43 protein-coding genes (2 of these 43 running past the window's edge) are annotated in these 57,671 nt (G+C 72.0%); 19 read left to right on the forward strand and 24 right to left on the reverse strand.

Going from position 1 to position 57,671, the window contains the following annotated elements:
• Together OV090_RS31365 and OV090_RS31370 are read right to left on the reverse strand one after the other, a co-directional pair.
• Nucleotides 1-564, reverse strand: the start of a protein-coding gene (locus tag OV090_RS31365) for a hypothetical protein (RefSeq protein ID WP_267708333.1). It extends 936 nt beyond the left edge of the window; the window shows 564 of its 1,500 coding nt (coding positions 1-564); it begins with the start codon at nucleotides 562-564; the stop codon falls past the left edge of the window.
• A gap of 385 nt (nucleotides 565-949) precedes the next feature.
• A complete protein-coding gene (locus OV090_RS31370) occupies nucleotides 950-2,050 on the reverse strand; it encodes a M20/M25/M40 family metallo-hydrolase (RefSeq protein ID WP_267708334.1) in 1,101 nt (366 codons plus the stop codon).
• Between the two features lie 325 nt (nucleotides 2,051-2,375).
• Between OV090_RS31370 and OV090_RS31375 the strand changes: the two genes are divergently transcribed.
• The 4 genes from OV090_RS31375 (at nucleotide 2,376) to OV090_RS31390 (ending at nucleotide 7,546) form a co-directional block, all read left to right on the forward strand.
• A complete protein-coding gene (locus OV090_RS31375; RefSeq protein ID WP_267708335.1) occupies nucleotides 2,376-3,866 on the forward strand; it encodes a DUF4419 domain-containing protein in 1,491 nt (496 codons plus the stop codon).
• A 59-nt stretch (nucleotides 3,867-3,925) separates the two neighbouring features.
• Nucleotides 3,926-5,047: a hypothetical protein gene (locus OV090_RS31380; protein WP_267708336.1), complete on the forward strand. Its 1,122-nt coding sequence runs from the start codon at nucleotides 3,926-3,928 to the stop codon at nucleotides 5,045-5,047.
• A 10-nt stretch (nucleotides 5,048-5,057) separates the two neighbouring features.
• Nucleotides 5,058-6,044 (forward strand): hypothetical protein, encoded by a 987-nt coding sequence (locus OV090_RS31385; protein ID WP_267708337.1) that lies wholly within the window; start codon nucleotides 5,058-5,060, stop codon nucleotides 6,042-6,044.
• Between the two features lie 221 nt (nucleotides 6,045-6,265).
• The gene (locus OV090_RS31390) at nucleotides 6,266-7,546 is read left to right on the forward strand and encodes an RNA polymerase sigma factor (RefSeq protein WP_267708338.1); all 1,281 of its coding nucleotides are present in this window, start codon (nucleotides 6,266-6,268) and stop codon (nucleotides 7,544-7,546) included.
• Nucleotides 7,547-7,589: 43 nt separating this feature from the next.
• Here OV090_RS31390 and OV090_RS31395 read toward each other — a convergent pair whose 3' ends face one another.
• The 3 genes from OV090_RS31395 to OV090_RS31405 all read right to left on the reverse strand — a co-directional run bounded on the left by OV090_RS31395 (nucleotide 7,590) and on the right by OV090_RS31405 (nucleotide 10,561).
• Nucleotides 7,590-8,468 (reverse strand): STAS domain-containing protein, encoded by an 879-nt coding sequence (locus OV090_RS31395; protein ID WP_267708339.1) that lies wholly within the window; start codon nucleotides 8,466-8,468, stop codon nucleotides 7,590-7,592.
• Nucleotides 8,469-8,481: 13 nt separating this feature from the next.
• A complete protein-coding gene (locus OV090_RS31400; protein ID WP_267708340.1) occupies nucleotides 8,482-9,000 on the reverse strand; it encodes a hypothetical protein in 519 nt (172 codons plus the stop codon).
• A 517-nt stretch (nucleotides 9,001-9,517) separates the two neighbouring features.
• Nucleotides 9,518-10,561 carry a nitronate monooxygenase gene (locus tag OV090_RS31405; protein ID WP_267708341.1) on the reverse strand — a complete coding sequence of 348 codons (1,044 nt, stop codon included), beginning with the start codon at nucleotides 10,559-10,561 and terminating at the stop codon, nucleotides 9,518-9,520.
• A 111-nt stretch (nucleotides 10,562-10,672) separates the two neighbouring features.
• Between OV090_RS31405 and OV090_RS31410 the strand changes: the two genes are divergently transcribed.
• Complete coding sequence (locus OV090_RS31410; protein ID WP_267708342.1) at nucleotides 10,673-11,677, forward strand: LLM class flavin-dependent oxidoreductase; 1,005 nt, start codon at nucleotides 10,673-10,675, stop codon at nucleotides 11,675-11,677.
• Between the two features lie 5 nt (nucleotides 11,678-11,682).
• Nucleotides 11,683-12,429 (forward strand): glutathione S-transferase, encoded by a 747-nt coding sequence (locus OV090_RS31415; protein ID WP_267708343.1) that lies wholly within the window; start codon nucleotides 11,683-11,685, stop codon nucleotides 12,427-12,429.
• Between the two features lie 64 nt (nucleotides 12,430-12,493).
• On the opposite strand, the gene OV090_RS31420 is transcribed toward OV090_RS31415, so the two are convergent.
• Nucleotides 12,494-13,228 carry a hypothetical protein gene (locus OV090_RS31420; protein WP_267708344.1) on the reverse strand — a complete coding sequence of 245 codons (735 nt, stop codon included), beginning with the start codon at nucleotides 13,226-13,228 and terminating at the stop codon, nucleotides 12,494-12,496.
• 281 nt (nucleotides 13,229-13,509) lie between these two features.
• Between OV090_RS31420 and OV090_RS31425 the strand changes: the two genes are divergently transcribed.
• Together OV090_RS31425 and OV090_RS31430 are read left to right on the forward strand one after the other, a co-directional pair.
• On the forward strand, nucleotides 13,510-13,650 hold the full coding sequence (locus OV090_RS31425) for a hypothetical protein (RefSeq protein WP_267708345.1): 141 nt from the start codon (nucleotides 13,510-13,512) through the stop codon (nucleotides 13,648-13,650).
• Nucleotides 13,651-13,850: 200 nt separating this feature from the next.
• Entirely contained in the window at nucleotides 13,851-14,942 is a 1,092-nt protein-coding gene (locus OV090_RS31430) for an NAD-dependent epimerase/dehydratase family protein (RefSeq protein ID WP_267708346.1), read from the forward strand.
• Here the strand turns inward: OV090_RS31430 and OV090_RS31435 are convergent.
• Both OV090_RS31435 and OV090_RS31440 read right to left on the reverse strand, forming a co-directional pair.
• A complete protein-coding gene (locus tag OV090_RS31435; RefSeq protein WP_267708347.1) occupies nucleotides 14,890-15,603 on the reverse strand; it encodes a hypothetical protein in 714 nt (237 codons plus the stop codon). The two genes, OV090_RS31430 and OV090_RS31435, sit on opposite strands and share 53 nt — an antisense overlap.
• A gap of 75 nt (nucleotides 15,604-15,678) precedes the next feature.
• On the reverse strand, nucleotides 15,679-18,288 hold the full coding sequence (locus OV090_RS31440; RefSeq protein ID WP_267708348.1) for an MXAN_6230/SCO0854 family RING domain-containing protein: 2,610 nt from the start codon (nucleotides 18,286-18,288) through the stop codon (nucleotides 15,679-15,681).
• A gap of 167 nt (nucleotides 18,289-18,455) precedes the next feature.
• On the opposite strand from OV090_RS31440, the gene OV090_RS31445 reads away from it, so the two are divergent.
• Nucleotides 18,456-19,172 carry an ATP-binding protein gene (locus OV090_RS31445; protein ID WP_267708349.1) on the forward strand — a complete coding sequence of 239 codons (717 nt, stop codon included), beginning with the start codon at nucleotides 18,456-18,458 and terminating at the stop codon, nucleotides 19,170-19,172.
• Between the two features lie 109 nt (nucleotides 19,173-19,281).
• On the opposite strand, the gene OV090_RS31450 is transcribed toward OV090_RS31445, so the two are convergent.
• A complete protein-coding gene (locus OV090_RS31450) occupies nucleotides 19,282-19,959 on the reverse strand; it encodes a Coq4 family protein (RefSeq protein ID WP_267708350.1) in 678 nt (225 codons plus the stop codon).
• Between the two features lie 134 nt (nucleotides 19,960-20,093).
• Between OV090_RS31450 and OV090_RS31455 the strand changes: the two genes are divergently transcribed.
• A complete protein-coding gene (locus tag OV090_RS31455) occupies nucleotides 20,094-20,768 on the forward strand; it encodes a TetR/AcrR family transcriptional regulator (RefSeq protein WP_267708351.1) in 675 nt (224 codons plus the stop codon).
• 114 nt (nucleotides 20,769-20,882) lie between these two features.
• Here the strand turns inward: OV090_RS31455 and OV090_RS31460 are convergent, their stop codons facing one another.
• The 7 genes from OV090_RS31460 to OV090_RS31490 form a co-directional block, all read right to left on the reverse strand.
• Nucleotides 20,883-21,527 carry a class I SAM-dependent methyltransferase gene (locus tag OV090_RS31460; protein ID WP_267708352.1) on the reverse strand — a complete coding sequence of 215 codons (645 nt, stop codon included), beginning with the start codon at nucleotides 21,525-21,527 and terminating at the stop codon, nucleotides 20,883-20,885.
• Nucleotides 21,528-21,825: 298 nt separating this feature from the next.
• On the reverse strand, nucleotides 21,826-22,959 hold the full coding sequence (locus OV090_RS31465) for a hypothetical protein (protein WP_267708353.1): 1,134 nt from the start codon (nucleotides 22,957-22,959) through the stop codon (nucleotides 21,826-21,828).
• Nucleotides 22,960-23,315: 356 nt separating this feature from the next.
• Nucleotides 23,316-24,575 (reverse strand): hypothetical protein, encoded by a 1,260-nt coding sequence (locus OV090_RS31470; protein ID WP_267708354.1) that lies wholly within the window; start codon nucleotides 24,573-24,575, stop codon nucleotides 23,316-23,318.
• Nucleotides 24,576-25,170: 595 nt separating this feature from the next.
• Nucleotides 25,171-26,514: a hypothetical protein gene (locus tag OV090_RS31475; RefSeq protein ID WP_267708355.1), complete on the reverse strand. Its 1,344-nt coding sequence runs from the start codon at nucleotides 26,512-26,514 to the stop codon at nucleotides 25,171-25,173.
• A 1,713-nt stretch (nucleotides 26,515-28,227) separates the two neighbouring features.
• Nucleotides 28,228-30,093 carry a PQQ-binding-like beta-propeller repeat protein gene (locus tag OV090_RS31480; RefSeq protein ID WP_267708356.1) on the reverse strand — a complete coding sequence of 622 codons (1,866 nt, stop codon included), beginning with the start codon at nucleotides 30,091-30,093 and terminating at the stop codon, nucleotides 28,228-28,230.
• A gap of 401 nt (nucleotides 30,094-30,494) precedes the next feature.
• Nucleotides 30,495-30,695 (reverse strand): hypothetical protein, encoded by a 201-nt coding sequence (locus OV090_RS31485; protein ID WP_267708357.1) that lies wholly within the window; start codon nucleotides 30,693-30,695, stop codon nucleotides 30,495-30,497.
• Nucleotides 30,692-33,106 (reverse strand): radical SAM protein, encoded by a 2,415-nt coding sequence (locus tag OV090_RS31490; RefSeq protein WP_267708358.1) that lies wholly within the window; start codon nucleotides 33,104-33,106, stop codon nucleotides 30,692-30,694. The genes OV090_RS31485 and OV090_RS31490 overlap by 4 nt, the downstream gene beginning before the upstream one ends.
• Nucleotides 33,107-33,164: 58 nt before the next feature.
• Here OV090_RS31490 and OV090_RS31495 point away from each other — a divergent pair, with 58 nt between their 5' ends.
• On the forward strand, nucleotides 33,165-35,270 hold the full coding sequence (locus OV090_RS31495; protein ID WP_267708359.1) for a radical SAM protein: 2,106 nt from the start codon (nucleotides 33,165-33,167) through the stop codon (nucleotides 35,268-35,270).
• Here OV090_RS31495 and OV090_RS31500 read toward each other — a convergent pair.
• On the reverse strand, nucleotides 35,225-35,560 hold the full coding sequence (locus tag OV090_RS31500; protein WP_267708360.1) for a hypothetical protein: 336 nt from the start codon (nucleotides 35,558-35,560) through the stop codon (nucleotides 35,225-35,227). The genes OV090_RS31495 and OV090_RS31500 overlap by 46 nt on opposite strands.
• Nucleotides 35,561-35,835: 275 nt before the next feature.
• On the opposite strand from OV090_RS31500, the gene OV090_RS31505 reads away from it, so the two are divergent.
• Complete coding sequence (locus tag OV090_RS31505) at nucleotides 35,836-37,380, forward strand: hypothetical protein (RefSeq protein WP_267708361.1); 1,545 nt, start codon at nucleotides 35,836-35,838, stop codon at nucleotides 37,378-37,380.
• A gap of 21 nt (nucleotides 37,381-37,401) precedes the next feature.
• On the opposite strand, the gene OV090_RS31510 is transcribed toward OV090_RS31505, so the two are convergent.
• On the reverse strand, nucleotides 37,402-38,163 hold the full coding sequence (locus tag OV090_RS31510) for a hypothetical protein (protein WP_267708362.1): 762 nt from the start codon (nucleotides 38,161-38,163) through the stop codon (nucleotides 37,402-37,404).
• Between the two features lie 968 nt (nucleotides 38,164-39,131).
• Here OV090_RS31510 and OV090_RS31515 point away from each other — a divergent pair.
• The 4 genes from OV090_RS31515 to OV090_RS31530 all read left to right on the forward strand — a co-directional run bounded on the left by OV090_RS31515 (nucleotide 39,132) and on the right by OV090_RS31530 (nucleotide 44,733).
• A complete protein-coding gene (locus OV090_RS31515; protein ID WP_267708363.1) occupies nucleotides 39,132-40,175 on the forward strand; it encodes an alpha/beta fold hydrolase in 1,044 nt (347 codons plus the stop codon).
• A 325-nt stretch (nucleotides 40,176-40,500) separates the two neighbouring features.
• Nucleotides 40,501-41,457 carry a hypothetical protein gene (locus tag OV090_RS31520; RefSeq protein ID WP_267708364.1) on the forward strand — a complete coding sequence of 319 codons (957 nt, stop codon included), beginning with the start codon at nucleotides 40,501-40,503 and terminating at the stop codon, nucleotides 41,455-41,457.
• 328 nt (nucleotides 41,458-41,785) lie between these two features.
• Nucleotides 41,786-43,879, forward strand: coding sequence for an alpha/beta fold hydrolase (locus tag OV090_RS31525; protein WP_267708365.1), 2,094 nt, complete (start codon nucleotides 41,786-41,788; stop codon nucleotides 43,877-43,879).
• Between the two features lie 17 nt (nucleotides 43,880-43,896).
• A complete protein-coding gene (locus tag OV090_RS31530) occupies nucleotides 43,897-44,733 on the forward strand; it encodes a methyltransferase domain-containing protein (protein WP_346660432.1) in 837 nt (278 codons plus the stop codon).
• Between the two features lie 43 nt (nucleotides 44,734-44,776).
• Here OV090_RS31530 and OV090_RS31535 read toward each other — a convergent pair whose 3' ends face one another.
• The 6 genes from OV090_RS31535 to OV090_RS31560 form a co-directional block, all read right to left on the reverse strand.
• The gene (locus OV090_RS31535; RefSeq protein WP_267708367.1) at nucleotides 44,777-45,361 is read right to left on the reverse strand and encodes a hypothetical protein; all 585 of its coding nucleotides are present in this window, start codon (nucleotides 45,359-45,361) and stop codon (nucleotides 44,777-44,779) included.
• A gap of 267 nt (nucleotides 45,362-45,628) precedes the next feature.
• Nucleotides 45,629-47,461 (reverse strand): HEAT repeat domain-containing protein, encoded by a 1,833-nt coding sequence (locus OV090_RS51060; protein ID WP_267708368.1) that lies wholly within the window; start codon nucleotides 47,459-47,461, stop codon nucleotides 45,629-45,631.
• The gene (locus OV090_RS31545; RefSeq protein ID WP_267708369.1) at nucleotides 47,458-49,059 is read right to left on the reverse strand and encodes a hypothetical protein; all 1,602 of its coding nucleotides are present in this window, start codon (nucleotides 49,057-49,059) and stop codon (nucleotides 47,458-47,460) included. Before OV090_RS31545 ends, OV090_RS51060 begins: the two co-directional genes overlap by 4 nt.
• Nucleotides 49,060-49,074: 15 nt before the next feature.
• A complete protein-coding gene (locus tag OV090_RS31550; protein WP_267708370.1) occupies nucleotides 49,075-50,262 on the reverse strand; it encodes an AAA family ATPase in 1,188 nt (395 codons plus the stop codon).
• A gap of 2 nt (nucleotides 50,263-50,264) precedes the next feature.
• Complete coding sequence (locus OV090_RS31555; RefSeq protein WP_267708371.1) at nucleotides 50,265-51,461, reverse strand: hypothetical protein; 1,197 nt, start codon at nucleotides 51,459-51,461, stop codon at nucleotides 50,265-50,267.
• Nucleotides 51,458-53,065 carry a hypothetical protein gene (locus OV090_RS31560; protein ID WP_267708372.1) on the reverse strand — a complete coding sequence of 536 codons (1,608 nt, stop codon included), beginning with the start codon at nucleotides 53,063-53,065 and terminating at the stop codon, nucleotides 51,458-51,460. Before OV090_RS31560 ends, OV090_RS31555 begins: the two co-directional genes overlap by 4 nt.
• 585 nt (nucleotides 53,066-53,650) lie before the next feature.
• Between OV090_RS31560 and OV090_RS31565 the strand changes: the two genes are divergently transcribed.
• The 3 genes from OV090_RS31565 to OV090_RS31575 all read left to right on the forward strand — a co-directional run.
• A complete protein-coding gene (locus OV090_RS31565) occupies nucleotides 53,651-54,997 on the forward strand; it encodes an FHA domain-containing protein (protein WP_267708373.1) in 1,347 nt (448 codons plus the stop codon).
• Between the two features lie 470 nt (nucleotides 54,998-55,467).
• The gene (locus OV090_RS31570) at nucleotides 55,468-56,814 is read left to right on the forward strand and encodes a serine/threonine-protein kinase (RefSeq protein ID WP_267708374.1); all 1,347 of its coding nucleotides are present in this window, start codon (nucleotides 55,468-55,470) and stop codon (nucleotides 56,812-56,814) included.
• Nucleotides 56,815-56,865: 51 nt separating this feature from the next.
• On the forward strand, nucleotides 56,866-57,671 hold the 5' portion of the coding sequence (locus tag OV090_RS31575) for a hypothetical protein (RefSeq protein ID WP_267708375.1). Its footprint extends 541 nt past the window's final position; only the first 806 of its 1,347 coding nucleotides appear in the window; it begins with the start codon at nucleotides 56,866-56,868; its stop codon lies off the right edge, out of view.

Below are 57,671 nucleotides of genomic sequence, written 5' to 3' on the forward strand. Positions count from 1 at the left end.
GATCAGCGGCACCGGCGCGGCGCTCTCGAGCTGGAACTCCTGCTGGCTGAGCAGCTCGATGCCGAGGATCGGCAGCTCCTCGCAGTCCTCGGGCTTGATGGGCCCGCCGGTGTCCGTCTCGCCGGTCTCCGTCTCGCCGGTCTCGGTCTCGGTCCCGGTGGTCGTGGTCTCCTCGACCACGCCGGTGGTGGTCGTCGTCTCGCCGTCCGTCGTCGTCGTCGTCGTCTCGCCGGTCGTCGTCGTCTCGACCGCCGTCGTCTCGCCGTCCGTCGTCGTCGTCGTCTCGGAAGTCGTCGTCGTCGACGTCGGACCGGTCGTGGTCTCGGGATCGGTGGTCGTGGTGGTGGTCGTCGTCACCCCGCCGGTCTCGGTCGGGTCGACGTTCGCGGTGGTCGGGCCGGCGGTGTCGGTGTCGGTGTCGCTGTCGGTCTCGGTCTCGGTCCCGGTCTCGGTCGTATCACCGGAGTCCGCGGGGCAACCCGCCGACAGCAGCGAGCCGCTCAATGTAAACAGGACGCCGGCCGAGAGGCGCGGCAGGGCGTATGCGGAGATGGATTTAATCATGTGGGCGGTCCATATCCGTCAAGCGCCGCGAATTGGCAATGGCGGCCGCCGGGAATTTCGCCGGAGGCGCGCGCGCGAATGCAAGCACCCGCGCTTTGGCCCGATCGCCGGGCGAATCGTCGCATTTGCGCGGGCCCGCCCTGCCCGCTCGCGCGCGCCCGGGCGGCCAATCGACAATGGGACCGGCGCCCGACCCTGCGAGCGACAGGGCGATACCCCGAGCACGAGCATGGGCGTGCGCCCTCGCCGTGCCGCCGCTGCGCCGGCGTTGCGGTCGACCCCGGCCATTGGCCGGAGTTCCCGCACGGGCCGGCGCCGACCTCATGCGTACCTCGGCGCAATGCGACGAATGGCCGCGGGATCGCCCGCAGGGGCGACCGGCCGCTCACATCCCGAGAGCCACCGCGCTGGCCTCGACCGTCGCGCGCGTGACCGCGGCCGCGAAGTCGAGGTTCAGGTTGGCGACCTCGTCGGGGCCGGCCATGCAATGATAATTGGCGTAGCGGAACTCGCTGGTATCCGTCAAGAACACCGCCGGATAGCCCGCGTCCCAGAACGGCGCGTGATCGGAGCGCCGCAGGTCGGCGAACAGGTCCGACGTCTCCTGACCCCCGGGCAGCTCGATCAAGGCCCGGCGCAGGCCGATGCGGTCGGCCGCCGCCGCGTAGGCGGTCGCGTGCGCGTTCGCCTTGGCGCTGCTCATGATGGCGATGAAGTCGCCGCGGAACTGGTTGGCCTCGAGCTCGGCGTAGGCCTCGGGGAACACCAGCTCGAACCCGACCGGCACGGTCTGACTGTCCTCGGCCGCCGACGTGAAGGCGATCATGTCGAAGTTGAAGTCGACGACGATGTCGTCGCCGGCCGCCTTGGCCGCCGCCACGTACGCCTCGGAGCCGATGAGCCCGTCCTCCTCCTCGTCCCAGCAGGCCACGTGGACCGTGCGGTCGAACTCCGTCTTGGCCAGGAGCCGCGCGATCTCGAGGGTCGCCGCCACCCCGCTGGCGTTGTCGTCGGCGCCGCGGCAATCGGAGATGTGATCGTAGTGCGCCGCGACCACCACGATCTGCTCCGGCGTGGTCTTGCCGAGCCGCCGCCCGACCACGTTCACCCCGGTGCCGTAATCCATCAACACGACCTGGTACCCGAGCTCGCTCAACCGATCGGCGCACAGGTCCTGCACCGCCTGCCAATGCGGCGTCCCGGGCGTGCGCACGTCGGCGATGAACTGCAGGTCCTCGGCGTACGCCGCCGGGTCGATGCAATCGGCCAGCGCCTGCGGCGACGCTGCGCACGGGTCGGGCTCGCCGGTGGTCGGCTCCGCCGTCGTGCTGCTGCTGGTCGGCGCGGCCGTCGTGCCGGTGGTGGTCGTCGTCGCCTCGCCCCCGGTCGTCGAGCCCGTCGGCGTCGTCGCGTTCCCGCCCGTCTGCCCACAACCGAGGCCACACACGAGCACGAGCCAGGAGATCCGCCGCAGGTCGTTCGTCATCGCGGCGCGGATCCTACCACGACGCCCACAGCGAGCGCAGTTCCCATGCCTGTCCGAAAGGTCATGTCGTCGAACCGCCTGCGCTTCCGCGACCCCGAGGCGGCGGGTCGATCGCGTGGTCCTCGCATTTCGCCGCGGCAGTGCACGCGCCGACGAGAGGGATCGCGCGGAGCGTCGCGGACAGGCCCGCCGCTCTGCAGGTGCGGGCGAACTCGCCCGCCGGGCGAACCACTGTTTCGGCCCCGACTGCCAGGGCAGGCTGCCCGGCGACTTCGGGTCCGGGCGCTGCGAGCTCGTCCGAGCGCGGTGCTACGGTGGCTCCGGCATGCCCGTCACCTTCAAGATCTGCGAGGTCGAGCCGACGACCAGGAGCTTTTCCGCCGCGAGCCCGAGCGACGCGGTCGCCGAGCTCGTGGGCGGGCCCGTGGAAGCATGCGGCGCCGACGTCGACCGCTTGACCCCCGTGCAGCAGAACGCGCTCCTGAGCGCGGTTTGGCGGGCGTTCGGCGCCCACCGTCCGCTCGTGCTGACGCCCGACGCAGTGTGGCTGGCCATCGCCCAGGGCTTCGCCGCGCACATGAGCGTCCATGCGGAGCGCCTGCGCGGCCGGTTCGTGCGCCACGCCGGCCGTCAAAAGCTCGTCGTCCGGCGCGACGACTTCGTCAAGGGCTCGCCCGCCAACCCGTGGCCCGAAGTGTTCGCCGACTTCTCCGCCCAGATCGCCGGGCACATCGGGCGCCAGAGAGACCTCGTCGTCTGCGACTTCTCGACCACCGGCCCGGTCGAGCGCGCCGCCTCCGAGCTGGTGCTGATGGACGCGATACAGCAGTACTTCGATTACCATGTGAGCACATTGTGCGGGATCCCCGAGATCACCCTCGGCGGCTCGCTCGACGATTGGGTCCGCCTGCGCCACAAGGCCCGCGCGCTCGCCGAGTACGAGCTCGAATGGTGGATCGGCACCCTGGTCCCGCTGCTCGACGAATTCATCGCCGCGTTCGAAGGTCGGCCGAACCTGGACCTCTGGGCCCACATCTTCAAACATCGCTCGGCGTCGGGCGCCCCGGACCTCCGCGGCTGGGTGCAGGTCTTCTTCCCTTACCTCACCGACGGCGGCCCGCAGGCGAAGCTGCGGGAGAACCCGGTCCTGCGCGCCGCGAAGCGTGGCAGCGCGAAGCGCTCGCAGGGAGGTCTCGAGCCGTGGATCACCGATGAGCGGATGGATCCCGGCTGCATTCCGCTGGGGCTGGCCCGTGCGCCGCTGTCGTGGAATTACCTCGGCGAGCCGCACGCGATGGAGCTGCTGGGAGGGTTCGTCGGCATCGACGAGGATCCGGTCACGCTCGCGTTGCGGCCCGCGATCGGCTGGGCCGTCCGCGACGTCGCGCCCGCGGACGTGCTGGTGCGCAGCGAGCCGCGGAGGGTCGCGGAGCCGACGCCCCAGCCGAGCTTGATTTTGCGGATCGATCGTGTCCGTTGCCGGCGCGGCGCGGCGCCCGAGGGCCGCCTGCTCCTCATGTCCGACGGCCTCCGCTTCGCCCCCACGGGCGTGGCCAGAAACTGGCTCTCCAGCGCCTTGACCGACGACGACGACGACACGCTCGCGCCTGCGATCGAGCAGCTCGACGACGCCCCCGGGACCGGGGCGAGGTTCATCGCCGCGGACGCTATCGCCGCGATCCACGTGGCGCGTGCGCCGACCACGCTCACCCTCACGCTGGCGAAGGGTGGTGAAACGCTGCAGTTCGAGCTGCCGGACTTCGCGGTCGAGCTGCGCCACTGGTGCGAGGCGATGGGTCGGCCCTGGTCCATGTGAGTCCGGGGCCGCGCCGGCGGCTATCCTCGTCGAGGATGCTCGGGGTATCGTCGCTCGAGATGTCCCGCGCCTCGCACTCCTATCAATCGCTACTCACGGCCGTCTCGCTCTCCTTGCTCCTCGCGCTCGCGGGCTGCAGCGGCGCCGGCGACGAGTCCGGTGAATCCGGCGAAGGCACCGGCAGCGATGGCGGTACCACCACGACGACCGCCACGGAGGACGGCAGCGCGACCGATGGCAGTTCGACGACCGGCACCGGCGCACCGACGACGACCTCCACCACGACCGACGCGACACCCACCACCGACCCGGCCACCACGGACACCGCCACCGGCACCACCGGCGATCCGCTCGCCAGCCCCGGCTGTGGCCTCGCTCCGCCCGATCTGCCCGACGGCGTCAACGTCACGCTCGACGTCGGGCCCGAGGGCGACGGCGTGCGTCGCTTTTATCTCCGCCGCTCGCCCGACTACGACCCGGACGTCCCGCACCGTTTGATCTTCGGCTTCGCCGGCACCAACTGGGTCGGCGACATGATCGAGCCTTATTTCGGGCTTCAGGGCGACAAGGTCGAGCCGCGGCCCGACGAGATCTTCGTCTACCCCGATCCGCTGTGGCGCGACTTCGACGGCTGGGGCAACCTCGGCGGCTGGGTGCTCGGCCCGTACGCCGCGCCCGCCGACGGCGAGCAGGACCTCGTGTTCGTCGAGGCAGTGATCGCCTACATGGAATCCAACTATTGCATCGACCGCGAGCGCGTGTTCGCCACCGGTCACAGCTGGGGCGGCGACATGGCCCAGGTCGTCGGCTGCTTCCTCGGCGACAGGTTCCGCGCCACCGTCCCGGTCGCCGCCAACTCCCCCTATTGGTTCGAGGACCGCGGCGGCTTCGTCGACTGCGTCGGTGACACTGCCGTGTGGACCATGTTCGGCCAGGCCGACGAGCACTTCGGCAGCCAGGACCCCGGCCTCGAGTGCCGCGATTTCTGGCTCGACGAACGCGGCTGCGACGGCGTCGACGCGGCAATCGGCCTCGACCTCGGCGACGCTCCCGACGAGTGCGTCGAATACCAGGGCTGCTCGGCCACCACTCGCTTCTGCCTCTACGGCGCGCAGTACGGCCACCAGATCCCCGGCGACTACTTCGCCGCCGCGACCATGGCGTTCTTCCGCTCGTTCTGAGGGGACTCCGATGACTGACACCGACGATGCCACCGCCGATGCCGCGAACGAATTCGTCGAGGACATCGTCGTCGTCCAGGAGACCGGCGGCATGGTGCATTTCCTCTTGATCACCTACGCGCCAGGCAATTCGGGCAACGCGGCGGGGTATGTCTTCCGGCGCCCTGTCGGCAGCGACGGGCCTGCCGAGAACATCCTGGCCACCAACGACACGCTCCGTGAGCTGTGGTGCTCGCCGAGCGGCCATGTGTGGACGACGAGCAGCACCGGCCTGGTCTGGACCAGCGCCCCCGTGTCGTGGCCGGAGTTCACGGCGCCGGACCTCGAATTCGACGCGCCGGAAGGCGGGTTGACCTGGCACCACGTCGCGCTGCCGGCACAGGAGCACAACCGCGCGCGACCCAACCCGATGGCGATCTGGGGGACCTCGGACGAAGACGTCCACGTCGCCACTTTCGGCGGCGCGCTTTATCACTGGAACGGCCGCGACTGGAAGCAATTCTATCCCGGCATCGGCAAGCCGATCGGAGCCATCCGCGGCCGGGCCGCCCATGACGTCTACGCGGTCGGCTACGGCAGTACCCTGCTGCACTTCGACGGCGACAGGTGGACACGGATCGCCGATCCCGACGGCCCCGACGCGAACGACTTGCTGTCGGGCATCGTCTTCGGCGACGCCGGGGAGGTGTGCATCTCCGGCAAGTCTCGCGGCGGACGGGTGCTGCGTGGGTCCGCGACGCAGGGCTTCTCGGTGCTGGGGCGCTACGACGCGCCCATCATCGGCATGGCTCGCGTCGACGGCCGGCTGTTCTTCGCCGCCAGCAAACAGGGCGTCCTCGAATTGACGCCGGAGGGCCCGAAGACGCTGCGCGACGACATCATCCCGTGGTCGATCGCCGAGGGCGAGGGCCGCATCTACGTGACGGAGACCCCGGGCGAGGCCGCGTACTCGGAGTTCGACCTCGCCAGCGGACAGTGGCGCCGGCGGTTCTACTGAATCGAGGCCGAGCCGAACCATGAACCTCGGTGGCACGCGCGCATCGAGTCGCATGGCACCCCCGTCGACGAGCTGCCGCCTGTCCCATGAATCCCGTCATCCGACTCCTATCATTCGCCGCCGGGTGACTTGCAAAGTTGCAGTCGCATGCTCTCCGCGAAGTGATCGGCCGGCGGCCCCGGCCTTGCGCCCGCCCGCGGAGTTGGTCTAGTCCCTCTCGCATGCCCCCCGACACCCATCGCGCCATTCACGCCGTCTGGCGCCTCGAGTCGGCCAGGCTGATCGCCGGGCTCACGCGATTCGTCCGCGACATCGGCATCGCCGAGGAGCTGGCCCAGGACGCCCTGGTCGCCGCGCTCGAGCAGTGGCCGACCGCGGGCGTGCCGAACAACCCCGGCGCATGGCTCATGACCACCGCCAAGCACCGCGCCATCGATCACCTGCGGCGGGTCGAGCGGCACGGCCGCAAGCACGTCGAGCTCGGCCACGCCATCGACGCCCGCCAGGACTCGCCCGCGGCCGTGCTCGACGCGGCGCTCGACGACGACGTCGGCGACGACCTCCTGCGCCTCGTGTTCACCTCGTGTCACCCGGCCCTGTCGAGCGAGGCCCGCGTCGCGCTGACCCTGCGCCTGCTCGGCGGCCTCACGACCCAGGAGATCGCCCGCGCCTACCTCGTGCCCGAGCCGACGATCGCCCAGCGGATCGTGCGGGCCAAGCGGACCCTCGCCGAGGAGAACGTGCCCTTCGAGGTCCCCCGCGGCCCCGAGCTGGCCGCGCGCCTGGCCTCCGTGCTCGAGGTCATCTATCTGATCTTCAACGAGGGCTACTCGGCCACCTCCGGCGACGACTGGATGCGCCCCGCCCTGTGCGAAGAAGCTCTGCGCCTCGGCCGGATCGTCGCCCAGCTCATGCCCAACGAGCCCGAGGTCCACGGCCTCGTCGCGCTGATGGAGATCCAGGCCTCGCGTTCGCGGGCGCGGGTCGGCCCCGGCGGCCAGCCGGTCCTCCTCAACGAGCAGAACCGTGCGCTGTGGGACCGCCTGCTCATCCGCCGCGGCCTGGCCGCGCTCGAGCGCATCGACGCTCTCGGCGGCGCCCGCGGCCCCTACGCCCTGCAGGCCGCCATCGCCGCCTGCCACGCCCGCGCGCTCACCCCCGAGGCCACCGACTGGGCCATGATCGCCGCCCTCTACGCTGCCCTCTATCAACTGTCGCCCTCGCCGGTCATCGAGCTCAACCGCGCGGTCGCGGTCGCCATGGCCGAGGGCCCCGCGGCCGGCCTGGCGATCGTCGACCGTCTCACCGGCGAGCCCGCCCTCGCCCGCTATCACTTGCTGCCGGGCGTGCGCGGCGACTTCCTGTTCAAGCTCGGCCGCTTCGCCGAGGCCCGCGAAGCGCTCGAGCGCGCCGCCTCGCTCACCCGCAACGCCCGCGAGCGCGACCTCCTGCGCGAGCGCGTCGCCGCCTGCGACCGCGCCCTCGCCGGCGAATCGAGCTGAGTCGCGAATCACCGCAGCGCGCGGCGAATGTGAGCACCGTCGATCAGCGGCCCGCCGGCGCGATCCGCAGCTTGCGCAGCGCCAGCGCGTGGGCGATCCCGTCCTGCAGCGAGCTCAGCGTCTTGAGGCTCGCCAGGTCGACGTCGAGGTCGACGATCGTCCGGGCCACGCCCGGCGACAGACCGACCAGCAGCAGCTGCGCCCCGAGCAGCCGCACCGCCTGGCTCGTGCGAACGATCAGCTGCGCCGCATCGCTGTCGAACAGCGGCACCCCCGAGATGTCGACGATCACCACGCTCGCGCGCGCCTCCCCGATCGCGTGCAGCAGCCGCTCGGTCAGCAGCTGCGCGCGCTGGGCGTCGAACATCCCGACCAGCGGCACCACCACGATGCCCTCGTGGACCGGCGCGATCGGGGTCGACGCCTGGCGGATGACGTCGAGCAGGCGCGTCTTCTCCGCGAAGGCCGCCTTGAGCTCCTCGAGCTGCGACTCGAGCTGGCGCACCTCGAGCTGGGCCGCCTGCTCCTGGAACGTCTGCTCGCGCTGCGCCACGAATCGCATCGCCCCGACCAGCACCAGCTGGAACAGCCAGTCCTCGACGCGCTGGCGCTCTGCCGGCTCGGCCTCGGTCGCCGCGGCCAGCACCAGCTGGCGCAGCGTGGTCGACAGGTGGCGCAGGTCGGCGTAGCCGAGCGACCCCGAGAATCGCTGCACCAGCGCCAGCATCGCCTCGCGGCCGGCGGCGTCCTTGCCGCTCGCCACGTCGGCGACGAGCGCCGCGATCACGCTGTCCGCGATCGCCTCGCAGGCGACCGCGCCGGCGCTGCGGAACACGCTGCCCGCGCGGCGACCCAGGCGCTCGGCCAGCTCCGCGACGAGGCCCGCCCTGGCGCGCTCGATCCAGCTGAATGCCGTCTGCATCGTCGGCCCGCCGTCAGAAGCTCACCAGGTACGTGCACGACGAGCCGCCCTCGTCCATGCAGCCGCCCGTGCCGTGCTCGACCAGCGCCGGCGCGCCGACGCGGGAGCAGCAGCCCTCGATGATGCCGATGTTGAGCGGGCACGGGCCGAGCGTGGTCCACACCAGAGTCGCGCTGTTGTCGTCGTCGAAATCGCAGGTGATGGCGCCGATGTCGGCGGCGCGGGCGTTCATGCGATAGGCCGCGTCGAGGCCCATCAGCAGGCTCTTCACGTCGTCGAGCCCGGGCGGGAACGGGGCCGTCTCGATCATCTTCTTGCCGACTGCGATCATCGCCCCGCGGCCGATCTTCTCGTAGATGGCGAAGTAGATTTCCATCGCCCAGTTGATGTCGTACCAGCGCGTGGGATCGATGCGATCGACGCCGGCGTCGCGCAGCACCTTCTGCACGAGCGCCTCCGAATGGCCCAAGCCGAGCAAAAAGGAATAAAGCGCGGCGCCGTTGTACTGTCCGCCCGACTTGCTGGTTCGCATGAGTCCTCCGACCGCTGGCGCCTCCGCGCGCGACCCGACGCTTCGAAGCATCGAAAGCGCCGCGCACGACGCTTCCCCCCTGTACCGCGAACCTCGCCCCACTGTCCAGCTCGCTGCATGAAACGTGCTGGATTGCGCCATGTCTTCGTCGGCCTCTTCAATTGGCGGGACCCGTCGACGCGGCCCGCGGGACGTCCCCCGATGCGGCGGCAGGACCGCCCCGCGGTCGCTTCGTTCGTTTTGCGTCGCAACCTCGCCGCGAGACCTCACCCGACGGGCGAATCTCGCCTCGGAACGCGTTCTATCGCCGCTGCCGGCGCCGCGTGGTCGGGTGTGCCGAAGCGGCGCACCCGCCGTCGGCGCGGCACTCGCGGCCGCGAATGAACATTGATTCATCCAATCGCTCGCACCACAATCATGACGCGAACGGTACGTCCGCGCCGGCCGGCGGACCGACGATTCGCCCTCCCGCCATTTCGCACCGCCGCGAATCGTCGCTGACGCGCTCCTCCACTCGCTACGTCGCGAGCCCTGCCTCGCGCACCAGCAGCGCCACCAGCTCTTCGGCAGGCAGCGCGCGCCCCATCGGCGCGCCCTGCCCGGCCCACAGCTGCATGAGATCGGCCCGCCCCTGCGCCGCCGCGGCCGCGCGGAGGTCTCGGGTGAGGCCCTGCTGCTGCGGGAACGGGGCCGCCTCGACCGCCGCGAACGCCTCGCTGAAGCGATTGCGGATGCCTCGCGCCGGCCGGCCGCTGAACGCCCGCGTCACCACGGTGCGCCACGCAGTCGCCAGCGCGGCGCGGTGCACCTCGCTCGTGCCGGCTTCGGGGCAGGTCATGAACGCGGTGCCGAGCTGCACCCCCGCCGCTCCGAGCTCGAGCATCGCCCGGATCGCGCGACCGTCCATGATCCCGCCGGCCGCGATCACCGGCACCTGCACGCGCGCCGCGATCTGCGGCACCAGAGTGATCGTCCCGACCAGCCCGTCCTCGAACGCGCCGAGGAAGGTCCCGCGATGCCCGCCCGCCTCGGCCCCCTGCGCACACACTGCGTCGACCCCGAGCGCCGCCAGCACCACCGCCTCCTCGACCGTCGTCGCGGTCCCGATCACCGCGATCGAGCGCGCGTGCAGGGCCTCGATCTGGGCCCGCGTCGGCGCCCCGAACGTGAAGCTGAACACCGCCGGCCGGATCTGCAGCACCGCCTCGAGCTGCGCCTCGAACTCCGGCGCCGCGCGGCCGGACGGCGGCGGCGAGGGCAAGCCGAGCTCGCGGCGGAACTCGGCCAGGACGGGCGACACGCGCGCCGTCGCGGCCGGATCGTCGGGCGCGTCGGCGCGGACGAACAGGTTGAGCGCGAACGGCTGCGACGTCAGCGAGCGCAGCTTCGCCGCCGTCGCCTCGATCTCCTGCGGCGTCATGTAAGCGCAGCCCAGCGAGCCCAGCCCGCCCGCGTTCGACACCGCGGCCGCGAGTGTGGGCGTGTCGGGCCCGCCGGCCATCGGCGCCTGTACGATCGGCCATCTCGTCGGCAACGCGGTCGTCGTTCCTCGGTCGGTCATCGCCGACGATCATGCATCACCCTCGGGCCTCCGCCCACGACGAACTCTTCCGTCTTCGCCGTGACCCGTGCGATTCGGGCCTGGGGCCGCCGCATCGCGTAAGGTGAGCCCGTGGTCCCGTTCTCCGTCCTCGACCTCGCACCGATCGCCCAGGGCACCGACGCCGGCACGGCCCTGCGCAGCACGCTCGAACTCGCCCGGCACGCCGAGAAGCTCGGCTTTCACCGCTTCTGGCTGGCCGAGCACCACAACATGCCCGGCATCGCCAGCGCCGCGACCGCCGTGGTCATCGCTCACGTCGCCGGCGGCACCAGCAAGATCCGCGTCGGCGCCGGCGGCATCATGTTGCCCAACCACGCGCCGCTGATCATCGCCGAGCAGTTCGGCACCCTCGACGCATTGTTCCCCGGCCGCATCGACCTCGGCCTCGGCCGCGCCCCCGGCACCGACATGCGGACCACCCGCGCCTTGCGGCGCAACCTCGCCGGCGACGTCGACAACTTCCCCGATGACGTGGGCGAGCTGCTCGGCTACTTCCGCCCGGTCGCGCCCGGTCAGGCCGTCCAGGCCGTCCCGGGAGCCGGCGCCGACATCGAGGTGTGGCTGCTCGGCTCGAGCCTCTACGGGGCCCAGCTCGCCGGCATGCTCGGCCTGCCGTACGCCTTCGCCTCGCACTTCGCCCCGGCGGCGCTGATGCGGGCGATCGAAGTCTATCGCCATCACTTCCGCCCGAGCGAGCGGCTCGAGCGGCCGCACCTCATGGTCGCCGCCAACGTCATCGCCGCCGACACCGACGCCGAAGCGCGGCGCTTGCTGAGCTCGCTGCAGCAGATGTTCGTCTCGCTGCGGACCGGTCGGCCCGGCCTGTTGCCGCCGCCGATCGAGGGCTACGACGCTCGCCTGGCCCCGCACGAGCGCGCGATCCTCGACGACGTCCTGTCGTGCTCGTTCATCGGCGCGCCCGACACGGTCCACGCCGGCCTGCAGGGGTTTTTGGCCCGCACGGGCGCCGATGAGCTCATCATCACCGCGCAGATCTTCGACCCGGCCGCCCGCCTGCGCTCCTACGAGATCGCCGCCGACGTCCGCGACCGCCTCCACCACGCTGCCAGGTGATCCTCATGTCCACCGCGAACGTCGCCGCCGATCACTACGAGCTGTACTACTGGCCGGGCATCCCCGGCCGCGGCGAGTTCGTGCGCCTCGTGTGCGAGGACGCCGGCGCCCCCTACCTCGACGTCGCCCGCCGGCCCGCCTCCGAGGGCGGCGGCGAGGCGGCCATCGTCCGCGCGCTCGAGTCGTTGCCCGGCCTGCCCGCCTTCGCCCCGCCGATCCTCCGCGCCGGCGAGCTGGTGATCGCCCAGACCGCCAACATCTGCGGCTTCCTCGGCGATCGCCACGACCTGTCCCCAGGGACAGAAGGCGGCCGCGCCGAGGCCATGCAGCTGCAGCTGACGATCTCCGACCTCGTCGCCGAGGCCCACGACACGCACCACCCGATCTCCACCGCCCAGTACTACGAGGAGCAGCGCGACGCCGCGAAGCTGCGGGCCACCGCCTTCCGCGAGCAGCGGCTGCCCAAGTTCCTCGCCTACTTCGAGCGCGTCCTGCAGCGCAGCGGCGGCCCGTGGCTGCTCGGCGACGCCTGCAGCCACGCCGACCTGTCGCTGCTGCAGGCCCTGCTCGGCCTCGAGTACGCGTTCCCCCGCGCGTTCGCCCGCCAGGCCCGCCGCGTCCCCGAGCTGCTGCGCCTGCGCGACCGCGTCGCCGAGCGCCCGCGGATCGCCGCCTACCTCGCCTCGCCGCGCCGGCTGGCCTTCAACGAGAACGGCATCTTCCGCCGCTACCCCGAGCTCGACCCGGCCTGAGTCCCGCGGGCCGGAGGCATGTCCTTCGGGACATGCCCCAAGAGACACACGCCTCGCGCGCTCGCTACGCCCCGATCCCGCAGCACGACAGCGCCTTGGCCTCGAGCTGTTCGAAGCTCTCGCAGATCGGCTCGGACGCGCACTCGCCGAACTTGACGTCGGCCTCGAAGCACTCGCAGGCCGCCTCGGTGCAGCGCATCGCCATCTCCGGCTCGCCGGCGCACTCGCGCGAGAGTTCGCAGGTGAACGGATCGCCGTCGCCGCCGCCGCCGCCGATCGAGCAGGTGTTGCCGAAGCCGCACACGTCCTCCTGGGCGATGGCCTCGTCGGTGCAGGGACCCTCCTCGCCCTGCTCGATGTCCTCGATCTGCTGGCACGTCAGACCCGCCTGACAGTCCATGGTGGCCGTCGCGGCCGCCAGGCACTCGCCCTCGAGCTCGGCCAGGTCCGCCTCGCAATCCTCCGGACAGGTCGCCGCCTCTTCCGGCGTGAGGCCGACGCACTTGGCCAGCATCACGCAGTACTTCTGACAGGTCGTCGTCTCCGGTGGATCGCCGGCGCTCGTGCTGGTCTCGCCGGGACTCGTCGACTCGGACTCTCCGGTGGTCGCCGGCGTCGTCGGCGAGCCCGTCGAGGTCGGCTCCGTGGCGCCGTCGGTCGCCGTCCCCGACTCGGTCGCCGGCGCAGTGTCCTCGCCGCTCGTCGACGGCTCCGTGGCCGCGTCGGTGTCGTTCTTCTCGCCGGGACAGGCCCCGAGCAACAGGGCCGTGAGGATGAGTCCATTTTTAGGATTGAGCATGTCTGTTCTCGCTGGCCCGCGGCCTGGCAACCCGGCGCGCGGCGACCCCCGAAACCGCCCGCCGCCCCAGGGCATTCCTGCCGGTCGGATCGGCGTCGGGTCGGAACTGCTCGCGCCCCTTCACCCTCGCAGTGGCCGCACCTCGGAGTTTCTGTCGCCCGAATTCGGGGCGGAGCCACGTTCGCCGCCATCGCGCGGCGCTCGTGCGCCTGCGACGTCCTCACGTCGAGGCCGACGCTGTCACCTGGCACTGCCCATCACCCCCGGTCGCCCTGCCGTTCATGACCGAGAGCGCCCGCCAGCGGCTGCTCCGCCAGGGCGGCCTCTTCCTCGTCGACGGCCGTTTCGCCCTGTTCGAGGCCATCCGCGAGCCCGGCGCAGTCTGCGAGCCGCAGTGGGCGTTTCGCGCCGCGAGGCGCTGAGCCCGACCGGTCGCGAAGACATGTCTGCACGGACATGTCCTCTTCGCCATGTCACTGCGGCGCTCCGAGCCGGACGTGCATGACTCACGAGACTCGACCGATGCCCGGTCGCGCCGCCTTCCCGCTCGAGAACACCGCTCAGCCCGCCGACTGCACCCCGCTTTCTCGACCCCCGACCCACCTCGTATCATTCGCAGCGCATGCCCACCCGCCGCCGCTTCCTCGCGCTCACCGCCGCCCTCTCGGCAGCCGCTTGCAGACCGCGAGCCACGGCCGCCCCGCCCGAGCCTCCGCCGCGCCCGCTCAGCCTGCTGGTCTTCGGCGGCACCGGCTTCATCGGCCCGCACCTCGTGCGCCACGCGGTCGCCCGCGGCCACAGCGTCACGATCTTCACCCGCGGCCGGCGCAAGGTCGACCTGCCCGACAGCGTCGAGCGGCTGCTCGGCGACCGCGACGGTCAGCTCGGCAGCCTCGAAGGCAGGCGCTGGGACATCGTCGTCGACGACTCCGCCACCCGCCCCGAATGGGTCCAGCAATCGACGCAGCTATTGAAGGACCAAGTCGGCCGCTATCTCTACACCTCCTCGACCGGCGTCTACTACCCCTATTTGAAGCCCGGCGCCGACGAGACCTGGCCCGTGCGCACCGAGCTCACCGATCCCGAGGACGGCTCCGAGGCCTACGGCGTGGCCAAGGCCCGCTGCGAGCGCGAGGTCCTGCAGACCTTCGGCGAGCGCGGCCTCGTCGTCCGGCCGACCTACATCGTCGGCCCCGGCGACACCACCGATCGCTTCCCCTACTGGCCCGTCCGCCTGCAGCGCGGCGGCGACGTGCTCGCCCCCGGGCGCCCGGGCGACCCGGTCCAGCTCATCGACGTCCGCGACCTCGCCGAGTTCATGCTGCGCCTGCTCGAGGACGGTCGCAGCGGCATCTACAACGCAGTCGGCCCGCGCGAGCCGATCACCATGCCGCAATTCCTCGAGGCCGCGCGCGCGGCAGTCAACCCCGAGGCGCGCCTGGTATGGGTCGACGACTACGCCTTCCTCGAGGCCCACGGCATCCAGGATGCTGTCCCATGGGTCATGTTGAAGGGCAACGACCTCGGCCACATGGCGACGCGCAACGCCAAGGCAGTGGCCGCCGGCCTGCGGTTCCGCCCGCTGGCCGACACGGTGCGCGACACCCTCGCCTGGTGGCCCACCGTCCCCGCCGAGCGGCGCGACGCGGCGCAGTTCGCCATCACCCCCGAGCAGGAGGCGAAGGCGCTGGCCGAGTGGCGCGCGCGCGGCTGACCGCTACCGGCGCCTCCGCCTCGGGGTTCCAGGTCGGCCGCCGGCGCGATGCTCCGGACATGTCCTTCAGGCCAGGTTCATCTCGCGGCACCAGCGCGACGCGGACCAGCTGCAGCTCGCCGCGGTGCGCGGCGAGGAAGCGGACCAGGCGGTCGAAGCGGCGGTGATCCCCGCCCTGCCGCGACCACGGCACGTCGACCCGCAGCGTCGCCGACCCCGTCCACGACAGCCGCGCGTCGGGCTCGACCAGCCGCACCGCCGCCACCGCGAGCTCGCTCGGCTGGCGCAGCACCAGCTCGATCTTGCCGAACCACACCGCGCCGTGCAGCAGCCACGGCTTCAAATCGCCGACCGGCACGGGGTAGCGGGCGATCCGGCGCCGCAGCCAGCCGTCGGCCGGGACCTCGCGGTCGACCGCGCTGCGGGCCAGCGCGAGCATGTTCCACAGCAGGAACGCCGCGAACAGCTGCGGCATCATCGCCACGCCGCACACGACCGCGGTGAACACCCCCGCCACGCGCGCGGCGCCCCAGAACTCGTGCGGCGGCCCCGGTTCGGACCAGGCCGGCAGCCCCTCCCGCAGCGCCCGCTCGAGCGCAGTCTCGACGAAGCTGCGATACGGCTCGCGGGCGACGGGGGGCTGTCCTTCGAGCGCACGCATCGAGCCACCCCAAGGCTAGCAGCCAGCCCCGGACCGCGCACGCGCCCCGCAGCGAGGCGCGGCCGGAGCGGCCGGTCACGACAGCAGGTCGCTGGCCGCGATCGGTGCGATGACCTGCTCGCGGAACAGCGCGTAACACACGCTGCCCGCCGGCAGCTCGAGGTCGCCGCGGACCAGCGCCGCGAACACCGGCGGCCCCGAGGCCGCGGGCAACACCGCCGGGCTCGCCCCCTCGCCGGCGCGGATCCGCCGCAAGAACGACTCCGCCGATTCATTGGCCATACGGGCGAACCCACGCGCCTCGCCCGCCCCGCGCACGATCACCTGCCGACCGCGCGCCGCCGCGTGCAGCAGCGCCAGCTCGAACATCGAGATCCGCGCCCCGCTGGCGAAGTAATCGATCATCTCCGGACAGATCTTCGTGATCGCCCCGTTCGACGTCGCCACGTTGTTCATGGCGAGCTGCCCGGTCGAGTAGACGTCGAGCCAGTGCATCGTCGATTCGGCGACGTCGAGCACCAGCGGCATGAACACCCCGTTGTCGCCCTGCAGGTCGAACTTGAGCTCGACCTTGCGCGCGTCGAATTGCTTCCCGCCGAGGTCGGCGCGCAGCATCATCCCGGCCCACGCCCGCTCGAGCCGCGAGAACGCCATGCCGGCGTAGTTGTTGACGACCATCACCGCGTAGCGGATCCCGCGGGCCCGGGCGCGCTCGCGGTGGACGTCGACGAATTCGGCCGCGCCGTCGGGGAACGGCCCGCTGCGCAGGTCGCCGGAGCTCTGCGCGATCGGCTGACCGTCGGGCCCGTCGAACCGCAATTGATAATAGGAGCACACGCCGAGGTACTCCCACTTATCGTCGTAGAAGGCGACCGAAAGGTCGATGTCGGTGGTGTGGCCGTCCTCCGGCTCGCACCAGTGCAGGAACAGCCGCACCACCTCGCCGGCCGGCAGCGCCACCCGCGAGCCGCGCGGCAGCGACACCGCGGCGCGGCTCGCCGTGCGCTCGTTGAACGGCACGATGACGGCGCGCAGGCCCTCGTCGAGCACGCAGGTCTCGAAGCCCGGCTTGTCGGCCAGCCGGCGCAGCAGCTCGTGCTCGACCGCCTCGCCCGCCGCCGCGAGCGCGCGCGGGGCCAGCGGGGCCCGCCGGTCGGGCGCCGAGGTGCCCTTCGTGACCTGTCCCTTGGGCCAGAACACGCGCACCGCCGCCGGCCGCCCGCGCGTCGGCAGGTGGCCGTGCAGCGTCAGCAGCAGCGGGTTCTGCAGCCGCGGCGCCGCCGCGACGAACGCCGAGATCACCACGTCCTGCGCGCCCGCGTCGGCGCCCGCGACCCGCAGCGCGTGGTCGAAGCGCCGGCCCAGCTCGCCCGGCCGCGCCCGCAGCCGCTCGATCATCGCCGCGGCGTCACCGGCCCGCGCCGCCGCCTCGATCGCCGCGTGGAAGCCGACGAACCGCGGCGCCGGCGTCCCGTCGGGCGCCTTCTTGCGCACCACCGCGAACGCCCGCGCCACGTTGGGGAACCGCTCGGCGAACTCGTGCGGGTGGAGGAACTGCCCGAGCCACTGCCAGTACGAGCGGTGGCGCAGCATGTCCTCGATCAGACCATCGGGGTGCATCGTCTCGAGGTGGGCCAGCACCGCCCGGCGCAGCGGCCGGCGCAGCGGCGCCACCTTGAAGCGATACTTGTGGATCGTCAGCGCCACCATCTTGGCCTTCGGCAGCGTGCTCGCGCCGCCGAACACCTGCTTGAGCTTGGCCGCGAACCCGCCGGCGAGGCTCCCCCCGGGCGGCTGCTCGACCCACCGCTTCTCGCTCGTCCCCTGCAGCGACGGGTCGGCGTCGGAGTAGACCGCCAGAGTGCGCAGCACGTCGGTCGCGGTCGCCAGGTGGGCCCGCGCCACCGCGAAGGTCGCCGGCGCGTTGCACTTGCGCAGCAGCGCGCCGAAGATCCGCGCCACGTTCTCGCGCACCGCGATCGCGTCCGGCAGCCAGGCCAGCACCTGCTCGCCGAACTCGTTCACCAGCGTCCCGAGGTCGCCGGCGTCGATCGGCGACATCACCTGCTTGCGCGCGCAGAACGACTCGAACAGCCCCCGCGCCGCGGCCGGCAGGTCCTCGCCGAGGTCGAGCAGCTTGAAGCGGACCTTCTCGCGCGGCAGGCTGCGCTCGAGGAACCGCCCCGGCTTGAAGAACGGCGACTCGCGGTCGACGTGGTGCTCGCACACCGGGCACGCGCTGTAGTTGGCGCCGTCGAAGCAGTGGTCGCAGACCACGTGCATGCACGGGCTCAGCACGTGGGTCGTGCCGACCCGGCGACAGAACACGCACGGCTGGCCCTCGGTCTGCAGGAAGTGGCACAGCACCTTGCGCAGGTACAGCTCCGACGTGTCCTTCGGGACATCTTCGGGAAACCGCCGGAACAGCGGCGTGTAGCGGACGTTGCCGCCGACCTGGGCCGCCAGCGCGGTCGCCACGAAGCGCGCCTGCAGCGCGAGCGCGTCGGGGGCCAGGGTCGCCAGGCGCTGTCGCAGCCGCCGCGACACCACGTAGCCGAGCTGCGCCAGCTCGAGCTCGATCGCCTGCAGGTGCCGCTCGCTCGCGGCCGCCCGGCCCGGCGCCACGAACACCAGCCCCTGGCGGCGCAGCAGCACCTCACGGGTGGCGGTGTACATGGCGTCCATGGCGGGCCGAGAAAAGGTGGAGGTAAGCGTCCGAGCTGTTTTTCTGAAAAGAGTGAGAAGGAAGCCCGGACTGAGCCTCCGCGGCCAGCGTAGAGCGGCCGCGACGCCGGCGTCAAGCCGCGCGGCCGCTCGCACCGTCGCGCGATCTTTTGCTACGAACGACGGCGATGCTACGGAAGCGCGCCCGAACGATCCTCGCCTGGAGCGGCGGCAAGGACTCCGCGTGGGCCGGCGTCGCGCTCGCCGGCGACCCTTCGGTCGAGCTCGTCGGCCTGCTCACCACCACGCGCGAGGACGACGCGCGGGTCGTCATGCACCGCACCCCGCGCGCCGCCCTGCTGGCCCAGGCCGACGCCCTCCGCATGCCGCTGTGGGAGGTCGCCCTGCCCGACCCGTGCCCCAACGCGATCTACGAGGCCAAGATGTCCGCAGTGATCGCTCGCGCCCGCGCCGAGCAGGTCGAGGCGATCGCCTTCGGCGACCTGTTCTTGGCCGACATCCGGGCTTACCGCGAGGACATGCTCCGAGGGACAGGTCTGCGCGCCGTCTTCCCGCTGTGGGGCGAGGACACCGCCGCGCTCGCGCAGACCATGATCGCGGGCGGCCTGCGGGCCACCCTCGTCGCAGTCGACCTCGCGCGCCTGTCCGCCGCCTGGCTCGGCCGCAGCTTCGACCGCGAGCTGTTGGCCACCCTGCCGCCCGACGTCGATCCGTGCGGCGAGCGCGGCGAGTTCCACACCCTCGTCACCGACCTGCCCGGCTTCGCCCGCCCGCTCGCGCTCCACCTCGGCGCAGTGTTCGAGCGCGACGGCCACGCCTTCCTCGACGTCCAGCTCGACGCCGACCTACGCGCTGAATCCCCTGTCCTCGGGGACATGCTCTGACTATCACCGACCGCGGCACCGCGCCGCCGGTCTCACGCACCTGTCCGCCGGGACACCCCACCACCGCCACGACCTGTCCCGCAGGATACGTCGCAGTCCCGCTCGGCGCTCACGCCATCGCCTTGGTCGGCGACTTGGCGAGGATCCAGTTGGCCAGCCAGCTCTCGTGCCCGGGCGCGATCGCTGCGACCGTCTCGGGGCGCACGCCGAGCCGTCGGCGCGCCTCTGCCAGCGGGACCGTCAGCAGGTCCTCGAGCCGCGCCTCGAGCATCGGCTCGGCCTCCTTCGCCATGCGCAGCCCGACGCGGACGTTGTGCCACACCCCGGGGACGTGCAGCGGCATCAGCAGCGAGTAGATCACGGCGCTCGACCACAGCATCGCCCGTGACGAGCCGAAGCCCTGGCCGATCATGAACGCGAACACCCCGATCTCGCCGGCCGGCGTGGTCGGGAAGCCGGTCAGCACGTGGACCAGGTCGTGCGTGGTCGTGTAGCGCAGCGCCAGCGGGTTTTCGACCAGGCGCTGCTTCATGTCGTCGCTGATCACCAGCGGCTCGAGCTTGTTGCGGTCGAGCTGGTGGGCGAACGCGCGGCCGACGGTGCCCTCGGGCAGCGCCCGCAGCTCGGCCAGGTCGACCTCGAGGCAGGGCGTGGGCAGCGTGTGCAGGCGGTCGTTGCCGGTGTGCTCCGGCCCGGCCAAAACAGCGAACTTCAGCGCCGCGATGTCGCCGATCGATCGGCCCTCGCGCTGCATACGGCTGAGCTCGCGGATGTCGCTCCACTTCATCTTCGTCTCTCCTGGGGCCCGCGCGGACGTCGGAGCGGGCGCGCTTTTTCGCGCCGACAGCGGCTCCAAACGTCTCTCCGGCGGGCTCCAGACCAGTATTGACTAACTGACCGATTAAGTCAAACTGGTCAGCAATGAATTTCGAGAGCCTCGCCGAGATGCGCGCCGCCCTCGCGGACGCGGTGGGTGACATCGACCCCGAGAGCAGCAAGGGCAAGAAGCGGCTGAAGATCCTCGAGGCCGCGATCGGGTTGTTCGTCGCGCACGGCTACCGCAAGACCAGCATCGACGACATCGCCCGCGCCGCCGGCATCGCCAAGGGCACGGTCTACCTCTACTTCGCGACCAAGCTCGACGTCCTCTACGTCGCCTGCGCCTACGAGAAGCTGCGGCTGTTCGCCGTGCTCGACGGCTTCGAGGCCCCCACCCTCGACGCGCGCGAGCGCCTGCGCCAGTGGGTGCGCGCGTCGATCCTCATGGTCGCCGCCTCGCCGCTGCTCACCCGCGCCTCCGCCGGCGACCCCGACATGTTGGCCGCCCTGATCGAGGCCATGCCCGAGCGCGTCGGCGAGGCCATGACCGAGGCCAACAGCTTCCTCGGTCACCTGCTCGACGCCGCCGTCGCCCCGGCACAGTGGACCGACGACGAGCGCCACGCCCGCGCCATCGTCCTGCAGGCGCTGACGCGCTTCGCCCCGCTGGTCCGCGACGACCCGCTGCGGCAGGGCCTGAGCATCGAGCAATTCGCCGAGACCCTCGCCGACGTGTTCGTCGACGGCATGCGCGTCCCCGATCGCGCGCGCACCTGAAGCGCGCGACGAGCCGGTGCCCGCCGCGACGGCGAGCATCGTGATTGCATCTGTCCTTCGAGACAGCCCTGCTCGTCGCTCGAGCTGTCTCTCGGGACATCGCCCGCGGCGCGCCTACGCGCGCACCGCCGCGACCTCGAGCAGCACCGGCTGGCCGCGGCGGCGGGCCAGCTTGGCGCTGGCTGACGGGTCCGCGTACCAGTCGGTCGCCGACACCAGCGTCCACGCCTCGCCCATCGCCGCCTGCAGCTCCTCGACCTCGTGCAGGTAGCTCGGCAGGTACAGGTCCTCGCCCTCGTGGGCGAAGTGGGCGCGGCCGCCGTCGGCCCGCCAGCGCGGGTGGATCTCGAAGATGTGCAGCCAGCCGCCGGACCGCACCGCTCGCGCCGCCGTGGCCAGCAGCGGCGCCACATCCTCCGCGTGCTCGAGCACGAGGCTCAGCAGCGCCCCGTCGAATTCCGCCAGCTCCAGCGCCTCGGCGGCGTCGCTGCGGACGAAACGAGCCCGCGAGTCGGGCACGTTACGGGCCGCCTGCGCCAGCATCCCCGGCGACACGTCGACGCCGACGTACTCCGCGAACCCGCGCGCCAGCAAGAACGGCGCGTTGCGGCCTGTCCCGCACCCCAGCTCGAGCACGCGCCGCCCCTCCGGGTGCCAGCGCCGCATCGCCACTGCCGTCATCGCCACCAATGGGTTGTCGATGCGGTCGTACGTGGACGCCCACAGATCATAGCCTTGAACGACGTCGGTGGTCTTCATGTGTCCTCCCTCGGGGTTACCCGGTCGCGTCACGCGATTGGGGGCACTTTGCGTCCGCCAGACGTGCTCGCGGTATAGTCAATCCGCGCCACCCTCGCAACTCGCCGCAGCGAACGGTCGCCGGCCCGCCCGTGCGCCGCGTCACGCCGCGCCTCGCGCGAATCGCAGGCCCGCGAGGCATGTCTCTTCGGCCAGCTCACCGGATCCACCGCGACCTGTCCTCGCGGACACCCACGCCGCGCGACCCGCAACCTGTCCTCGCGGACATCCATCCAGCGAGCCGCGCGCAGCGTCGGCCTCACATCGGGATCGGCACCAGGTCGGCCGCGAAGCGGAAGATGAGGTACTGGTGGTCGGGGTTGCCGCCGCCGCCCGGCCACATGAACGGGCTCTGCGGCGGCTTCACGTTGACCGGATCCCAGTTGAACCACATCCACTTCGCCTCCTCCGGCATGTCCATCGGGCACACCAGCGGGAACTCGTTGCCGGCCATCGGCCCGCCGTTGTACGGCGTCGTGTTGGGCTCGCCGAACGCGACCGCGCCGTACTGCGTGCCGACATCGTCGACCCAGCCCACGCTGGTGGTGTTCGGGTCGAGCGCGCCCTGGTTGCACTTGACGATGTGGTCGTTGATGACCTGCAAGGACGGCCCGCCGCTGCCCGGCTGGTAGTCGACCCCGGTCGCGCACACCTCCCAGCCCTCGGTGCCGGTGAACACGTCCTCGCCGAAGTTGCCGCCGCCGTCCTTGCGGCGGAAGCGGGCCAGCACGCCCTGCGTCGTCGACGAGTCGGCCCAGGCGATGATGTAGAGGAAGCTGGCGTTGTCGGCCTCCTCGTACGGCACCACGTACTTCTCCGGCCCTTCGCCGCAGTTGAAGATCTGCCCCGCGGTGGTGTTCTCGATCCCGCCCCAGTACATCGAGATGTTGTCGTCGGTGCCGTACGCGAACCCGTAGGCGTTGTCGGCGGTGATCACGATCTCGATGTCGCTGGCCGGCTCCGGCTCCCCGGTCGTCTCTGTCGTCTCGCCCGTCGTCGTCGTCGTCGTCTCGCCCGTCGTCGTCGTCGTCGTCGACGTCTCGTCCGTCGTGCTCGTCGTCGTCCCCGGCTCGCTGGTGCTGGTCGTCGTCGTGTCCGAGGTCGTCGTGTCGACGCCCTGCGTCGTCGTCGACGTCGCGTCGGTGGTCGTCAAACCGGTGCCCTCGGTGCCGACCGTGCTGGTCCCGCCGGTCGGATCGTCGGTCGACTGCGTGGTCGTCGTCGGGTTCACGTTGCCGGTCGTCGGCTCGGTCGCGGTGCCCGTCGTCGTCGACGTCTCGGTCGCCGACCCGCTGCTCGGGTCGCCGGAGTCCGGACACCCGGACGCCAGCAGCGACAACACGGCGATCGAGAGCGACGATTGAACTACTTTCAAGGAGCAGATTCTCAACATGCCGCCACGATACCCGAAAGGGCGCACGTCGGCGCCCGATCCTCGTCGCTCGCGCCCGCGTCACGCGGTCACGATCGCGCCGGCCGGCGCGAACACCTCCGATTCGCCCCGATTCGGGCGTCCCCCTGGTCCGTGGTCCGCCTGGCGGCGGACGCCTCGCGGGGACATCCACGGGTCTGCCGACGCGAAGACGACGACCGGTCGCCAGGCCGCGAAAGCGCGAAGGACCGATTCGCAGTAGTGCGAATCGATCCTCGCGCGTCGCTTCTCCGTCACCGCCGCGGGTCACGCCGCGCGGCCGCAGCTCTCGCTACGGTCGCAGCGCGCGCGACCGCGGCCGCGCGCGCCGTCGCGGGTCAAATCCCGCCGCCGGCCGCTTGCATGAGCTGCTCCACCTCGGCGTAGCGGACCACGCCGGCCACGGTGGTGTCCTTCTTCGTCATCGGCCGCCACACGAAGTCGGGGTGGCGGCGCTTCGACTTGCCGACCCACTCGCCGCCGATGACGCGGCCGACGCCGTCGAGCTCGATGATGTAGTCGTAGACCTCGGTGAACGTGAAGGTCGCCAGGTTGTCGACCAACTGCTGATTGAAGCCCGGGCCCGCCTCGTTGATCCAGTACACCTCGGTGCGGACGCGCCGCAGCTCGACCGCGTTCGGGTTGAAGCGGTACTTCGAGCCGCCGCTGCTGATCATGTCGTTCGCGGTCGCGCCCGAGACCTGCTCGTTGCGCGTCACCTTGTAGCCGACCACCGGGTGGTTCCAGACCTCGCGGTCGTAGGTGCGGTCGAACACGAACGACTCGCCGCGGAGCCCGAGCATGTTGGTCAGCGCCACGTGGAAGCTGCCGGCGTTGGTGTCCTGGCACGCCTGGCTCTTGATGCTGCCCGTCGTGTTGCAGCGCAGCGACATGAAGCGGACCGACAGGCCCTCGGTGTACGCCAGGCTGATGAGCGCCTTGAGGTCGGAGATCTCGAAGCGCACCCCGTTGTAGGTGATGCCTTCCTTCGGCTCGCGCTCCATGATGGCCGCCGGCGCCCACGCGTGGCAGATGCCCATCCACGTCTCGATGCAGCGGCCGCGCGACTCGCCGCGCCGGCGGCCGCACACGCGGCCCCCCACGTTCGAGCAGTCGGAGTCGTACCTGCACGACTTCGTGCCGCCGATGCTGCCGATGCCGAAGCGGCTGGAGATGACCGCCCCGACCCCCTTGCGGCCGAACGCGGCCCCGTACTTCTCGGCCGGCGAGCGGATCTTCGAGCCCGCCCAGCGGTAGTTGATGGAGTCGTTGTAGGTCGGCCAGTAGTAGCCGGGCCATGGCACGCGCGTCGCCCAGCCCGACGCCGGCAGATCGTCGAGCTCGAAGTTGAAGTCCTTGCCGAGGAGGCGGGGATCGTCCGCCTGGGTCCACCCCTCGCGGTAGAGCAACGCCTCTTCCTGCTCCTCGGTGAGCGCCGGCCCGCCTTCCTCGTCGGCGACGAGTTCGTCGGCCTCTTCGACCGGCTCGTCACAGGCGGACAGCCCCGAGCAGAGCATGCCCAGCGCCAGCGCGGCGCGGAAGGTGAGACGGCCCGCGAGACGGCTCGCGGAGGATGAGGATGGAATCGTGAATGACATGAGACACCTCGAAAATGGTCTGACCGATTCGCACGTTCTCCGTCGTCGTCAGCGGCAGGATCGCCGCTGGGTCCTCGGGAGCGACATCGAGGCGGAGCGGTCGTCACGCAGCGTCGAACGACAGCCTCGCATGATTCTCCTCTCGTCTCGTGGCGAGAGCCCGCCGGAGCGGTCCCCTGCGTGAGCGCGATTCACTGGATCGACGCATCGATCCGGACAATGACGGCAGTGCGACGGCGTCTGCGTCGGCTCGCCGAGACGACAGGCGAGGACGGCGGACATGGTTCGCACGGAGGAGGCCGGCGGGAGTTCCATCCAGTCGAGGTCAGCGTGACGGTCGCCGGTGAGGTTCGACGAATCGCGGGGTCAAGGTCCCCGCGGGGGTCGTCGCCGAGTCGTGAGAGCGCGCTCGATCTGCCGCTCGAGCGCTGCGCCGGGGCGCGTGGACTCGGGTGAATGGGTCCGAGGTCCAGCGGCGAGGCGAGGTCCTCGCCGCTCGCAGCGGAGCGCTCGAGGGACCTCGAGCGCTCCGCTTCAGGCGGGGCCGGCGGGCGCGATCGTCAGGCGATCGTCCTGCCGGTCCGCCGTGGTCGGCTCACTTGCCGACGTGCTTGCCGACGCCCTTGCCGACGCCCTGCGTCACGAGCATCGCGCACTCCGAGCCGACCACGTACACCAGATCCTGGTCGAACTGGCCCGGGGTGACCGGCGTGGGCTCCTTGCCGAAGCCCTGGTTGTAGCCCGGCTTGCCCCAGCGCTTGCCATACCCCGGCTTGCCGATGGTCTGGTCCTTGCCGAAGCCCTGGCCGTAGTCCTTGCCGATGTGCTGGTCGACGTCCTTGCCGAAGCCCTGGTCGACGTCCTTGCCGAAGCCCTGGTCGACGTCCTTGCCGAAGCCCTGGTCGACGTCCTTGCCGAAGCCCTGGTCGACGTCCTTGCCGTAGCCCTGCTGGCCGTAGCCCTGCTGGTTACCCCAGCGCTTGGTGAAGCCCGGCTTGCCGATCGTCTGGTCGAGCTCTTGCAGGATCTCCTGCTCGAGATCCTGGTCGATGTTCTTGCCGACGTGCTTGCCGATCGTCTGGTCGAGCTCCTGCTCGATGTCCTGCAGGAGGTCCTGCTCGAGGTCCTGGCCGATGTTCTGGTCGAGATCCTGCACGAGCTCCTGCACGAGCTCCTGCTCGACCGTCTTGCCGATGTTCTGCTCGAGGCCCTGCTCGAGCTGCTGCATGATGTCCTGCTCCAGGTCCTGCTCGAGCTTGCCGACGTTCTTGCCGATGTTCTTGCCGATGTCCTTGCCGATGTCCTGCTCGAGGTCCTGCACCAGCTCCTGCTCGAGGTCCTCCTCGACCATCTTGCCGACGTCCTTGCCGATGTTCTGGTCGAGGTCCTGATCGAGCTCCTGCAGCAGCTCCTCCTCGACCTTGCCGACGTCCTTGCCGAAGCCCTGGCCCATGTCGCCCTTGCCGAAGCCCTGGCCCATGTCGCCCTTGCCGAAGCCTTGGCCCATGTCGCCCTTGCCGATGGTCTGGTCGAGGTCCTGGTCCACGTGTACCTTGGGAGGGAAGGGATGAGAAGGCCCGAAGCCCTGATCGACGTCCTTGCCGATGTTCTGATCGACATCCTGGCCGATGCCCTGGTTGCCGCCCCAGCGGTCACAGATCGCCACGCCGGCGTCGGAGCACGCGCTGCGGCAGCGGCCGGCGTCGCCGGAGTCCGCCGCCACGTCGCACGCGGCGAGGCACTCGTCGGCGTCGAGGATCGTGCACGAGCGGTTCTGCGTCAGCTGCTCCACCTCGGCCAGGCAGGTCTCGAGCTCGAGCAGTTCGTTCTGACCGTAGCCCTGCTGGCTACCTCCCCACCGAGCCTCGTCCGAGGCCGTCGCCGTGACAGGCATCGAGAACGCGAGCGCGGGGAACAATACAAGAATGGTACGCAACATGGGAGGGTTTCCTTTCTCTGTCTCGAAAGCAGCCGGCGGGTCAATCCCGCCTGAGCTCTTCCGGACGAACTATTGGTTGGTAGTCCCGGGTAGGCAAAGCTACGGTGTGGTGAAGCGCAAAGGATGACGGCGCCCTATTCTGCGACACCCCCCTCTACGAGGCCTTCCAGCCGCGAATTTCAGGGAATTGCCGGGGCCCCGCGAGCCCGGCGGGGCGCGCGGAGAACCGCTCGAACAGGCATTATTTCCGCCGCTGCGGCCGCCTCGCCCACTGCTATCAATGTCGTCCGCTTGCCGCGGCCGTCCGCCGCGCCGGAGTCGTCCGCGCCTGCGCGATATCGAATGCCGCGAGGCGATCGCTCACGCGAATATGACAGTACATCACCGCCGCGTTCCATCTGACAGCGCACCGAACATTCTCACGACCGGGCAGCGGTATGGCGAATGGCTCACAAAAAGACGTCGCAGCGGCCCGCCCGCGGCCATCCCGACGCTCGCCGCTTCCAACCGCCGTGCGCCGCCCGTGTCCGCCAGCGTCCGCTGGTCGTCCGCGCTCCGCCGGCCCGTGCGACCGCCCGGACGCATCCCATCGGCAGCCACGCACGCCGCTCGCCGCCCGTGCCCGTCGTGCGCCCGGGCGGGCTCACGCCGTCCCGTCGTCTCGTCACGCCTCATGCCGCTCGCCGCCGTATTCGTCGTACGCCCGCGCGCGTCAGATTCTCATCGTCCGTCTTGTCGTGCCCTTCTGATGCCGCTCGCCGCCCGCATCCGTCGTGCGTCCGCGCGGCAGCCTCCCGTTGTCCGTCTTGTCAGTCGCCTCATGCCGCGCGCTCCTCGTGTCCGTCGTACGCCCGCGCGGCAGCCTCACGCTGGCCGTCCTGTCAGTCACCTCATGCGACGCGCCGCCCGTGCCCGTCGTACGCCCGCGCGGCGAGCTCTCAGGTTCCGCCTGATCGTCACGCCTCGCTGCGGCCCGCCTCGCGCGACCGTCGTCCGCCGTAAGCCTGTGGCTGCCCGTCCAGGGTCGTGCGCCCGTGAACCCCAGCCCATGCTCGCGTCACGCCGGCCGCCTCGTTGCCGCTCCCACCGGCCAGCCGCCAGGGAGGAGCGATGCGCGGCCCCCGACTTCGACGGCGCAGCCCGCCCGACCGCGCACCCGCGAGCGAACGCCCGCAAGCGCGACGGCGCCGGTCGTCCGACGTCGTCACGCCGAGCCGACGCGCTCGCAATCTCCGCGGCCACCGCCGCAACCTCGCCGCGCGCGACCGATGAGCCGCGTACCTCATCGGCATCCGCCAGCCCGCCTCCGCCCGGGTCCCGGCGCGAAGCACCGCAGACACTCATCGCAGCGAAGACAGCGCGAAGAACATGTCCGACCAGACATATCCGTATGCACATGTCCGTTCGCACATTCCTCCGCCCTGAGCCGACAGAGCACCCACGCCGATGACATCATGAACACACGATTTCCCTCACCGACGAAGCGGGCAATCGCCGAGGTCATGCGAGCCGGCCCTGTCGCGTATGCCGCAATGAACGCGCAAGACGATAGCCGCTGGTTCCACGTGCCATCGACCCATCCACCGCCGATCGCCCGACCTCGCGCGAGACCCGGGCCGATCGTTCGGCCCGCGCCGGCCCGCGTGCTCTCGACCCCGATCCGCGCAGACGCGAGCACCGCTCACGAACGCGCCGGACCGACGAGCCCCTGCGCTAGCGCCCGCGACGCGAGCGTCGCGCTCGCACGAGCCACGGCAACGCCAGCAGCAGCCCTCCCGCGCCGCCCGGGTTCGCGCTGCGGCAGCCGCAGCCCTCCGCGCCCGGATCGTCCTGCGCGCCCGTCTCGCCGGCGGAGGACCCTCCGTCGCCGCCCTCGTCCGCGCCCGTCTCCGCGCCCGTCGCCGTCTCGTTCGGCGCAGTCGTCGGCGCCTCGCCGGAGCTCGTGCTCGGCTCGCCGGTGCTCGTGCCCGGCTCTCCGGTCGCGTCGGTGTCGGTCCCCGGATCGGGCTCGCCCGTGGTGCTGCCCTCCCCGTCGGTCTCCCCCGGCTCCGTCGCCTCCTCGACCTCGATCGCGTACAGCCAGCCGTACACGTCCTCGTCGGGCTGCCCGCCGATCGCGGTGCTGACGTATGCCCGCGTGCCGTCGACGGTGAATCGCGCCCGCGCGCTCGGCATTTGATAAGTCCCGTTCTCGATCGGGAACAGCACCTTCCACATCGGCGCCCCCGTCGCCGAATCGTAGGCGTCCAGCTCGCCGTCCGGCGCGATGTCCATCCCGTCGATCAGGATCGTGCTCCCGTCGGGGCTCAGCGACGGCCCCAGCTTCGATCCCGTCTCCATGAAGATCTCCCAGCGCAGCGAGCCCTCCGCGTCGAGCGACGTCAAGTACGACCCGTCGTGCATCACGTATAGATTGCCGTCGGCGTCGAACTCGGGCATCGACACCACATTGCCCGGCTCCGGGAAATACGACCACACCCGCTCGCCGCCGCCGGGCTCGTACGCGTGCAGCCCCCAGCCCTCGGGGATCCCCCAGCTCGACAGATACACGCGACCGTCGGGCGCCACCGCGGCTTGCCCGCGGGGGGAGAACGAGCCCGACATCGATTTCACATAGGTAGCGAATCGTTGCTGACCGTCGAGGCTGAAGCCGTACAAAAACGGCGGCGTCGGCATCCCATTATAGATATCGCCGAGCGTCGCCGCGAAGTACGCCTGGTCGATCGGCCCGTTCGCGCGCGACGGCCCGAACAGCAGCTCGTGCGAGCGCTCGTAATACGCGCCGCTCAGCGGCGGCTCGCCGACGTTGCTCCACACCAATTCTCCTGACGGCTTGAGCCGCTGCAGCCCGCCGCCCGGCGCAGTCACTGCCCAGTACACATCGCCCTCCGGCCCGATCGCCGGCCCTGACACGGTGTTGGCCCACGGCTCGTTGAGGATCCACTTCAACGTCCCGTCCGGCGCCAGCGCGTGCAGCTGCAGGTCCGGCCCGAGCGGCTCGATCCCCACGTAGCTCGACCCGTCGGCGCCGACCGCCACCGGCCCCTCGCTGCCGCTGCCGAACTCATGACCGGCCCGCCGCGGCCCGTCGTGGATCCACTTCAACAATCCGTCGTGGCCGAGCGCGTACACGAACCCCAGCGCGTCGACCGCGATCACCGTCCCGTCGGGACCGATGCCGCTGCGGTGCTGGATGCCCATCCCGTCGACCTGGAACCGCCACGCCACCCGCCCGTCGGCCGGCGGCAGCGGCTCGATCGTCAGCGGCACCGCCGCGCTCGCGCCCTCGCTGGTGACCACCCGCAGCGTCGTGTCTCCGAGCGGCACGTCTCGCGTGACGTACGCGCTGATGGCCCCATCCTCCCAGCGCGCGGTCGCCACCGGCACGCCGCCGATCTCCACGCTCGCGCCCTCGACCAGTCCGGGCGCCTTGCCGAAGTCGGTGCCGAAGATCCGCACGCGCCCGTTGTGGGTCACGGTGGCCGACGAGAGCGATTGAATGGCCGGCGGCGCGGCCAGCACGGACGGCGCTATCGCAAGCACCGCGCACAGACTCGAGAATTGCAACACGAGACGCATCGAAAGAACCTCGGGAAATCGCGCGACCCTCAGGCTCGCGCTCGACCCCTCAGTCCCCGTCGCCTCGCCGCTGTTACAACCAATTCGCTGCACCCGACCCGCGCACCGGCCGCCGCGCGCAGCCTCACGGACGCCGTGCAGGCGCCGGACCTACAACCTGCCGGCACACACCCGCACCGGACTTCGCGCTATCGCCATACCCGCCGGCATTTACGAGCCCCACCGACTGCTGCGATTCAAACACTCGTGCATCGACACGGACGGTAACGACAAGACAGCTTTCCGCGAACACTCCGGCGCCCACGAGTACGACACATTCCCTTGCTCGATCGCCGACGCGGTGTCCGCCGTCGAGCGCGGAACGAACGCCTCGACCCCGCCCCCTCGACCTGACCTTTCGGTCAGCCCTCCGCCTCGCCCGGCCGATCGTGCTCCCAGCGCACGATCGGCCGCCCGTGCAGCGGCAGGCGCGTCCCGCTGTTCCCGCACTGCGGGCAGCGCAGCACCTCGGGCATCGGCATCGGCGCGCACGCGCTGGCGCGGCCCACGGTCACCTGCACTTCGGGACAGCCGCAGCGCGGACACCCCGGCGCCTCGCTCACGGCGACCCCGCGCGCTTGCGCAGGCGCTCGCGCAGCTCGGCCGGCACCGACTCGTGGCGCCGCGGGTCGGACAGCGGGCGCACCAGGTCTTCCGGCGCGATCAGCCACGGCGGCTCGGGCACCTCGTCGAGCTCGTAGAACCCGCCGCAGAAGCACGCGTGCGGGCACGACGCGCACACCGGCTTGCGGACCCGGCGCTCGGCCAGGTACTGCGCCAGGTTGACCGTCTCGTTGTTGACGAACGCCATGTGGCGCTCGAGCTTGCCGAGGTCGCCCTGCATCAGCGCCTCGTGGCCCGGCATGAAGCAGAACGGCAGGTTGATGATCTGCAGCTTCATCCGCGCCTGCCAGGCATCGATCACCGCGCTCAGGGCCGCCGCCGCGCGGGCGGTGTCGGGGGCCAGCATCGCGGTCGCCCGCCCGAACGGCGTCAGGAATTGATAGTTCACCCAGCGCAGCCCGAGCGACCACGCCAGCGCAGTGATGTCCGCCAGCTGCTCCTCGTTGTGCTTCGTGATCGTCACGTTGAGGCCGAGCTCGACCCCGCGCGGGGCCAGGCGGACCGCGTTGCGCACCCCCGCCAGCGTCTGCTCGAAGGCCTCCGCGACCCCGACGTTCTGCGCGTGCGTGCGGGCGTCGGCCCCGTGCACGCTGAACAGCAGCGACGACAAGCCCGAGTTGACCAGGCGGGCCGCGAACGCCTCGTACGCGCACAGCCGGCCGTTCGTCGTCACGTTGATAGCCCGGTAGCCGAGCGCACGCGCGTGGCGAATCAAGCCCAGCAAGTCGGGGTGCAGCGTCGGCTCGCCGCCGTCGATGTCGAGCAGCTCCACTCCTTGCTTGCGGTAGTGGACCAGCTGCTCGCGCAGGCGCTCGCCGTCGCCGTGCAGCTGCGTGCGCGTGCCGACCGCGCAGAAGCTGCAGTGGTTGTTGCACGCGTAGGTCGCGTTCATCACCAGCTTGCGCGGCCCCTGCGACGCGCGCACCCGCTGCTCGAACGTCCAGCGGAACTTCTCCAGCAGCTCGGCCGGCACCGTCGCCCCGGTCGGCGCCCGCTGGAACCGCGGCCCCCAGTCGCCGTCCTCGGGCGGCGGCGCCAGCGGCAGCGACCGGGCCAGGCGCGTGCCCGGCAGCGGCGTCGCGAACTGCACCGCCGGCCACGCCTTGAACCTGTCCCACAGATCCAGCGCGAAGCTCAGCGTCTGGTTGACCTCCGCCGCCGACTCGCCCGGCTGGCCGATGATGTAGTGGATCATCAGCGGCACGCCGGCCGCCGCCGCCGACTCCGCCGCGCGCACGATCGCCGCCAGGTCGAGCCGCTTGCCGACCACCTCGTCGACCACCCGCTGCACCCCGCTCTCGGCGCTGACGCTGAGCGTCGTGATCCGCCCGCGCATCGCCTGCAGGTGGCGCGGCTCGAGGTAGTCGGCGCGCAGCCCGTTGGGCAGCTCGAAGCGCAGGTCCAGCGCCTGGATGTCCCTTAGGACATGATCGAAGTGGGCCGGGTGGACGTTGATCAGCTCGTCGAGCACGAACACCCGCTCGGCCCCGTGCTCGCGCGCCAGCGCCGTCAACAGGCCCGTCAGGGACGTCCGCGAGTGTCGCCGCTGCGTCTTCGGCCGGCCCGCCGCCACGTCCGGGTTCGAGCTGCAGTGCGCGCACTGGAACGGGCACCCGCGGCTCGTCACCGCCGGCAGCGTGCGGCCGTCGATCGGGAACGCCCACCCGCCGCGGCCGAGCCCGCGGACCACCGACGCGCGGAACTCGTGGTACGCCTCGAGGTCGACTTTGGACCATGCCGGAACGGGCAGGTCCTCGAGGACAGGTTGCTCCCCGCGGTGGAGTCCGCGCGGCGCCGAGCCCCCGGCCAAGTACGCCTGCAGCAGCGCCGGCACCGTCACCTCGGCCTCGAACTGCACGTACGCGTCCGCCTCCGGGTAGCTGGCGAGCAGCTGCGGCGCCGCCACGTAGTGCTGCCCCGACTGGTAGCAGTCGGCCAGCACGATCGGCACCGCCGCGCCGTGGCGCGCCCGCAGCCCGGCGAGGAGGTCGCCGAGGAGGTCGTCGCGCGCCGGCGGCCGGTGAAACGGCGTGACCGCCACCACGATCGCCGCCGTCGACGGCGGGCACGCGGCCAGAGTCGCCGCGACCGTCGCCCCCAGGTGCGCCCGCCCGTCGCTGCGCCAGTGCATGCCCGACGCCGCGTGACGCTCCTCGCCCGGCTCGTCGCCTCGCGGCGCCTCGTGCCTCGCCGGCAGCGCGTACGCGTCGACCAGGTCGCACTCGATCCCTCGCGCCTCGAGCACCGCTGCCAGCTGCACCGCCCCGAGGTCGACGAAGTACGGGTAATCGATGAAGTCCCGCGCCACCGACACGGGCGGATGGACGACGAGGACGCGGCCGGGGCGCACGGCCGGCGACATTAGCACGCTTGCGGCCTGCGCGGGGCCCCGGGTACATTGCCCGGGAATGGACGCTCTCCCCGCCACCGCGGTGCAGCACGAAGAGGCAGCGCACGAGCGGCGCAACTGGGTCCGGCTGACGTTCGACTGCAACGACCGCTGCGTGTTCTGCCTCGACGCGCACACGCACGACGGCACCAACCGCGACCGCGACGAGATCAAGGCCCAGATCCTCGACGGCCGCCGGCGCGGCGCCACCCGCCTCATCCTCTCCGGCGGCGAGCCCACCATTCACCCCAACTTCGTCGACTTCGTGCGCCTCGGGCGGCGGGCCGGGTATCGCAAGATCCAGACCGTCACCAACGGCCGCATGTTCGCCTATCCGGCCTTCTTGCGGGCCGCCCTCGACGCCGGCCTCAGCGAGATCACGTTCTCGATCCACGGCCCCAACGCCCGGATCCACGACGCCCTCGTCGGCACCAAGGGCGCCTTCGACGAGGAGGTCAAGGGCCTGCAGGGCGCGCTCGCCGACGGTCGGCCGGTCGTCAACATCGACGTCTGCGTCAACCGCGGCAACGTCAAGCAGCTGCCCGAGCTCATGGCCACCTTCACCGCCATGGGCGTGCGCGAGTTCGACCTGCTGCACGTCATCCCGTTCGGGCGCGCCTACAGCGAGGGCCGCGAGGTTCTCTTCTACGACCTCGAGGCCATGCGGCCCTACCTGCTCGCCGCCTTCGCCTACGCCCGCATGCCCGGCGTCCACGTCTGGCTCAACCGGTTCCCGCCGCAGCACCTCGAGGGCTTCGAGGACCTGATCCAGGACCCGCACAAGCTGATCGAGGAGGTCCGCGGCCGCAAGGAGGAGTACGCGCTGCTGCTCGAGCACGACATCCCGCTCGACTGCCGCGCCCCCGAGCGCTGCAAGCACTGCTACTTGCAGCCTCTGTGCGACCGCCTCGACGACGTCCGGGCCGACCTCGCCGGCCAGGCCTTCGAGGTCCTGCGCGTCGACGCCGGCGCCGATCACCACGCCCCCGTCGCCTACGGCGGCGACCCGGCCAGCCGCCAGCACGCCGCCGCCCGCCTGCGCCGCGTCCTCGCCGAGCGGGCCCTCGCCGCAGGGCTTTCGGGACATGTCCCCGAGGACAGCGCCGACGCGTGGGCCGGCACCGCCGACGAGGCCGCCGCCGGCATGGCCGAGGCCCGCGCAGGCCGCGACGCGCAGTCGGTCGGTCTTGATGATGCCGCAGCGACAGGGCCCCAGGGACATGTCCTTCAGGGCATCTCGCTGGACGCTGCGACCGGTCCCGCGGGACATGTCTCTCACGACCGCTCGCCGGCCGCAGCCCCTGGCCCTGAAGAACATCCTCCCGCCATCCCGCCGACCGCGGCGCCCGGGCCCGCGGCGCCTCGCCGGATCCGCCTGCCGCTGCTCGGCGCCGGCCCCTCGCTCCCGACCGCCCCCGCGCGCCCCCGCCTCGACGCTCGCGCCCTCGCGGCCGCCGCCAAACCGCGCTCGCTCTGGCTGGTCGCGACCGACCTCGCTACCGCCGAGGCGATCGCCGCCGACTTCCCCGACGTCTCCGAGCTCGAGCTCGAGCTCGCCGACCCGGCCGCCCTCCTCGCCCGCCTTTCGGACATATCCTCTGCGACATGCCCCGAAGGCCAGCCCGCCGTCCTCGCCGGCAAGCGCCTCACACGCATCGTCGTCGCCGACCCTGCCGCCGCGGCGGCCCTCCTCGACCTGAACCTCGACCTCGACGTCGTCCTCCTGCTCTCGCGCGCCGCCGAGCCGTGGCTGCTCGGCCTCGACCGCGCCCCGCCGCGCCTGGTCCTGCGCCAGCCCACGCGCGAGCGCCTGACGGAGTCCGCCGAGCTCGACCTCGACCTCGTGGCCTTCTTCGCCGCCTTCCGCCACCCCGTCCCCGTCGAGTCCGTGCCCGCCTGCGTCCTCGGCCGCCGGCCGCGCGAGCGCCCCTCCGTGTTCGACGCCGCCCAGCTCGGTCCCGACGGCGGCCTCGAGATCTTCCGCTACGCCCGCCGCTTCATCGACGACGGCTTCCACGTCAAGAGCCTGCGCTGCAAGACATGTTCGTACGACCATGGCTGCAAGGGCATGCACATCAACTACGTGCGCGCCCACGGCTTCGCCGCCATGCGACCTGTCCCCTGAGCCATGCGCTCGCCCGCCGCCCCCGCGCCCGCCAGGATCCCGGCCCGCAGGAGCTCGTGACGCGCACGGCTCCACCTCCGGCCCGGCGCCTGCAGGCGGCGCTCGACGCCGGCGACCTCGACGCCCACGACCCGCGCCTCGGCGCCCGCGGCTCGTTGCTGCGCGCCGTCGCTCTCGCTCGCCACGGCCGCCTGGCCCAGGCCCGCGCGGCGGCCGAAGCTGCCCTGAAGGACAGGCCCAACGACGCGGCGGTCGCCCTCGCCGCCGCCGCAGTCCTGCGCGCCACCCACGACTATCAGCGCTGCCTCGACGCCCTCGCCGCCGCCGCCCGGGCCGCGCCTGCGGCCACCCGCGCCGCGGCCACCCGCGCCGTCGGCTACGCCAGCGCGCTCGGCTGGGAGCGCGAGGTCGCAGCCGCGATCGCCCTCGGTCGCGCCGCCGACCCCACCGACCCGACGTGGGACGCCTTCGAGGCCCAGCTGCACCTGCGCAGCGGCGATCTCGAGCTCGCCATCGCCGCAGCTCGCCGCGGCCTGCAGCGCGCCCCGAGTCCGCCAAGCTGCGCATGGAGCTGGCGGCCGCGCTGGCCCGCGCCGGCCACGATCACGACTGCGCGCTCGAAGTCGCCGCCGCGGTCCGCCTCGCCCCCGCCGACGACGCCGCCTTCTACCACCGCGCCGCGTCGTTCGCCCTGCTCGAGACCGGCGACCTCGCCGGCGCCGCCCGCCACGGCGAGGCCGCGCTGCACCTGCGACCCGACGACGCGGCCCTCGCCCTCGCCCTCGCGGACATGTCCCTGTGGACAGGCGATCGCGCCGGCGCCCTGGCCCGCGCCGAGGCCATTTCCGGCCCGCGCGGCCGCGCCGGCGCCCGCCGGCTCCGCGGCCAGCTCCTGCTCGCCGACGGCGACATCGACGCCGCCCTCCGCGAGCTCGAGCTCGCCTGTTCGGTGCCCGACCCGGCCGCCGAGCTGTCGCGCGCCGAGGCCCTGATCCGTCGGGGCGCGTGGGAGCCCGCCCACGCCGCGCTCACCCGCGCGACCGCGATCGGCGACGGCTACCTGTTCGCCGCCTGGATGCTGCGCTTCCTCGCCGCCGCCGGCGAGCGCCCCGCCCCCGACGCGCCCGTCAACCTGCGCCAGATCGAGGAGTTCGCCGAAGCCCTCGCCGAGGTCTCCCCGCACGGTTCGGCCGCCCTCGCCGCCAACCGCCAGGGCCCGCTGGTCGACGCCACCCGCGACGCCCTCGCGCGCATGGGCTGCAACCGCTCCGCCTTCGCCACCTATCACGACGGACATGTCCTTCGGCGCCTGTCTACGAGGACAGGTGTTCGCCACGCCTCGCGCCAGGCGCTGCAGACCATCCGCAGCGCCGACCCGGCCCGCGCCCTCGCCCTGCTCGACGCCGCCTGCGCCCGCTGGCCGCGCTCCTCGCTGCCCCTGGCCCACCGCGGCGAGCTGCGGATGTGGCTCGGCGACGACGCCGGCGCCCGCGCCGACCTCGAGGCCGCCATCGCCATCAACCCGCGCACCCGCTGGGCCTACGTCGGCCTGACTCTCCTGGCCCAGAGGACAGGCGACCCCGCGGGCGCCCTCGCCGTGTCGGCCGCCGGCATCGCCCAGATGCGCGGCACCGTCGGCCCGGCCGTCTACGCCCACCGCGCCGGCGCCAGGGCGGCCACCGGCGACCTCGCGGGCGCGCTCGCGGACCTCGAGCACGCAGTCGTCAGCCACCCGGCCCGGATCGGCGCATGGGTCGAGCTCGGCCTGACCTACGCCGCCGCCGGCGACGAGCCCGGCCTCGCCCGCGCCTTCGACCACCTCCGCGCCCACGCCCCCGGCCTGGTGTCCGACGCCGCCGCGACGGTGCAGCGACCTGCCTGGGGGGACATGTCCTTCACGCCATGCTCTGAAGACCAGACGCAAATCCTCACCGAGGCGCTGGCGATGCTCCGCGGCAACCGCTCCTCGACCTGCGTCACCTACGTCACCCCCGCCGGCCAGCTCCGCACGGTCCCCCACGGCCCCGCGGCCGCCCACCCGCTGACGCGCATCGACGCCGACCTCACCGGCATCCGCACCCTGCTGCTCCGCTCGCTCGGCGCGAGTTGAGAGCCCGTCATCGTCAGCCGCTCACGCGCGGTGGCGAATGGCGTCGAAGTCGATCCCGGGGGCGACGTCCCGACGACCGGCGAGATAGTCGTCGAGGAGCACGCGCCTCGGTCCCAGCGGATCGCCGTCGAGGTCGTAGCCGGAGAACGAGCCGAGTTCGAGGACGGCCCCGTCGGGCGGCGAACCGAGCAACTGCAACGAGGCCAGGTCGGCGCGAGAGAACGCGACGATCTTCGCGCCCGCGAACACGCGCGCGGGTGACGGGAGCAGCAGCTCGGGCATCTTGCGCGGCGCGCGAGCCAGCAGCCTGAGGTTCGCGGCGATCTGCGGACCCGCGACGATGGGCACCTGCGGCTCTCCCCAGAACCCGCGGGCCGTCTCGGCGTCGGGGTTCGCGTCCCGGAAAGCGCGCCAGACCTCGAGGATCCGCGGCGCATTGGTGCCGCGGGTCCAGTTACCGCCCTGACACACCCCGGCGACGCCGGGCCGGCTGACGGCGATGTTCCAGTTGCAGATCGTCGACGCCTCGTCGTCCAGCGGCCCCGTCGGCACCACGAGCATCGCGTGTGGACAGGCCGGCACGCGGGCCGGCTGGAGCTGCGCGCCGAGGATCGGCAAGTCCTCCGGAGAGGCCCCTCTCCGCGGGAGATAGAAGTGGACGAACCGCGAGAACCCGAGCTTGCGATCGAGGTCGCCGGTGGTGCGACGAATCTGACCGATCGCGCCGAGGTCGTCCTTTCCGTGCAACGCGCCGAGCCGCCAAATGGACCGGGCGGCCGTCAACGGAAAGACGTGATAGGCGAACGGATGGGTCGACGAGTATGAGGCCACGGCGCTCCGTCGCCGGTCTCGACGGCCCTTTCGAGGGAAGGTAGCAGATTCGCCGGATCGCAGCGAACGTACGGCACGGCCGAGGCCGAGGACGCCCGGACCCCTGAGGCGCACTCGACGTCGTGCGATCCCTCGACCATGCGAAGGTTCCGGACCTCGGCTTCGAGCCTGCTCGTGGCCGCAGCGATCGCCCGCAGAGCCGTGAGCCCGACCCTCGCTTCAGGTCGTCGGCGTGAGCCACACGTAGGTACCGCCGCCCGCTCGCGCGAAGCAGAACCTGCATCTGGCCGATCGGCCGATCGACGCCCGCGGTGCGTCGCTGGACCGCCGCGAGCCGGTTGCGCGGGACGGAGTCGACGCATTCGCCGACGTCACGCGCACGGCGTCGCCCGTGGCGACCAGGGGGATGGGTCCAAGCGATGACATGCCTTCGAGCGACTGCCTCCGCCGGCGCGGACTGCCTGGATCGAGGTGACATGGGCAGGCTCGGTGCGCCGCTTCGAGGCGGCGGCGCGAGCGCAGCAGACGGCATTCGGTGTCCGCGTCGCGCCATTCGGAGGCGACACCGTTGCACAATTCGCTGACGGCGCCGCCCGCGGCGGGTGATGCCTGGAACGCTTTTTAGCGTGGTGTGGGCATTGCGCCCAGTCGACGACCGAGGAGGGAGTACTCATGTCCGCGCCCGGACAACCGCGATTGCAGGGCGCATTGCTCACAGGGCGAACGCATGTGCGAATCGGGCGCCGGGGCGCGAGTTTCGCCGCGAAAGTGCCGACGAGGCGCGTGTCACGTGTCCGCCTTGACGTGCCCCGAGCTTCGGAGGCACACCTGTATTTCGGGTGCGAGGCCTCGCCGATCGGCGGGTCTTCGGGGTGGGGTGATTCATGCGCAATAATGATTTTCGAGGGTCGGGGCGATTCGTGCGTCCGAGAATGGGGCACCTCGTCGGCGCGGTGCTGACGCTGCTGACCGCGGCGGGCGCCTGCGACGGAGAAGCGGGCGAAGATGCGAGGACGAACGAGCCGGTCGACGTGGGCGACAGCGTCGTCGACGAGCTGGCAGCGCGGTGTCCGGGGGCCCAGAGCGCGCCGATCGTGCTGTCGACGCCGACCGGCGACATCGACGGTTCGCTGCTGCTGCCGGCCGGTTGCAGCCCATTCGAATTGGTGTTGATTCACGCCGGCTCCGGGCCGACGGACCGCGACGGCAACTCCGTCAAAATGGTCAACGATTCGCTGAAGCTGCTCGCCGAGGGGCTGGCCGAGCGCGGCGTGGCGACGGTGCGCTTCGACAAGCGCGGGGTGGCGGCCAGCACCGCGGCCGGGCCGGCGTCGGAGCGCGACTTTCGCCTCGAGATGTACGCCGACGACGCAGCGGCGTGGGTGGAGCTGCTCGCAGCAGACGAGCGCTTCTGCGGGGTCACGATCGCGGGCCACAGCGAGGGCGCGCTGATCGGGATGCTGGCGGCGCAGCGGAGCCCGGCGGACGCGTTCGTGTCGCTCGCAGGCCCGGGACGGCCCGCGGCCGAGCTGCTGCGCGAGCAGCTGGCGGTCCGCCTGGAGGGGCCGCTGCTCGCCGAGGCCGACGCGATCCTCGACTCGCTCGCGGTCGGAGAGGAGGTGGCCGAGGTGTCGCCCGAGCTCTACGACCTCTTTCGGCCCAGCGTGCAGCCATACCTCCTGTCGTGGTTCGCGTACGATCCAGCGGCGATCCTCGCGCAACTCGAGGTACCGAGCGCGATCGTCCAGGGCACGACGGACATCCAGGTGGGCATCATCGACGCGGAGCGACTGGCCGCGGCAGCCCCGGAGGCGCAGGTGAGGATCATCGAGGGGATGAATCACGTGCTCAAGGCGGCGCAGCTCGAGGAGACGTCGCAGTCGCAGGCTTACTTCGATCCGAGCCTCCCCGTGGTGCCGGAGCTGCTCGACGCGCTCGTCGAGTGGCTCGACGAGGTCCGCTAGGCAGGCGGTTCACGCCGCGCCCGGGCCAAAGGCGCGCCCTGAGCCTGGCACTCGAAGTCGTGCTATGCCTCGGCCGATGCGTCGGGCGTTCGTGTGGGTCACGGTCGTCATGCTCGGCTGCAAGGGCCGCGAGCCGGAGCCTGCACCTCGAGTCGCGACTGTGCCGTCATCGTCGCTCTCCTCCGCCCCATCGTCCCCCTCGCCCGCCACGCCTGCCCCGCTGGACCCGCCGCCGAACACGTTTGCCGGCCTTCCGCCGCCCCCAAGCGCTGCGATCGCGCCATCCGCCCCTGAAGCTCCCGCGCCCCAGTCGACCTCCGAGCCCGTGGCTGCGAGCGCGGCTCACGAGCCCACCGCCGATCTCGGCGAACCTGTCCCGCCGCAGCCGGGGATCCTCGCCCCGTGGCGAGGCGGGGGCGCGTGCGACCCGACCGGCACCTGGCGGATCGAGCTCTCCTCGCAGCAACACCTCTGCGATCCCATGCCGAAGGAGACCTTCGACCTCGCGATCGGCTTCGTCCGCAAGGACGACCGCACGGTGCTCGCCGCCGTCGGCCGACCGGTGAGCGAGGCCGGCCAGGTCGGCGGTCGGATGCAGAGCATGCAGGTCTCGCTGCTCGCCGGACCCTACGCCGGCTGCGAGGTGCGGATGCACTCGACGCTGGGCCGAGCCGACTGGGCCACCGAGACCGACCTGCTCTTCAGCGTGACCGGGAAGGAGCTGCGAGGCCTCGGCGTCCAGTGGAACGCTCCGCATGGGTGCCCCGAGACGTTCCTGCTCCTCGGCGAACGCTCGTCGCCGACGCCCGCCGCGTGGGCCCGACTCGGCGAGCCGGCCCCGCCGCTGCCGCCTGCCGATCCGCGTCCTCCGAACCAGGAGCTCGCCGACGCCGTCGCCGGCATCTCTGCAGAGACGGTGCTGGGTCCGGCGATCGCCACCCTGTCCGTCCCGATCGCCGACGACATCGTCGACGACCAGCCCGTCCGCACCCCGCTGCGCGGCTCGATCGTCGAGTTCGTCACCGCCCTCGTCGGCCAGACGCACGACGTCTCGCTGCACGAGGTCCCGTGCAGCCTGCCCCACGCCGGCCGCTGCGTCGCGGTGGTGGGCGATCGCTGCCGCCACGAGCGCCTCGATCCGGAGACGGACTGGGACTGCGAAGGCATGTATCTCGTCGTCGTCGTCGACGTGGATCGCAAGCGCCTCGACCGCGCCGACACCGGCGGCTTTCCCGTGCGCAGCCACCGCGACGTCGCCGAGTGGGAGCGCATCGCGCCCTGAGCCGCGGGCGCTCGAGCCTCGGCCCACCGCGTCTCACCTGTCGCATCGGACATGCCCGAATAGACATGTCGGGTGACCTTCCCGCGGCTCGGTGCATCGAATGTTCCAAAGACATCTCGCCGCCTCACCGTCTCCTCCGACCCGACAGGGCTCTCCTGCGCGACCGCGACGAACACCGTCACGCCGCACTGTCACATTCGGCGGAGCGTCCGCCCCGCCGCCGCAGCCCGTGAATTCTCGCCCCGAGCCCCCCTCACGGCAGCTTGGGCATTCCGCTGCCTGGCCTCACTCGAGCGGCCGACTGTCGGTTATAGTCGCGCGCGTCACCATGCCGACCTCGCACCGCGTCTGTCTCCTCCTCCTCGCCGCTGCTGCCTGTGACGCTCCGCCGTCGAAGGACGCGCCGAAGGTCGCCACGATCCAGGCCAAGCGCGTCGAGCCGACCGACGCCTCGCCCGTCGACGACAAGGCGCGCGACAGCAAGTCCGACGCCCCGCCCGTCATCGTCGCGGGCCCGCCTGCGTCGGACGACATCGTCAACATGCCCGACAGCTTGACCGCGGAGAACATCCCGCCGATCCCGCGGGCCATCGCCGACGGCGTCGGCACGTACTCCGAGGCGCGCTCGGCCGCCGCGCTCGAGTGGCACCCCAAGGATCACTCGCTGCTGATCCGCACCCGCTTCGCCGAAGCCCCCCAGATCCACGAGGTCAAGATGGCGGGCGGTGATCGCCGCCAGCTCACCTTCTTCAACGACAGCGTCGGCGGGGCCATCTATCCGCCGACCGGCGACGGCAGCTTCTTCGTGTTGTCGAAGGACATCGGCGGCAACGAGTTCGCGCAGAACTGGCGCTTCGATCGCGCCGACGGCAAGCTCACCCTCCTCACCGACGGCGCCTCGAAGAACAGCCTCGGCCCGTGGACCCGCGGCGGCGAAAAGTTCGCCTACACCTCGACCCGGCGCAACAAGAAGGACACCGACTTCTACGTCGTCGACCCGCGCGACCCGACCACCGACAAGCTGGTCGCCGAGGTCGAGGGCGGCGGCTGGTCGCCCGCGGACTTCTCGGCCGACGGCAACCAGATCCTCGCGGAGGAGTACGTCTCGGTCAACGAGAGCTACCTGTGGCTGTTCGACCTGGCCACCGGCCAGCGTACCAAGCTGACCGAAAAGACCGGCGATGTCCCGGTCGTCTGGTCGGGCGCCAGCTTCACCGCCGACGGCAAGGGTGTCATCACCACCACCGACGGCAAGGGCGAGTTCCGCGAGCTCGTCACCCTCGACCTCGCCAGCAAGCAGACCAGCCCGCTCGGCCCGCCGGTGCAGTGGGACGTCGAGAGCTTCGCCATCAGCCACGATCGCAAGAAGCTGGCCTCGATCGTCAACGAGGCCGGCGTCGATCGCCTGCGGCTGCACGACCTGCCGAGCGGGCGCGAGCGGCCGATCAAGACCCGCTTGCCGGCCGGCACGATCGGCGGCCTCAACTTCCACCCCGACGGCAAGCTGCTGGCCTTCAGCCTGTCGTCGGCGCGCTCGCCCGCCGACACCTACGTGCTCGACGTCCAGAGCGGCGTCATCGAGCGCTGGACCGAGAGCGAGGTCGGCACCCTGAACCCCGGCACCTTCAGCGAGCCCGAGCTCGTGAAGTGGAAGAGCTTCGACGACCGCGAGATCTCCGGCTTCTACTACAAGCCCCCGGCGCGGTTCGCCGGCAAGCGTCCCGTCGTCGTCATCGTCCACGGCGGGCCCGAGGGCCAGTCGCAGCCCGGCTTCATCGCCCGCAACAACTACTACCTCGACGAGCTCGGCGTCGCCCTGCTCTACCCCAACGTGCGCGGCTCGACCGGCTACGGCAAGACCTTCGTGCGGCTCGACAACGGCGCCCAGCGCGAGGACTCGGTCAAGGACCTCGGGGCCGCGCTCGACTGGATCGCCAGCCGGCCCGAGCTCGACGCCGATCGCATCATGATCATGGGCGGCTCGTACGGCGGCTACATGACTCTGGCCGCCTCGGTCCACTTCGCCGACCGGATCCGCTGCGCCGTCGACATCGTCGGCATCAGCAACTTCGTCACCTTCCTCGAGAACACCGAGGCCTATCGCCGCGACCTCCGCCGCGTCGAGTACGGCGACGAGCGCGACCCGGAGATGCGCAAGAAGCTGCTCGAGATCTCGCCGCTCACCCGCGCCGCCGAGATCAAGAAGCCGCTGTTCGTCATCCAGGGCAAGAACGACCCGCGCGTGCCGGCCAGCGAGGCGCACCAGATCGTCGCCACCCTCAAGCAGGGCGGCACGCCGGTGTGGTACCTCGAGGGCAAGGACGAGGGCCACGGCTTCCAGAAGAAGCGCAACCAGGACTACCAGATGTACGCCACGATCCTGTTCATGAAGAAGTTCCTGCTCGACGGGATGGCCGAGTGAGCGGCGACAACGCGCAGATGATCGCCGACTGGAACGGCCGCGTCGGCGAGGGCTGGCGCGTCCACCAGGAGCGGCTCGACGACATGATGGCCGCCTACGGCGAGGCCGTGCTGCAAGCCGCCGCGGCCCGCCCGGGCGAGCGCGTGCTCGACGTCGGCTGCGGCGCCGGGGACACCTCGCTGGCCCTCGCGCGCGCCGTCCAGCCCGGCGGCGCAGTCGTCGGCGTCGACGTGTCCGCGCCGCTGCTCGAGCGCGCCCGCGAGCGAGCGACGGCCGCGGGCCTCGAGCTCGAGCTCCGCCACGCCGACGCCAGCGTCGCCGACCTCGGCCCCGGCGCCTTCGACCTGCTGTTCTCGCGCTTCGGCGTGATGTTCTTCGCCGACCCGGTCGCCGCGTTCGCGCACCTGCGGGCCGCCGCGCGCCCCGGCGCCCGCCTCGTGTTCACCTGCTGGCGCGCCGCCGCCGACAACGACTGGGTCGTGCTGCCGCAGCGGGCGCTGCGAGACGTCGTCCCGCCGCTGCCACCGCCCGACCCGGAGGCGCCCGGTCCCTTCTCGTTCGGCGCGCGCGAGCGGGTCCAGGCCATCCTCGACGCCGCCGGCTTCCACGCCGTCACGATCGCCCCGTTCGACGCCCCGCTGCGGTTCGGCCGCGGCGACAGCCCCGAGGCCGCGGTCGACGACGCAGTCGCCCAGGCCCTCGACGTCGGCCCCGTCTCGCGCCTGCTCGCCGGCCAGCCCGACGACGTGCGCGCGCGCGGCCTCGCTGCGGTCCGCGCCGCCTTCGCCGAGCACGCCGGGCCGACCGGGGTGATCATCCGCGGCGCCGCCTGGATCGTCTCCGCGCAGGTCTGATGAATGGTGATACATGTCCAGGAGGACATGTATCACCATTCATTCACACGCACTGGTTGTTCTCGCAGCTCATCAGGTCCATGCAGTCCTTGGTGAACTCGCACGGGTCGAACTCGCTGCCGTCGAAGCACTGGCCGTACACGCAGTGCTTCGAGCCCTCGGCGCAGTCGGTGTCGGTCTTGCAGGGGTCGCCCTCGCTGCCGTCGTAGCAGACGGCCATGATGCAGCGCGGCGCGGCGGCGCTGCACTCCTCGTGGAACTCGCACGGGTCGCCCTCGCTGCCGTCGTGGCACTCGCCGAGCACGCAGAACTGCGCGGAGTCCGGGCAGTCGGCGATGAACTGGCACGCCTGCCCCTCGGTCTCCGCGGGCGGGGCGCCGGTGGTCATCTCGCCGGTCGTCGTCGCCGGGGCGGTCGTGCCCTCGCCGGTCGTCGACGTCGTCGGCACCGCGCTGGTGGTCCCCGTGGTCGTGGACGTGCTCGTGGCCGCGGTCGTGCCGGTCTCCATGATCGGCACCATCGGCCCCTGCTCGGTGTCGCCGTCGGTGACGGCCACCCCTTGCTTCTCCTTCTCACCGCAGGACGCCGTGAGCGCCACGGCGAGGTACAGGACGACGTTGGCTCGCATGATCGATCGGAAGCATGGCGACGGTCGAACGGGCGGCACCTCAATTTCCATTGATGTGACACGAACGACGTTCGTCGAGCGGAGCCCGCCAAACGGTCATCGGCGCGTCATTTCGGGAAAATTCGGCCGCGGCCGCGAGCGGCGGCGCGCCGTGATCGCGGCCACTGCCCCTGCCCACATTCGCGGTCAATGCATGCACTCGCCGCCGCCGCCCGCCTGCGAAGACTGCTCATGGGCGCGCCGCGCCGGGCGAGGCCCTGCCCTCGCTCAGCGCAGGCGGTGCTCGAGCCGCTGCGCGGTGTCCTCGAGGACCGCGCGGTGTTCGGCCGGCACGAACTCGATCTGGCGGCGCAGGTACGGCAGGAGCTCCGAGTTGGGCAGCTCGCTGATGGCGGTGCTGGCGACCTTGACGAACGGCTGCTCGCCCTCGCGGAGGCGGTCGCACAGGAAGTCGAGCGCCTCGACGCTGCCGATCTTGCCGATGGCGGTCAGGGCGGCCTTGCGGGCCGCCTCCGGGTCGGGCAGGTCGCGGGCCTCGAAGATCCGGCGCAGCGGCTCGAACGCGTGGGGGAACACCAGCCGCTCGACCGAGGCCGCCGCGGCCTTGCGGACCGGCGCGCTCGGGTCGCGCAGCGCCTGCGACACCAGGCCGAAGCTGCGCTTGAAGCGGAGCGCCCCCATCGCCGCCGCCACCGACTCGCGCAGCGACGCGTCGCCGTGGCGGTACATCGCCTCGAGGCCGGCGATCACCGGGTAGGCGCGGACCACCGCCAGGCTCTTGACGATCTCGAGCGGCGGCACCGCCTGGCCACGGCGCTCGAGCTCGAGCACCAGCAGCAGCGCGTGGCGGCGCACGTAGTCGGGGAAGCGGCGGTCGGCCATCACGCCGGCGGCCACCAGCGCCGGGTCGCCGCCGAGCTCCCACTCGGCCAGGTCGACGTACCAGACCTCCTCGTAGTCGGGCAGCTGGCGCAGGAACTCGGGCACCGGCATCGGCCGCGGCGCGTCCTGGGGTTGGTCGCCGAGGCGACGGATCAGCCGCAGCGCGCGCTCGCGGTTCTTGGCCGGCAGGTCGAGCGTGGTGATCTTGCGGTACGACTCGGCGACCTGGCGGAACGCCCGCACCGACGCGAACGCCTCGGCCGCGGCCAGGCACGCGTTCTCGATGATCTGCGGCGGGTGGCCGGCCGCCAGCGCCTCGGTCGCCGCCTTGATCCACGCCTCGGCGCTGCGCCAGCGCAGGTCGTCGGCGTACGGCAGGCCCGAGCGGGTGCAGTAGTCGGCGGCCTCGCGCAGGATCGACGCCACGGCGTGGAACTCGCCGGCCTCGCGGGCCATGGCGATGAACGTCTCGTACAGGCGCAGCGCGTCGAGCTTGAGCCCGTCGTCGCGCAGGATCCGGACGCTGTTGAGGTAGCCCTCGGCGACGTTCTCGAACGCCCGCGTCTCCGAGCCGAGGCGGGCGATCAGCTGGTAGCAGTCGAACGCGCGCTCACGCAGGCCCTCGCTCTCGAACGCGTCCGCGACCTCCTCGACGCTGGTGGTCGCGTCGGCGATGGCCTGGCGGGCGCGCTCGTGGCCGAGGCGGCGCAGGCACAGCGCGTAGTTGATCTTCATCAGCGCGCGCTCGTAGTCGCGGTCGACCAGCGCGTCGCCGGCGAGCATGCGGGCCCACAGCTGCGACGCGGCCCCGTCGTCGCCGGCGCGCTCGAGCGCGATCGCCCGGTGCACCGGCATCCCGCCGAGCTCGAACCACGAGGCCGCCGGGCGGTGCTGGCCGGCGCGCGACAAATAGATGGCGTACAGGCGCACCGTGCGGATCGCGTCGGCGTCGCCGGCCTGGGCCCGCTGCGCGTACAGCCGCATGATGTCGGGCCCCGGCATCTCGCGCGCGCCGAGGTACGACAGGCAGGCCATGCCCTCGCCCCAGTTGCCGGTCGCGCGCAGCGAGTCGACGTAGGCGCGCAGCCACTCCTCGTACTCGAAGTCGATGCGGTCGACCACCTGGACCAGCTGGCGCAGGTAGATCTGGGCGTCGGCGTGGCGGCCGGCCCGCAGCGCCCCCTCGGCGCGGATCCACAGCACGTTGGTGTCGATCACCGCCGCCTCCGTCCCTGTCCCTTCATACCTGTCCCGACGGACATGGTCTTCGGGGCACCCGTCTTGCGCCGCGTCGGCTGGGCCTGGCGATGGCCGGCCTCGACGTCGCTGATGATCTGGCGGGCGCGCTGGGCCCGGCGGCCGTGGCTTATCGCCTGATCGTCGATCACGTGCACGCGGTAGAACAGGTCCAGGTAGCCGAGGTCGAGCACGCCCGAGCTCGGCAGGATGAACACCCCGTAGATCGGCGCGCGCGCGGCCAGGGCGGCGACGTCGTCGGGCGGCAGCTGGCACTCGCCGTGCGTCAGCAGGTAGACCAGCACCTTGCCGCCGCCGCCGCCGCCCGAGCGGCGCGGGGCCGACAGCTCGGCGTTGATCTGGCGGATCACGCGGGCGTAGTTGCGGCCGTGCTCGGCGCGGAACTGCAGCACGTAGGGCACCTCGGCGTGGCCCTGCGCGCCGACCTTGACGCCCTCGTACAGGCGGCTGTCGAAGAAGCGCAGGATCACGTGCTCGCCGAGCAGCGCCAGCCGCTTGCACAGCGCCAGCGCCAGGCCGCGGGCGAACACCTCTCGCACCCCGCGCATCGACGCCGAGCCGTCGACCAGCACGTAGTGGGTGCGGTGCTCGTTCTCGACCTGCTTCTCGTGGGTGAAGTAGAACAGCTCGTCGTCGATGAACTTCTGTTCGAAGATGTCTTCGTCGTAGGCGAGCTGCGACAGCTCGAGGTCGTCGACCCCGCCGAAGCGCTCGATCGACGCGTAGCCGTCGATCGAGAACACCTGCTGGCCGGCCTCGCGCTTGACCTCGAGGATCGACGGCAGGAGCTCCATCGAGAAGTCGATCACGTCGGCCAGCGCCGGGCTGACCATCACGTTGTAGAGGTCGGCCAGGTCGACGCCCGCGGCCGCCTCGCCGGGCCCGCCGCGGAACAGGCCGAACAGGCGCAGCGCGTCGACGTCGATCTGCTCGACCGCCAGCAGCGGCAGCAGGCGGTGGGTCGTCAGCGTCTGCAGCCACGCGATCGTCTGCCGCTGATCGTAGCGGGTGTACGCCGAGCTCGGCTCGACCTTCGCGTAGTGGACCGCGTCGACCGGCAGCTCGATCGGCCGCAGCACCCGCACGTCGTCGGGCAGCTGCGGGACCACCGGCGCGAACACCCGCGCCAGGACCACGCCGATCATCTGGTCGCGGTGCTTCCAGCCGGCCTGCGCGCGCACCAGGTCGCTCTCGCCGAGCTCGACGAGCAGCCCGCGCCAGGCCTCGCACAGCTCCGACTCGGCGATGCCCTTGACCACCGGGCCGGGGCCGCCCAGGCCCGTGATCAGGCAGCCGAGGTCGTGCAGGATCACCAGCGGCACGGCCACGCCGAGGCGGGCCAGGATCCCCTGCCACACCAGCGCGCGCATCATCGCCAGCGCGCCGGCGCCGTCGATCTGCGACAGCGCCAGGCTGCCGACCTGGCGCTCGAGCTCGGCCACGTTGGGCGTCACCCGCGGCGCCTGGGCCTGACCGCCCGCGGCAGGCCGCGACGTCCGCGGCGCCGGGGCCTGAGGCGGGGCCGCGCGCGGCGGCGGTGGCTTGCGGACGTCGGCCATGGAGGCGGGCACCTCTTACGCGAAGCGGCTCGACGCGAACATCGTCTCGAGCAGCTTGTCGACCTCGCCGACCATGCGCTGGGCCGTCGGGCTGTCCTGCATGCGCAGCAGCGCCGCCTTGATGTCGCCGAGGTTGCGCAGCTGGCTGAACAGCTGCATGTCCGACAGCACCTGGCTGCCGGTGAGCGTCTCGCGGATGACCCGCAGCTCCTCGAGCAGGTCCTGCAGGCTCGTCGGCGTCGCGCCGATCCGGCCGTGGTCCGGGTGCGACTCGTACCAGCGGTCGAGCACCGGGCCGACGATCTCCTGGAGAATCTCCTCCTGCTCCGGCGTGTTCCACACGTGGCGGAGGATGAACAGGTCGGCGTCCGTCACGTGGTCGCGGCCGTCGAACAGCGCCGAGCTGGCGAACACCTTGAGCAGCTTGACCACGCGGCGGTCGGACAGGCCGATGCCCTCCGAGCGGATCTGGAACACCATGCCCTTGAAGGTGGTGAGGAACTCCTCGCTCATCTTCACGTGCGAGCCGAAGTCGCGCTGGATCGTCAGCAGCTCGGCCGCGGTCGCCACCTTGCGCCCGACCTGCTGGTCGGCCATCTGCTGCACCTCGAGCTGGATGCCCTTCTGCAGCAGGCCGCGGAAGTGATAGCTGTCGAGGTAGTCGCAGCGCACGCGCAGCAGGAAGCGGTCGAAGATGGCCGACAGCGCCTCGTCGGTCGGCACCTCGTTGCTGGCCGCGAAGAGCGAGATGAGCGGCACCCGCACCGTGCTGGTGCCGTGGGTGAAGCGGCGCGCGTTGACCAGCGTGAGCAGGCTGTTCAAGATGGCGCTGTTGGCCTTGAAGATCTCGTCGAGGAACACGACCTCGGCCTCGGGCAGCATCTTCTCGATGCGCCGGCGGTACGTGCCCTGGCGGAACGCTTGGATGTCGACCGGGCCGAAGATCTCGTTGGGCTCGGTGAAGCGGGTCAGCAGGTAGTCGAAGAAGCGGGCGTCGATCACCTGCGCGAAGGCGCGGACGATCGCGCTCTTGGCGGTGCCGGGCGGCCCGACCATCACCATGTGTTCGCCGGCCAGGGCCGAGATGAAGAGGAGGCGGATGATCTCCTCCTTGCCGAGGAACTGCTGCTCGAGCTGCCGCGCCCCGTCCTGCAGGCGGCGGGCGAGGTCGCTGATCGAGAAGGTGGCCGGGGTGGTGCTCATGGCTATTTTTCGGCTTTTACGACGCGCGGGACGAGCGTCGCCAGGAGATTTTCGACGACCGAGCGCGGGATGAGCTCGCCGAGATGATCGATATACTCGATCCAGCGCCGCTCCACTTGCGCGTCGAAGCCGAGGCCGGCGGCCCCGCCGAGCGGCGAGCCGAGCACGTCCCCCAGCGCGGGCAGCAGGAGCGGCAGCGCCAGGAACATCTGCACCGGCCGGTCGCGGCTGGTCGGCGCGACGCCGAGCCGGGCGCCGAGCTCGAGCACGCGGAGGAAGTGGACGTGGATGAGGGCCGCGACCAGGGCCGCGACGTCCTCGGGCCCGGCGCTGTCGGCCGGGGCCGGCAGGGCCAACATCGGCCGGGCGCCGGCGGTCTGCGCGCCCGTCGCTCCGGCGGTCGGCGTCGGCCCCGACAGCGGGCGGCCGGTCAGCGAGAACAGGAGCGAGCCGAGGACGGTGCCGCCGATCTCGATCCAGTGCCGCGACGACGCCCACGAGTGGCAGACCGCGCGGGCGAACGCGCGGTGGCGCAGGAAGCTCGCCCCCTCGAGCGGGCTGTAGCCCGGCGGGGCCAGCAACGGGCGCAGGAGGCAGGTCACGGGGCTGGCCCAAAGGACATCTTGTAGCAGCGCCGAGACCTCGGCCGCGTGCGCGGTCGACCACCAGTTGACCGTCTCCTCGCGCACCGACAGCGCCCCCGGCACCGTCCAGCGCAGGCGCCTGCGCGGGATCTCCTGGCCGACGAAGCGCAGCTCGCCCTCGGCGCCGCTCAGGATCTGGTCGCGGCGGATCAGCTCCAAGAACGCCCCCACCGCCGCGTGGTTGGCCAGCGCCGCCGAGAAGCCTTCGGGCCGGCTGAACAGCAGCCAGTAGCGGGCGGCCGACTCGACCCGCCGCCACGTCGCCTGGCGGGCCCACACGCGGCTGCGATCGGGGTGGTCGAGCACGAGCAGGTTGTACAGCGCCACCCACAGCGCCAGCTCTTCGGCCCCTGGCTCGTGCAGGTCGGGCTCGGCCACCAGCTGTTGCGCGCGCTGCAGGCGGAGCGACGCGACCTCGCTGGTGCGCAGCGTCGCCAGCTCTCCGGACATCGCCCGGAAGTCCGCCGGCCGCACCGGCGCGGCCACATGGACCATCCCGCCCCCGAGCAGGGGCGCCACGAAGCGCGCGCAGAACTCGCCGAGGTTCCGGGTCACGACTCTCGTCCCGGCGGCAGCTCCGGAATCCCGCTGGTCTCCTCGACCGCGGGCCGGCCCCCGCGCCCCGCCTCGCCGAAGCCCCACAGCGCGAACCGGCCGAGCCGCTCGTTGAGCAGCGTCGCCGGCCCCGACGACGGCGAGTCCGACGGGCTCGCCTCGATCACCGCCAGCTCGAGCCGGCTCATCATCGCCGCGTCGAGCGGCGCCAGGTGGTCGGGCCGCAGGCGCAGCGGGCTCTGATCTGTCCCGAGGAACAGGGCGTGATCGGCCGCCTCGAGCCCCAGCAGCTCGCGCACCAGCTGCGGGCGCACGTGCGGCCACAGCTCGAACCCGTCGGGCACCAGCACCCCGGGCGCGACCTCGACGATGCGCATCCCCAGCGGGATGATCGCCGCCGCGCCGACCCCTGCTGCCAGCCCGGCCGTGCCGCCGAGCGACGACCCGGTCAGCACCAGCATCCCTTGCGGCAGCACCGCCAGCCGCGCCGCCGCCAGCGCCATCGGCGGGATCAGATAAATCAAGCGCCGCAGCAGGCCCGCCTGCTCCCAGCGGATCAGCGCCCCGCGCGGCTCGCGGATCGACGCCGTCGGCCGCAGCCGCAGCTCGACCTTCAGCGCCTGCACCGCGGTGCCGCGGGCGTCGCCCGGCTCGTGCGCGCGGGCGGCCACGTCGCTGCGCACCAGGTGGGCCCCGTCGATGAACTGCGGCGCCCCGTCGAGCCGCTCGACCCGGCCGACGCGGCCGCGGAACAGATACATCTCGTCGCCCGGCAGGCACGACGACGCCGACGCCAGGTGGATCGGGTGGCGGTACCCGATCTCGACCGCCGCCCGCTGCGACACCGGCGCCAGCAGCTCGACGCCCGGGATCCCGTGCAGCACGTCGAGCACCTGCCCGCTCGGCTGGCGCAGCCGCAGCAGCAGGCTGGCCCGCCGCTCGCCGGCCAGCGCCACGCGGACCCCCGCGAGCGGCACTTGGTTGCCCCACAAATAGCTCAGGACCCTGTCCGAAAGGCCAGGTGCCACCAGCACCAGGGCGATCTCGTGCAGCCCGCACAGCTGCGGGTCGGAGACGATGCCCGCGAGCGGCAGCGGGATCTGGCGCAGCGACAGCCGCTGGATCAGCTCGACCGGGTCGAGCCGGTCGAGCGCGCGGTAGCGCGCCGTGACGTCGTGATCGACCACCACGACCTCCTCGGGGCTGGCGGCGGTCGTCGTCCCGCCGGCGAGGTCGTAGCCGAACGGGGCCATGCGATCGCGGTAGCGGACGAACACGGTGCCGCTGCCGGAGAACAGCTGCCCGTGGACCGCCAGCGACAAGCGGGCCAGGCGGTCGAGCACGTAGCTGTCGGCCCCGGCGCAGCGCATCAGCAGCGCATGACCGCCGCCGTCGCGGCGGGCCCGCTCGATCGTCATCGTCGGGATCAGCTCGTCGAGGCTGCACTCCTCGCTGTAGGCGCCGAGGAACGCCACCAGGCGGTCGAGCGACGGGAACGTCACCAGCGTCTCGCGCCCGCACGCCACCCCGCGAGCGTCCGGCGCCAGACCCTGGAGATGAAAGCGCGTCTGTCCGGCGGCGATCGGCTCGAGCAGGGCGGGCATCGGGACCGGGAGTGTAGCCGCTCCCCTCGGGACCATCTACGGCGTCGTTTCGGCCGCCAGCCCGCGCGTGCAGCGGGATCGCGCTCGCCGCCGTGACGCCGACGACAGCCGGGACCGCGACCGCCTCGGCGCGCCCGTCCTCCGCGCGGGCCCACGACCGCGAGCGAGCGCCCGCAGTCCCCGACATCGGCGTCGCCTGACGCATCCGCCTCACGAATCTCGTCGAGACCGCGAGCCCGCATCGATCCTCGCGGCCGGAAATTCCCCGCCTCGCCCTCGGACATGGGCGTCTACCCGACGGGGCGCGACCGTTCGGACCACCGCACCCCATCGAGGCCCTGCGCGGCTCGCTACGCCTCGGCCGCCTCGCCCTCCAGGGTCCTCGCGGCCGATCGCCCGCGCCACCCGAAGCTCGGCCGACTCGATCCCGAGGGCCCGTGCGCGGCTCGCCCCGACGCCTCGGCCGCCTCGCCTTCCGGCGCCCTCGCGGCCTTTCGCCCGCGCCCCGCGAAACCTCGCCATCTTCGCCCCTGGGGCCCGCAGGGGCCCGCGCGCGGCCTCCGGGCGTGTTAGCATGGCAGTTGCTTGTCCCGCCCGAGCAAGCCGCGTCCGCCGCCGCCGCCTCCGCCTGCCTTGCGTCCGCCTGCCGCAGCGCTCGACACGCCGGCGCGCCCTGGTCCTGGCGACGGCCTCGCTCGCGCGCGGGCCCTCGAGCACACCGGCGACCACGCCCGCGCCGCCGCCCTGCGCCTCGAGTACGCCCACACCTTGTGCGGCACGGCCCAGCGGATCGCCCTCCTGCGCGAGGGCGCAGCGCGGCACTCCGGCGCCAGCGAGGAGGGCCGCAGCCTCCACCAGGCGCTCGCCGAGACCCTCCTGCGCCACGCCGAATTCATGGAAGACGGCGCCCCGCGGCGCGCGATCCTCATGGAAGCCGCGCGTGCGCTCGAGGAGGCCGACCAGGGCGCCATCGCCGGCGAGATCTACGAGCGCCTGCACATGCTCCGGCGCGCCGCAGTCGCCTACGAGCGGGCCGGCGCGGTCACCCAGCTCGAGTACGTGCTCGGCCTCATCGACCGCATCGAGCACGCCGAGGCCGTCCTCCAGCGCGCCAGCGACGAGATCGACGCCGCCCTGCGCGAGGGTCGGCGGTTCTTCGCCCACGGCCTGCTGCAGGAGCACCTGCAGGACGCGCGGACCACCCGCGGCCCGCTCGCCCACAGCGGCGCTCCGCTGCTGCGCGCCGCCCTCGCCCGCGTCCAGGCCGACCTCGGCGTCGCCCTCCCGCGCGGCCAGCGGGTCGACCTGCGCTGGGGCACAGGTCAGGTCACGCGCGTCGTCTTGCGGGCCGACCTGCGGCTCGGGCGCTCGCCCGACGTCGAGCTCAGCCTCGGCGGCGCCAGCCTCTCGCGCGAGCACGCTGCCTTGCGGCTCGAGGCCATCGCCGCCGCCACGGGCAGCAGCGCCCACGGCCTCGACGAGGTCGAGCTGGCCGTCGCCCTCGTCGACCTCGGCTCGCGCGCCGGCACTTTTTGGCGCGGCGAGACCCTCGCCCCCGGCGAGCCCGTCGCCCTCGAGGGCCCCGGCGAGCTCGCCCTCGGCCTGTCCGCCGCCCGCATCGAGGTCCACCCGCTCCCGCGCGAGCGCGGCGAGCTCGGCGCCCTCCTGCGCCCGCAGGGCCAGGGCGCCGCCTCCCCGTGGACCCTCTATCTCCCCGGCGGCGGCCCCCTGTGGCTCGCCCCCGACCGCCCGATCCCCGCCGTCCTCGAGCTGCGCCCGCCCTTCATCGCAGTGCGGATCGCCGCCGGCGTGCGCGCCCAGCTCGGCCAGGAGCCGCTCGGCCCCGGCGCCAGCATCGAGCTCCTCCACGGCGACCGCCTCCACCTCGACCTGCCCGACGGCCGCCTGACGCTCGAGATCTCGATGACATGACCCCTCGGACCTGTCCCGCGAGACCTGCCCCTTCAGACCTGCTCCTTCGCACCTGTCCCCTCGGACCTGCCCTTTCGGACCTTCCCTTTCGACCACTCCGAGCCGCCCGCCGCTCACGCCATCCATCCCTCCGACGTCGCCCGCCTGCTCGTCCCACCCGCCGCTTTCGCCATCAATCCCTACGCTCCGCCCGCCGCTCGCGCCAGCTCCTCTGATTCCGCTCGTCGCTCCGCCCGCCGCTCGCGCCAGCTCCTCTGATTCCGCTCGTCGCTCCGCCCGTCCCTCGCGCCAGCTCCTCTGATTCCGCTCGTCGCCTCCGCCCGCCGCTCGCGCCAGCTCCTCTGATTCCGCTCGTCGTCTCCGCCCGCCGCTCGCGCCAGCTCGTCGCTCCGCTCCCCTCCCGTCGTCTCTCGCTCCGCCCGCGCCTTCTCTCGCTGCGCCTCACCTGTCTCTCCGACCACCTCGCCCCCATGCCGATCGAGCCTCTCCGCGGTGACATCCGCGCCGATCCAGCCCTCGACCACCAGCTGCGGGCCGTCCTCTCGCGCCTCTCGGAGGGCGCCGAGCTGCCGCGCGAGCTGCCGGGCATCGCCGCGCTCGCGCGCCGGCTCGTCGAGGGCGCCCCGGCCCCGGAGATCGATCGCCAGCTCCGCGACCTCAGCCACGCCGGCTACGTCCGCGGCGCGCTCGTCAGCCTCGCCGCTCACCTGCGCCTGCGGCCGCGGCCGGACCTCGTCCTCGTCCTCGCGCGCGAGCTGTGCGACGCCCTCGCGCCTGACCTCGGCGTCGAGCTCGCGCGCGCCGCCCTCGCCTTGCCCGAGGTCGAGGACAGCCGCTGGCAGCCGACCGGCGCCTACGCGGCCGCCAACCTCCTCCTCGGCGACACCCTCCTCGATCGCGGCGACCCGCTCGGCGCCCTGCGTCACTTCGAGGCCCTGCTCGCGGTCGACATCGACCACGCCCGCGCCCTGCGCGGCTGGAGCACCGCCCAGCGCCGCCTCGGTCGCGGGGGCGCCCACGCCAGCCGCGGCCTCGCCCTGCTCGAGGGTCTCGACGCCACCGAGCTCGTCGCCGGCCTCGGCGTCGACCGCTACGAGCTCGGCCGCCCCCTCGGCCGTGGCCGCCACGCCGTCGTCTATCAGGCCTTCGACCGCCGCGTCGGCCGCGACGTCGCCATCAAGCGCCTCGTCGCCGAGGGCAGCGACGGCCGGCTCGTCAGCGCCCGCTTCTTCGCCGAGGCTCGCACCCTCGCCCGCGTCCGCAGCCCGCACGTCATCGCCCTCCTCGACGTCCAGCCCGCGCACCGCTTCGTCGCTCTCGGCCTGTGCCGCGGCGGCAACCTGCGCGTCGCAGTGCGCAAGCGCCTGCTCGGCCCCGCCGACCTGCCGCGAGTCGGCGCCCAGATCGTCAGCGCCCTGCGGGCCGTGCACGCCGCTGGCGCCGTCCACCGCGACATCAAGCCGGCCAACATCCTCGTCCGCGAGGCCCGCGAGGGCTCGCCCGTGGCCCTCGCCGACTTCGGCCTCGCCCTCGCCGACCCGCGCTCCGGCAGCGGCCACGCCGGCACCCTGCGCTACCTCGCCCCCGAGCTGCGCAGCCCCGGCCCGGCCGCCCGCGCCACCCCGGCCTCCGACCTCTTCAGCGCCGGCGTCGTCCTGCTCGAGCTCGCCCTCCACCCGCAGCCGCTCCCCGCCGTGTTCGACCAGATCGGCGCCGCCGCCTTCGACCCCGAAGAACATGTCCCGAAGGACCTGCCCGGCGGCTGGACCGACCGCCTCGTCCGCATGCTCGGCCCCGACCCCGCCGCCCGCGGCTGACGTGGCGCGATTGGCGTCCACGCGCTTTCCATCGTACCGTCCAGCCGCCCCATGACCGTCGACCGCAGCATCATCCGGCGCCTGATCGCGCAGTGCGACCCGCAGAAGCCGCTGGAGGCGGGTTCTCCGCTCTACGTGCCGTTCGACAAGGATCCCTCGGTCCGCGGCGAGCAAGCCTGCATCGATTCGCTGCGGCGCACGATCTTCGACGCTGAATCACCGACCTGCCAGCTCTTCACCGGCTTTCCCGGCACGGGCAAGACCTCCGAGCTCCTCCGCCTGGCGGGCCAGATCAACAGCAATCCCCCTCCCGACTCCGGCTACGTCCTCTATATCAATTGCGAGGAGTACATCCACCGCTTCTTCCCGGTCTCGGTCACCGACGTCCTGGGCGCCATCACGTATTGCGTCGCGCGCGAGGCCGACAGGCTCGAGAAGACCGCCACGCCCCCTGGCGAGACCTACCTGCGCCAGTTCTTCGACAGCATCCGCCGCTTCCTGCCGACCAGCGCGCACCTCCAGCCCAAGTTCGAGCTGTACGGCCTCAGCTTGATGCTCGAGCTCCGCAACAATCGCACGATCCACGACGAGATCGAGGAGGCACTCCGCAAGCGCTTCCAGGACTTCGTGCGCGAGTGCTACGAAGAGATCGGCCGCTCGCTGAAGCGGATCCAAAAATCCATCGGCAGCCGTGCCGATCGCTTCATCGTCATCGCCGACGGCCTCGAGAAGATCGACGCGATGAACGAGTCGCAGCGCGAGTCGATCGAGAACTCTCTCGAGGCCTTGTTCGTCGCCTACGGCGACTTCCTGCGCCTGCCCTCGTGCCACGTCATCTACACCTTCCCCGTGTGGCT

Origin of the sequence: Nannocystis sp. RBIL2 (genome assembly GCF_026626745.1) — a bacterium.
GTDB lineage: Bacteria > Myxococcota_A > Polyangia > Nannocystales > Nannocystaceae > Nannocystis.

Coding starts and splice junctions, on each gene's coding strand:
- OV090_RS31460 (WP_267708352.1), bottom strand. CDS start 21,527: ATGAAGACCACCGACGTCGTTCAAGGCTATGATCTGTGGGCGTCCACG.
- OV090_RS31570 (WP_267708374.1), top strand. CDS start 55,468: ATGCCGATCGAGCCTCTCCGCGGTGACATCCGCGCCGATCCAGCCCTC.
- OV090_RS31430 (WP_267708346.1), top strand. CDS start 13,851: ATGCCCACCCGCCGCCGCTTCCTCGCGCTCACCGCCGCCCTCTCGGCA.
- OV090_RS31530 (WP_346660432.1), top strand. CDS start 43,897: ATGATCGCCGACTGGAACGGCCGCGTCGGCGAGGGCTGGCGCGTCCAC.
- OV090_RS31405 (WP_267708341.1), bottom strand. CDS start 10,561: ATGACCGACCGAGGAACGACGACCGCGTTGCCGACGAGATGGCCGATC.
- OV090_RS31425 (WP_267708345.1), top strand. CDS start 13,510: ATGACCGAGAGCGCCCGCCAGCGGCTGCTCCGCCAGGGCGGCCTCTTC.
- OV090_RS31415 (WP_267708343.1), top strand. CDS start 11,683: ATGTCCACCGCGAACGTCGCCGCCGATCACTACGAGCTGTACTACTGG.
- OV090_RS31470 (WP_267708354.1), bottom strand. CDS start 24,575: ATGTCATTCACGATTCCATCCTCATCCTCCGCGAGCCGTCTCGCGGGC.
- OV090_RS31535 (WP_267708367.1), bottom strand. CDS start 45,361: ATGCGAGCCAACGTCGTCCTGTACCTCGCCGTGGCGCTCACGGCGTCC.
- OV090_RS31370 (WP_267708334.1), bottom strand. CDS start 2,050: ATGACGAACGACCTGCGGCGGATCTCCTGGCTCGTGCTCGTGTGTGGC.
- OV090_RS31480 (WP_267708356.1), bottom strand. CDS start 30,093: ATGCGTCTCGTGTTGCAATTCTCGAGTCTGTGCGCGGTGCTTGCGATA.
- OV090_RS31400 (WP_267708340.1), bottom strand. CDS start 9,000: ATGCGAACCAGCAAGTCGGGCGGACAGTACAACGGCGCCGCGCTTTAT.
- OV090_RS31545 (WP_267708369.1), bottom strand. CDS start 49,059: ATGGCCGACGTCCGCAAGCCACCGCCGCCGCGCGCGGCCCCGCCTCAG.
- OV090_RS31550 (WP_267708370.1), bottom strand. CDS start 50,262: ATGAGCACCACCCCGGCCACCTTCTCGATCAGCGACCTCGCCCGCCGC.
- OV090_RS31380 (WP_267708336.1), top strand. CDS start 3,926: ATGTCCCGCGCCTCGCACTCCTATCAATCGCTACTCACGGCCGTCTCG.
- OV090_RS31475 (WP_267708355.1), bottom strand. CDS start 26,514: ATGTTGCGTACCATTCTTGTATTGTTCCCCGCGCTCGCGTTCTCGATG.
- OV090_RS31505 (WP_267708361.1), top strand. CDS start 35,836: ATGGAGCTGGCGGCCGCGCTGGCCCGCGCCGGCCACGATCACGACTGC.
- OV090_RS31445 (WP_267708349.1), top strand. CDS start 18,456: ATGCTACGGAAGCGCGCCCGAACGATCCTCGCCTGGAGCGGCGGCAAG.
- OV090_RS31385 (WP_267708337.1), top strand. CDS start 5,058: ATGACTGACACCGACGATGCCACCGCCGATGCCGCGAACGAATTCGTC.
- OV090_RS31390 (WP_267708338.1), top strand. CDS start 6,266: ATGCCCCCCGACACCCATCGCGCCATTCACGCCGTCTGGCGCCTCGAG.
- OV090_RS31450 (WP_267708350.1), bottom strand. CDS start 19,959: ATGAAGTGGAGCGACATCCGCGAGCTCAGCCGTATGCAGCGCGAGGGC.
- OV090_RS31420 (WP_267708344.1), bottom strand. CDS start 13,228: ATGCTCAATCCTAAAAATGGACTCATCCTCACGGCCCTGTTGCTCGGG.
- OV090_RS31560 (WP_267708372.1), bottom strand. CDS start 53,065: ATGCCCGCCCTGCTCGAGCCGATCGCCGCCGGACAGACGCGCTTTCAT.
- OV090_RS31495 (WP_267708359.1), top strand. CDS start 33,165: ATGGACGCTCTCCCCGCCACCGCGGTGCAGCACGAAGAGGCAGCGCAC.
- OV090_RS31465 (WP_267708353.1), bottom strand. CDS start 22,959: ATGTTGAGAATCTGCTCCTTGAAAGTAGTTCAATCGTCGCTCTCGATC.
- OV090_RS31435 (WP_267708347.1), bottom strand. CDS start 15,603: ATGCGTGCGCTCGAAGGACAGCCCCCCGTCGCCCGCGAGCCGTATCGC.
- OV090_RS31455 (WP_267708351.1), top strand. CDS start 20,094: ATGAATTTCGAGAGCCTCGCCGAGATGCGCGCCGCCCTCGCGGACGCG.
- OV090_RS31395 (WP_267708339.1), bottom strand. CDS start 8,468: ATGCAGACGGCATTCAGCTGGATCGAGCGCGCCAGGGCGGGCCTCGTC.
- OV090_RS31525 (WP_267708365.1), top strand. CDS start 41,786: ATGCCGACCTCGCACCGCGTCTGTCTCCTCCTCCTCGCCGCTGCTGCC.
- OV090_RS31375 (WP_267708335.1), top strand. CDS start 2,376: ATGCCCGTCACCTTCAAGATCTGCGAGGTCGAGCCGACGACCAGGAGC.
- OV090_RS31440 (WP_267708348.1), bottom strand. CDS start 18,288: ATGGACGCCATGTACACCGCCACCCGTGAGGTGCTGCTGCGCCGCCAG.